Origin of the sequence: Pontibacter saemangeumensis (assembly GCF_039541895.1) — a bacterium.
Classification (GTDB): Bacteria; Bacteroidota; Bacteroidia; order Cytophagales; family Hymenobacteraceae; genus Pontibacter; species Pontibacter saemangeumensis.
The window spans coordinates 749,729-807,399 of sequence record NZ_BAABHC010000016.1 but is presented as its reverse complement, the minus strand read 5'-3'; the positions used below and the strand labels follow the sequence as shown (position 1 = coordinate 807,399).

The window sequence follows — 57,671 nt, the reverse complement described above, 5'->3', positions numbered from 1 at the left end:
TCGACCAGGAGGCGTTTTTAGACTTCAGCCCAAGGATTGAATGCGCAAACGCGGGCATAATCAGGATGGTGAAGATCAACGAGGCGACCAGGGCGAAGGTTTTGGTGAAGGCCAGCGGCCCGAACAGCTTCCCTTCCGCCGCCTCCAGCGTGAACACCGGCAAAAAGCTGACGATGGTGGTGGAGACAGCCGTCAGGATGGCGGTGGCAACTTCCGTCGTGGCAGTGTAAACGGTCTTCAGCAGCGACTGCCCCGGCGGTGCCTCCTCTATATGGCGCAGGATGTTCTCGTTCAGGATAATGCCCAGGTCCACCATGGTGCCGATCGCAATCGCAATACCCGACAGGGCCACGATGTTGGCATCCACGTCGAAGTACTTCATCATGATGAAGGTCATGAGCACGGCCAGGGGCAGCAACGCCGAGATGAGCAGCGAAGCCCGCAGGTTATATACCATCACAATGATTACAATAATGGTAATGAGGATCTGCAGCAATATGGCCTCGTTCAGCGTTCCCAGCGTCTCGTTGATGAGTTGCGTGCGGTCATAAAAAGGCACCACCGTCACCTTGGAGGTGCGTCCGTCAGCCAGCTTTTTGGAAGGGAGGCCGGCGGAGATCTCGTCCAGCTTTTCCTTCACGTTGTTAATCACGGCCAGTGGGTTGTCGCCGTAGCGGGAGATCACCACGCCGCCCACGGCCTCGGCACCGCTTTTGTCCAGCACCCCCAGCATGGAGCGGTCGGCGGGGCCGATGTTCACGCGGGCGATGTCCTGGATGCGGATCGGCACGTTGTTGGCAACTTTCACCACCGCCGCTTCTATATCCTCCAGGTCCTGCACGTAGCCCAGGCCGCGCACCAGGTACTCCACCTGGTTTATCTCGACGGTATTGGCGCCCACGTCCTGGTTGCTGTTTTTCAGGGTGTTCATCACCTCCATCATGGAGATGTTGTTCGCCTTCATGGCCACCGGGTCCAGATCTACCTGGTACTCTTTTATATAGCCCCCCACCGACGCCACCTCGGCCACGCCTTCAGCGCCTGCCAGGGCATAGCGCACATAAAAATCCTGGATGGTGCGCAGCTCGTGCAGGTCCCAGCCGCCAGCGGGTTTTCCTTCTTCATCACGGCCCTCCAGCGTGTACCAGTACACCTGCCCCAGCGCGGTGGCGTCAGGGCCCAGTTTGGGCGTTACCTCGTCCGGCAGCAGGTCGGCAGGCAGGGAGTTGAGCTTTTCCAGGATGCGGGAGCGGCTCCAGTAGTACTCCGTGTCCTCATCAAAGATGACATAGATGCTGGAAAAGCCGAACATGGAGGTGGAACGGATGGTTTTGACGCCCGGCATACCCAGGAGGGAGGTCGTTAAAGGGTAGGTGATCTGGTCCTCCACATCCTGCGGCGAGCGCCCCATCCACTCAGTGAAGATGATCTGCTGGTTCTCGCCAATATCCGGGATGGCGTCTACCGGCACCGGGTCGCGTGGCAAAAAGCTGACGTTCCAATTGAATGGCGCCACCACAATGCCCCAACTCACGATGAGCAGCAGGAGCAGGGTGGTTACCAACTTCTGCTCCAGAAAGAATTTAATAACGCTGTTTAACATGCTTTAATCGATTGAAAACAAAGAAGCTAGGCTGCCGGAAGGGCAGCACAACACCATACCGGCCTCAAAGGCAGGTTTCATCGAAAAAGCAGGTTTACAGAAGGAAGGACTGCACCAGCACCGGAATGTCGCGGGCCAGCGGGGGAGACTCGTAAAAGGCGTAGGTCGGGTTAAAAGCCGCCTCCGGAGCAAACAACTGCAGGATAACCGCTTGTACAGCAGCTATGAGCTTGATGTCGTGCAGCTTGTGCAGGGAGATCGCTTTATGCTTGGCCGCCACATCCAGCCGTTCCACGAGCACCTGGTGGTCTTCACAGCAGGCATCGTCGTCAGCATCCTGTTGAGGGGCATGGCAGGGAGGAAGCTCCTCTGCTGGCTTCTCCATCGGGCAGTCAGCCTCGGCTCCGAAGAAGGTGACATCGCGCAGTTCGCCGCCGCATATATGCATGCCCACCGCCATGCCCGTCGAGGAGACGAGCACCAGCAGCGTGAGGGTCAGCAATATAATCTGGCGGTACAACTTCATGTTCTGGGGTAAGGCTTGCTACAAAGGTATGGCCAAAGTAGCAGGTACTGTTACAAAATTAACGCAAAAACTTGTAGAATTATTTATTTTATATATAAAATCTGCTCCGGCATGGCTCAGCCGTTGTCGCTGAAGGCCGGGTAGAGCGTCATGCCGCCGTCCACATAGATCGTGGTGCCGGTTATATAGTCGGCCTCGTCTGTGGCCAGCCACACCGCCACCTTCGCCACATCCTCCGGCTCCCCGATGCGCCCGTAGGGGATGAGCGTGAGCATACCTTCCCGGCCTCCCTCATTTTCCCAAACCGACCTGTTGATCTCAGTTTTGATTGCGCCGGGCGAAATGCCGTTTACCCGGATCTTGTTGGGCGCCAGCTCCTGCGCCAGCGTTTTCATCAGCATCTGCACACCGCCTTTGGCCGTGGCATAGTTCACGTGGCCGGCCCAGGGGATAATGTCGTGCACTGAGCTGATGAAGATGATATGGCCCGCTGCTTTGCGCTCTTCGTGCTGCACCCTGCGCTTCACGAACTCTTTCGCCGCCGCCTGCGCGCACAGGAAATGTCCGGTCAGGTTGGTGCTGATCACCTTGTTCCAGTCCTCCAGCGTCATCTCCAGGAAACTGGCGTCGCGCTGGATGCCGGCGTTGTTCACCAGAATATCCACAGTGCCAAAATTATCGCATGCTGCCTTAAACATCCTGGCGACGTCTTCCGGGTTGGCCACATCCGCCTGCACCACCACGGCCTGGCTGCCCGCCGCCTCTATCTTCTTTTTTAGCTCCTGGGCCGGCTCCTCATTTGAGTTGTAATTAACAACCACACTGGCCCCTTCCCGGCCCATCGCCAAAGCAATGCCCTCCCCGATGCCGGAGCTGGCCCCCGTCACCACCGCCACTTTCCCTTTCAGCCGTTTGTTCTCGATCGTGTTCATATATAACGTAGATTTGTTTTGGATGATCCTCTGGGTACAGGACCCGGAACGGCGGATGCGCTGCCGGTTCAGCCGCCATCTGTCTTCGCTTACTTGCTATCCCCTGCTAACGGCCATCGGGCGGGGCGGTTGCCGTTGCGGGCAATCCGTTTTTAAAGCGCCTGTTTCATGCGTGGCCGGTGCGGGAGAGCGGGGCTATATCCGCTTCCTGATCGGGGCGCTCAGTTCGATAAAATGTTTTATCCTATAGCAGGCAATCCGTTCAGGCAGATTAGCCATATATACTTCACAGGCGGGTTTTCGTTAAGGGGGCAGGAAGGCTATCCACCTTTTTTGGCACGCGTTGTGTGCGGGCGGTAGCGCAGAGATTTGTAATATTGTGAAATTAAAAGGAAGATGATGGGTGCAGCACTCTCACGTAAACCAGGAATAAAGGGGATTCTTTCGCTGCTTATATATAGTATTCTCTTTATCCTGCCTTCCCATTCCGTTGCGAAGGAGTTCCAGAATACCGGTTTCCCGTATGTGCAGAACTTCACAAAACTGGCGTACCAGGCCGGTAACCAGAACTGGTCTGTCACACAGGGGCCTGACGGCGTGATGTACTACGGCAACTCCAAGGGGCTGCTTGCCTACGACGGCAACCACTGGCAGCTTTACCCGATGCCCCACAACCTGACGGTGCGCTCGGTGGCCTCCGATAATAAGGGGCGTATCTATACCGGGGCCTTCGGCGAGATCGGCTACTGGGGCTACAATAGCGAAGGCCGCTTTCTATATACCTCTCTGACAGACCTGGTGCCGCCGGAATTCGCCCTGAAAGACGAGGTCTGGAAGATCTACGCCGACGGCGACAGGGTGCTCTTTCAGTCCTTTGCCAGCATCTTTATATATGAGCAGGGCAGGATAGAGGTTGTGCGGGCGCAATCCCCTTTCCTGTTCCTGCTTAAAGCCGGCGACCGTTTTTTTGTGGAGGTGATCTCCAAGGGGCTGTATGAGCTGAAGGGCAGAAAGCTGGAGCAGGTTGCCCCGGCAGGGGTTCCCGGTGCGACCGGCGTGCTGTCGGTGCTGCCTTTCCGGGAGGGGCAGTACGTGGTCGGCACCAACCGCAATGGCCTGTTTATATATGACGGGCGCACGTTAAAGCCCTGGCAAAACCAGGCGAACCAGTTCCTGGCAGAGCACCAGCTCAACAATGGCGTGCGCCTGCAGAACGGCCTCTTTGCCTACGGCACCATCCTGAAAGGCGTGGTGGTGGTGGACACCGCCGGTAACATGGTGCAGAAGATCAACAAGACCTCCGGTCTGCAGAACAACACGGTGCTGAGCCTTTACTCCGACCAGGCGCAGAACCTGTGGCTGGGGCTCGACAACGGCATCGATCATGTCGAGGTGGATTCCCCGCTTTACTTTTACTTCGACAAGAGCGGCAAGTTCGGGACAGTGTATGCCAGCATCATCCACGACAACAAGATATACCTGGGCACCAACCAGGGCCTGTTTTACAGCGAGTGGTTTCCTAATGGCGTTTCGCTGTTTCAGAACCTTGATTTCCGGATGATCGCCGGTTCGCAGGGTCAGGTCTGGGACCTGTCGCTGCTGGACGGGCAGCTGCTCTGCGGCCACAACGACGGCACCTTCCGGGTTGCGGGTGATAAGCTGGTGCGCATATCGGACGCCAAGGGCGGCTGGGTGATCGGCAAGCTGCTCTCGAACCCTGACTACCTGCTGCAGGGCACTTACAACGGGCTGGTGCTCTACAAGAAGGATGAGGCCGGGAACTGGGCGCTTTGGCACAGGGTGGAGGGCTTCAGCGGGCCGTCCCGCTACGTGGAGCAGGACAACAACGGCAGCATCTGGGTGAGCCACGCCTACAAAGGTTTGTTCCGGCTAACGCTCACCGGCGACCTGCGCAAGGTGAGGGAGAGCAGCAGCTTCGGCAGGACCAGCGGCTTGCCCAGCGACTACAAGATCAACATCTCCCGCCTCTTTAACCGCATCCTTTTTTCGTCAGAGGCGGGGTTTTACGTGTTTGATGAGGTGAGCAACCGCTTCACGCCCTACCAGGAGCTCAACCGGAAGCTGGGCAGCTTTGCCACTTCCAACCGCATCCTCAAAGCGGGCAAAGGCTCGTACTGGTTCATCAACCACGGCAAGGTTGCCCTGGTCAGCTTCGGCAGTGGGGGCAACCTGTCCATCAACACCAACCAGTTCAGCATACTCGACGGCCGCATGGTGCAGCAGTACGAAAACATCAGCCAGATCCGCGCCTCCGACTACCTCATCAGCATCGATGACGGGTTTGTGGTCTATAGCACCGACACCCGGCAGCAGCAGCTGAAGCTGCCGCCCGTCCTGATCCGCAGGGTAGAGAATACTACCGAAAGCGCCACGCTGCTCAGCGATAACAGCAGCGGCAGCACCTCGCCGGAGCTGCCTTTTGACCAGAACGACATCCGTATCGCGTATGCGCTGCCGCTTTACCAGCAGGCGAATGTCCGGTTCCAGTATTTCATGGAGGGCTACTCCAGCCAGTGGTCCGCCTGGGGCAGCGCCGCACTGAAGGAATTCTCGAACCTGCCGCACGGTGACTATGCCTTTAAAGTGAGGGCCCGGGTGAACGACAACCTGCTGACAGAGGCTGCTACCTATAGGTTCACTGTGTTGCCGCCGTGGTACGCCACTACCTGGGCTTACCTGGCCTACGCCGTGCTGGCCGTATTGCTGGCGCTGCTGCTCCGGAAGCTGTATTACCTGAAGCTGCAGCGCGACAAGGCCCGCATACAGCATAAGCTGGAGCAGGAGAAGCAGGAGCACCTGAAGCGGGAGGCGCTGCTGCACGAGCAGAAGCTGGTGAAGCTGCGCAACGAGCAGCTGCGCACGGAGCTTTCGGGAAAGAGCCGCGAGTTGGCCAGCACCGCCCTGAACATCGTGTACAAGAACGAGCTGCTGCAGAATATCCGGGTAGAGATGAACAAGCTGGAGGACGCGGAAGGGAAAAAGCTGCCCGCCGCCAAACTTAAGAAAATACAAAGGATCCTGGACGAGGGGATGGGGGAGCAGCAGGACTGGAACCGGTTCGAGAACAGCTTTGACGAGGTGCACGAAAACTACTTCCGGAAGCTGAAGGAAGACTACCCGGACCTCACCCCGAATGACCTGAAGCTAAGTGCCTACCTGCGCATGAACATGAGCAGTAAAGAGATTGCCTCGCTCCTCAACATCACGGTGCGTAGCGTGGAGCTGCGCCGGTACCGGCTGCGCAAAAAGCTCAACATGGAGCACGACAAGAACCTCGTGGAGTTTTTTATGGAGCTGTAACACCTCCCGTTTACCACATCATTACCTCTCACAGCCCTTGGATATACCTCTCCAGGGGCTTTTTTATGGCTTCTGTGTAGTCCGAAAATTTAGCCCGCCGTATATATAATGAGTTGAAATATCCTGTGTATCAGCCTGTAAGTGCTTGCTCACGCGCCTCTTTAAAACAATTATTCTTTTGATGTGGCTTTGTAGAGGTGGCTTTTTTGGCATTGCTTTTATTTAACGGGAATTTTGACTCTCTACCAACTTACCACCTATAACAAGACCGCATATGAAAAAATACATTTTACTCCTATGGATATGTCTGCTGAGCGTTGGGTTGGTGCATGCGCAGGAAAACATTACTGTGCAGGGCACCGTGACGGATGCAGAGAGCGGACAGCCCCTGATCGGGGCCGGGGTGGCCGTAAAGGGTTCCACCGCCGGAACACAAACGGATGCAACCGGTAATTTTACAATTTCTGCCCCTTCTAACGGGACGCTTGTGGTCGATTATCTCGGCTATGAACGGACAGAAACGCCTATCAACGGACAAACGACACTTGATATCAAGTTAGGAACATCTGCCCAGCAACTGGAGCAGGTGGTGGTGGTGGGCTACGGCGTACAGGAGGCCCGCGACGTGACCGGCTCTATTGTCTCTGTAGAGGGGGAAGAACTGGTGAAGCAGGCTTCTCAGAACCCTGTAAGCTCGCTGCAGGGCAAGGTGGCCGGTGTTACCATCACTAACTCTGGCGCCCCGGGCGCCTCGCCGCAAATACGCATTCGCGGTGCGGGGTCAGCCTTAGGCGATACAGACCCGCTCTACGTGGTGGATGGTACTTTTGTGGACAACCTGAGCTTCCTGAACCCGGCGGATATCGCCTCTATCGAGATCCTGAAAGACGCTTCCAGCGCGGCCATATATGGCGTGAGGGCGGCGAACGGGGTGGTGCTTGTTACCACCAAGCGGGGCGAGGCAGGTAAATCTACCGTGAACTATAATGGCTTTGTGGGGGTGCAGCGGGTTACAAACCAACTGGAAATGACGAATACGCAGCAATATGCTACCATGATCAACGAGAAGACGGGTTCGCAGACGGTGGATACTAGCCTGCCTTCCACGAATTGGTACGACCAGGTGCTGCGCACAGCCATGATCCATAACCACCAGGTGTCAGCATCCGGTGGATCAGAAAAAATAACCTACAGCGCCAGTGTCGGCTACCTCAATCAGGAAGGTATCATTGAGGGAAACGAATATGAGCGTATCACGGCACGCCTGCAGACAGATTTTCAGGTAAGCGATGCGATCAAAGTTGGGTATAACGGCATCTTTTACAACTACAACTCCATTGATGTGCCCGGTGATATTTTCTACCAAGCCTTTGTGGCGCCGCCGGTTATTCCTGTTTTTAAAGAGGGCCAACGATATGGCGACTCTTTTGACTACAACCTCGGAAATTTCGCCAATCCGCAGGCATCGCTGGACTGGTATGATCAGAAATCATCAGGGCAGCAAATGACGGGCAATGTATTTGGGGAACTCAAATTCCTGGAGAATTTCACCTTCCGTACGAGCCTGGGTCTTAACTACAGCATAAACGAATACCGGAACTACAGGTCCGAGGACTCGCTGACGTCTGTGCAGTTTGCATCCAGAAGCCAGCTAACGAAGTCCAGGAGCAAAGGCTCCAGCTGGCTTTGGGAAAATACGCTGAACTATGATAAAACTTTCGGAGACCATGAAGTGAGCGCATTACTGGGCATCTCCTCACAGGAAGATAAATCAGAGCTTGTGGCCGGTTCTGCGAATGATGTGGCGTTTGAGTCGGAGGCTAACCTCTATCTGAGTTTGGGTGACCCGGAGACTTATAATATAATTAACTCGGGCGATCGGTTCACGTTTGCCTCCTATTTCGGCCGGGTCAACTATACCTACCTGGACCGTTACCTGCTGACGGCGACCCTGCGTTACGACGCCTCCTCTAAGTTTCCGAGGGAAGACAGATGGGAGTATTTCCCTTCCATCGGTTTGGGCTGGCGCGTGACGGAGGAATCATTTATGCAGGACCAAACTATTTTCGACAACCTGAAGATCAGAGCCAGCTGGGGCAAGTTGGGGAACGACCAAATCCCTACCGGTATCTTTATCCTGCCTGTAAACAGTGACCCACGCCTTGGTTATAACTATGGCGGCGGGTTTCTGCCCGGAAGAAACCTTACCGAGACCGTGCCTCCTACCTTGCTTTGGGAAGTGGTGAAAGAAACAGACCTGGGTGCTGAGATGGGCTTCCTGAACAACAGGCTTTCTGTCGTGGCGGATTGGTATAATAAAGTAACAGAGGACGCCATTTTCGGCTTTACACCGCTCGGGTACTTCGGTTTGTCAGGGGATATACTCGGTAACTACGCATCTTTCCGCAACCGTGGCTTTGAACTGGCCGTGAACTGGGCCGATGATGTGAGCACTGATATCAGCTACAACGTAGGCTTCAACTTTTCCCGCAACGTAAACGAGGTGACGGCAATTGAAACGGGCAACAATGTTTACTACAACGGCAACCTGCCGGTGGGCGGCTACCAGGTCAGCATCACACGCATCGGCGACCCAATCGGCTCTTTCTTCGGGTATGAGGTGGAGGGGATTTTCCAGAATGAGCAGGAGATAGAATCCTCTCCACAGCCTACTGCCAATCCTGGGGACTTCCGCTTCAGAGATAGGAATGGTGATGGCGTGATCGACAACAATGACAGAACCATCATCGGAAACCCAAACCCCGGATTTGTATATGGCATTAACACAGGCTTTCGGTTCAAGAGCTTTGATCTCCAGTTAGATATACAGGGTGTAGCCGACGTAGATATATATAACGGAAACAGAAATGTGCGTTACGGCAACGAGAACTATGACCTGGAATACTTCGAGAACAGGTGGTTTGGGGAGGGTACTTCTAATACCTATCCTTCTGCAAACCTGAACGGCAGAAACCTCGATCCCAATGATTTTTACATAGAAAGCGGTGATTACATTCGGATTCGAAACCTGCAGCTGGGGTACAACCTGCCAACAGACCTGGTAACGAAGTGGAAAATGCAGGCCTTCAGAGTATATATTAATGCCCAGAACCCAGTGACCTGGTTCGACTACAACGGCTTCTCACCTGAGGTGGGTGGTGCCCCGGTGAGCCAGGGTATAGATCGAAATGTGTATCCGCTATCTGCTACCTACAATTTTGGTGTGAACGTTACCTTCTAATTTTAAGAACAGATTTTATGAAATATATATATTATAGCCTCAAGCGAAATTCTTTAATCCTCCTGAGTGCACTGGCTATTGGGGGGCTGTATTCCTGCTCCGAAGATTTTCTGGACGTAGAGCGTGAAGGTGTTGGAGTGGGGGAGGAGTTCTTCACCACCCAAGATCATGCGATCGAGGCGGTTACGTCTATATATGGCAACCTCCGGGAATGGAACAACATCGCTTTTGCGCACCTCGCCATTACCACGATCACCTCAGATAACGCAGAGAAAGGAAGTGTGCCTGGCGACGCAGGTTTTTTAGATAATTTTGATAACCTCACCATTACCGCTACCGAAGGGCAACTGAACGGCTACTGGAACGGGCAGTACCAAGGTATAAACCTGGCAAATCAGGTATTGTCGAATGTGCCGCTCATTGGGATGGACGAAACATTGAAGGCTCGCCTGCTGGCTGAGGCCAAGTTTTTCCGTGCTTACCATTACTTCAATCTGGTCAGGACATTTGGAGGGGTGCCGCTCCGTCTCTCTGTCCCTCTTCCAGGTGAGCAGGAACCCATAGACCAGCTTAGCTTGGCCCGCGCTTCCAAAGAGGAGGTTTACAACCAGATTATACAGGACCTGACTGACGCAGCCGCGGTTTTGCCTGTTTCTTATGATGCGGCAAACAAGGCGCGTGTTACAAAAGGGGCTGCCCTGGGTATGCTGGCAAAAGTGCAGATGTACCAGGAGAACTGGGCAGAGGTGCTGAGTCTCACAAGCCAGGTTATGGGCATGGGGTATGCACTTACCCCCAACTATTATGACATCTTCCGGATCTCAGGCGAAAACAACAGCGAATCCATCTTCGAAATACAGGCGCAGACGGTACCCGGCAACTGTGCCGCTTCCAACAGCCAGTGGGCTGAAGTGCAAGGTGTTAGAGGCCAGTTTGGATGGGGGTTTGTAGAGCCTACCGAAGATTTAGTGAATGCCTATGAAGAAGGCGATGAGCGTTTGGATGCTACCATTTTGTTTCGGGGAGAAGTAACGCCGGAAGGAGAGAAAATCATTGAGACCGCCCCTAACCCGCGCTATAACCAGAAGGCTTACGTTCCAGGGTTTGTGACGAACGAGTGCGGTTATGCCAAAGACCAAAATATTAGAATCCTACGCTATGCGGAAGTGCTGCTGATGCACGCCGAGGCAGCCAACAAGTTAGGTCAGACAGAGGAAGCGCTTTCAGCACTAAACATGGTGCGAGAGCGGGCAGGATTAGAACCTATCGAATCGGCTACGCAGGAAGAACTCCGGGAAATAATCTGGCACGAGCGCCGTGTGGAGCTGGCGCTGGAAAACGGTGACCGCTTTTATGACTTGGTGCGTCAGGGCAGGGCAGCGGAAGTACTGAAGGCTTTAGGTAAAAATTTCATGGAGGGGAAAAATGAATTGTTTCCTATCCCGCAGCAACAGATAGATATTAGCGGTGGTACACTCGAACAAAACCCCGGCTACTAATTTATTCAGAAAGCCTGGAGCCAAACGGTTCCAGGCTTTTAATCCTGCTCCTATTTGCTGATGATACAAAAACAGCTTTGGTATGGCTGTGTCCTGCTGCTTTGTGCGCTGCTGTCCTGCAAGGAGGACAAGGAGACGCGGCCAACGCCCGATCCGGTAACGCCTGAAGCCCCTACGTCCCCTACAGCCACTGCTGAAGACAAGGAACTGCTGGATAAAGTGCAGCAAAGCACTTTTGGATATTTCTGGGAATATGCGCATCCATCCTCCGGCATGGCCCGGGAGCGAACCGGCTCAGGCGATATCGTGACGAGCGGGGGCACGGGTTTTGGAGTGCAGGCCATCATCGTGGCGGTACACCGCGGCTGGATTACCAGGGCACAGGCGGTAGAAAGACTGAACAGAATCGCTGAATTTTTAGGCACCGCCGACCGCTTCCACGGGGCCTGGAGCCACTGGCTGAACGGCAGCACGGGCCGGGCCATCGCCTTCAGTGCCAAAGACAACGGCGGCGATTTAGTAGAAACCTCCTACCTGATCAACGGACTGCTGACGGCACGTGTCTATTTTGACGGGGCGGGAGAGGAGGCTGCGCTTCGGCAGAAAATCACCCGGCTGTGGGAGACGGTGGAGTGGGACTGGTATGCCTCCAGGGGCGACGGTTTGCTGTACTGGCACTGGAGCCCGGATTATTTTTGGGAGATGGATATGCCGATCCGTGGCTGGAATGAGGCCCTGATCACATATGTGCTGGCGCTTTCTTCCCCCACACACCCCATAGCGGAAGCTGTATACCAGAAGGGTTGGGTGCAGCCCAATTATGGCTTCCCGATGAACTATGGCGGTTATAGATTAAACATGGGACCAAACTTTGGTGGACCGTTGTTCTTCGCTCATTATTCCTTCCTCAGCCTGGACCCGCGGCAAATGGAGGATGACTACACCAACTATTGGCTGCAGAACCTGAACCACACCATGGCCAACCGCTCTTTCTGCCTCCTGTCTGCTCCGAAAGAGTACCGCTACTCCGAAGGCTTCTGGGGCCTTACCGCCTCCGACGACCCGGAAGGGTATATGGCGCACCACCCCGGCAACGACAACGGCACGGTGGCACCCACGGCGGCGCTGGGCTCTTTCCCCTACACCCCTTACTACAGCATGCAGGCGCTGCGCCATTTTTATGATGCGCTGGGGCCGCAGCTCATCGGAGCTTACGGCCTGAAAGACGCCCACAACAAAGCCCGCAGCTGGACAGCATCAGACCACCTGGCTATTGATCAGGGGCCAATAGTTGCGATGATCGAGAACTACCGCAGCGGCCTGCTCTGGAGCCTGTTCACGGATTTGCCGGAAATCCAGGCGGGGCTGGTGAAGGCAAACATCAACAAGCCGGTTTATGAAACGGGCTTTCCGCTGGCGGTGGCCGATGTGCAGAAAGGGTGGGTCGACTTGCTGAAGCACCCTGACACAGGCGCATACCAGATGGAAGTGGCGACCAAAGAGGCTGGCATATATACCCTGTCGCTGCTGAGCAAAGACGGCAGTGACGCACTCACCATCTGGAGCGGCGGGAGCCCGGCAAGGGGCCTTCAAACGGTTACATTCGGTGCAGAGGGCTTGCCGGGAGCATATACACTGAAACTCACCAATGCAGGCACCTCAAAACAGCTTGACGTTTACCTGCATTAGGTTGTGAGCAAAAGATAGATGAATATGACGAACGATACTCTATAAAAGATGAGACTGAGATCAAACCTACTTGTAGCATTGTCGCTGGCTGGCATCTTCGGGTGTCAGAATCCCACTGAAACCGAGACGACCACGGCGGCCACTCCCACCAAGGCAGCGGAAAACCGGCTGAGTGACGAGGAACTCCTGACGCTGGTGCAGAAGAATACCTTCCAGTATTTCTGGGACGGGGCGGAGCCCACCTCCGGCCTGGCCCGGGAGCGAATTCACATGGACAATGTTTACCCCTCCGACGACCGCAACGTGGTCACGACGGGTGCCACGGGGTTTGGGCTGATGGCTCTGTTGGTGGGGATAGAGCGTGGTTTTATCACCCGGGAGGAAGGGGTGCAGCGCTTGCAGAAGATGGTGGACTACCTGGAGAAGGCCGATCGCTTCCACGGCGCCTGGCCGCACTGGATACAGGGGGAGACCGGCAAAGTAAAGCCCTTCGGGCAGAAGGACAACGGCGGTGACCTCGTGGAGACGGCATTCCTCGTGCAGGGGCTGCTCACCGTGCGGCAGTACCTGCAGGACGGCAACGCAGAAGAAAAAGCGCTGGCCGCCCAGATAGACACCCTCTGGAGAGAAGTGGAATGGGACTGGTACCGCAAGGACGGCCAGAATGTGCTGTACTGGCATTGGAGCCCGGAGTATGCCTGGGAGATGAATTTCCCGGTATCGGGATACAACGAAGCCCTGATCATGTACGTGCTGGCGGCCGCCTCGCCCACGCATGGTGTGCCCGCCGAGGTTTACCACGAGGGCTGGGCGAAGAGCGGGGCGATCGTGTCTGATGCGAAAGCGTACGGCCGTGAGGTGGTGCTGAGCCACAACGGCCACGAGGGAACGGTCGGGCCGATGTTCTGGGCACACTACTCGTACCTGGGGCTGGACCCGCGGGGGCTAAAGGATAAGTACGCCGATTACTGGAAGCTCAACCAGAACCACACCATGATCCAGCACGATTACTGCGTGGACAACCCGAAGGACTTCGAAGGCTACGGGGAGGACACCTGGGGCCTGACCTCCAGCTACTCACCCGAAGGGTACGCCGGCCACAGCCCGAAACACGACCTGGGGGTAATCGCCCCGACAGCCGCACTTTCCTCGTACCCCTATGCCCCGGCGGAATCCATGAAAGTGATCCGACACCTCTACGACGACATGGGGGATAAACTGTGGGGTGAGTACGGGTTCTACGATGCTTTCTCAGAAGAGAAAGACTGGTATACGCCCCGCTACCTGGGCATCGACCAGGGGCCGATCCCGGTGATGATCGAGAACGGGCGCAGCGGCCTGCTCTGGGATCTGTTTATGAGCGCACCGGAGGTACAGGCCGGCTTAAAGAAGCTGGGCTTCGAGAGTCCGCAACTGAAGTAGGCGTTTTAACTGGATTATATATAAATTGGAGAGAAAGCGCACTGTGCGCACCCATTTAAATCCAACTTAACTGATTAACTGATGAATCGACACACACTACACCTTGTCCTGCTGCTTCTATGTTTTATCGTGCTGCCAACGGCGCAGGCGCAGGATGACAAACCGCCGTTCTGGGACGAGATACAGGCATATAAACAGCAGGACAGTGCGCAGATGGCGCCGAAAGATGCGATCCTGTTTGTAGGCAGTTCCTCTTTCCGGATGTGGGACAGCATGCAGGAGATGTTCCCGAACCACACCGTCATCAACCGGGGCTTTGGCGGCTCTAACCTGCTGGACCTGAAATACTACCTGAACGACATCGTGCTGCCGTACCAGCCGAAGCAGATCGTGATCTACTCCGGCGAGAACGACCTTGCCGGCGGCACCGTGCAGGCACCGGAAGTACTGGCGCGTTTTCAGGATGTTTTCCAGTCCATACGCCAGGAAATGCCGCAGGTGCCCATCGTGTACGTTTCCATCAAGCCCAGCCCGTCGCGCTGGCAGTACAAGCCCGTGATGGAGGAGGCGAATAAACTCATCCGCGCCTACCTGAAATCTCAACCCAAAGCAAAATTCGTGGATGTATATAGCCTGATGCTGGACAAGGGCAAGAAACCGAAGTCTGAGATTTTTCTGGACGACAGCCTGCACATGAACAACAAAGGCTACCAGATCTGGCAGAAGGCCTTAACCCCTCATTTATCAAAATAATTGCAACGCATATGAAGAGCCTCCCCATTGCTGCCGGCATTCTTCTCCTGTGTATGGGATGTGCAGAGAGCATCTCACAACAGGGGACAACAACCGAAACCGCCGCAGCGGCAGGTACGGTGACGGCGCCTGATACAGCGCAGTCCGTAGACCCCCAGATGGACAGATTCGTGGGCGACCTGCTGGCGAAGATGACGCTGGATGAAAAGATTGGGCAGCTGAACCTAGTGGCGGTGGGGTTTGACGTGACCGGCCCGGTGGTGAGCCAGAACGTGGATGAGAACATCCGGAAAGGCAACGTGGGCGGTGTTTTCAACACCTTCACGCCTATTGCGGCCAGAAAGCTACAGGAGTTGGCCGTGACGGGCACGCGCCTGCAAATCCCGCTTTTGTTTGGCTACGATGTCATTCACGGGCACCGCACCATCTTCCCGATCCCGTTGGGCCTGTCCGCCACCTGGGATATGGGGCTTATTGAGAAAAGCGCCCGGATTGCGGCGGAAGAGGCCAGCGCGGATGGGCTGAACTGGGTGTTTTCGCCGATGGTAGACATCGCCCGCGACCCGCGCTGGGGGCGTATTGCGGAGGGGGCAGGCGAGGATACGTGGTATGGCTCGCAGGTGGCCCGTGCCATGGTGCGCGGTTACCAGGGGGAAGACCTGACGAAGGAAAACACGGTAATGGCCTGCGTAAAACATTTTGCCCTGTACGGTGCCGCCGAGGCCGGCCGCGACTACAATACCGTGGACATGAGCCTGCTGCGCATGTACCAGGAGTTTTTGCCGCCTTACAAAGCCGCCATTGACGCCGGTGCAGCAAGCGTGATGACGGCTTTCAATGAGATCAATGGGGTCCCGGCCTCGGCCAACAGGTGGCTGCTGACAGAGTTGCTCCGCGAGAAATGGGGCTTTGACGGCCTAGTGGTGACGGATTATACCGCCATCAACGAGCTGGTGCCGCACGGGCTGGGCACTGAGGCCGAGGTGGGGGCGCTGGCCTTGAAAGCGGGCGCAGATATGGATATGGTAGGAGAAGTATTCCTCAAGCACCTGGCGCAGGCCGTGAAGAGCGGTGCAGTGAGCGAGGCGGAAATTGACCAGGCTTGCCGCCGGGTACTGGAGGCCAAATATAAGCTGGGCCTGTTTCAGGACCCGTACCGGTACGTAGATGAGCAGCGCGCCAAAGAGACGATCATGAAGCAGGAGTATATCGAGGCGGCCCGTGATATTGCCCGCGAAAGCATGGTGCTCCTGAAAAACGAAAAACAGACGCTGCCGCTGAAGCGGTCCGGCACCATCGCCCTGATCGGGCCGTTGGCCACGAGCCAGCGCGACATGATCGGGAACTGGAGCGGCGCAGGCGACTGGAAACTGGCGGTGTCGGTGGAGCAGGGCATCAAGCAAGTGGCAGGCAACAGCGTAAAAGTTATATATGCCAAGGGAGCCAACATCACCGACGACAAGCAGATGATCGAGCGCCTGAACGCCCACGGCGGTGAGCTGCAGATCGACACCCGCTCTTCGGAGCAGATGATTGCCGAGGCCGTGAAAGTAGCCCGCGGTGCTGACGTGATCGTGGCCGTGGTAGGGGAGTCGCAGGGGATGACGGGGGAAGCCGCCAGCCGCGCCGATATTACCCTGCCGGGCCAGCAGCAGGAGCTACTGAAGGCGCTGAAGAAAACCGGGAAGCCCCTGGTGCTGGTGCTGATGAACGGCCGTCCGCTGGCCCTGAAATGGGAGGACGAAAACGCCGATGCCATCCTGGAGACCTGGTTTGGCGGCACTCAGGCCGGAAACGCTATCGCTGACATGCTCTTCGGGGTCTACAACCCATCCGGAAAACTGACCGCCACTTTCCCGGTCGAAGTCGGGCAGGTGCCCATCTATTACAGCTATAAAAACACAGGTCGCCCGTTTGGCGGGGAGCAGCTGGACAAATACAAGTCGCGCTACCTGGACGTGCCGAACGAACCGCTTTACCCGTTTGGTTACGGCCTGAGCTACACCACCTTCAGCTACTCCCAGCCGCAGCTGAGCCAGCATACCATGTTGCCCTCGGAGACGTTAGAAGTAAGCGTGGAGGTGCGTAACACCGGAAACTACGACGGAGAGGAAGTGGTGCAGCTCTATATACAGGACCTGGTGGGGACGGTGACAAGGCCGGTGAAGGAACTGAAGAACTTCCAGAATATCTCCCTGAAAAAAGGCGAGCGCAAAACCGTAACCTTCCCGATCACCATCGACGACCTGAAGTTCTATAACCGGGACCTGGAGTATGTATATGAGCCGGGGGACTTCAAGGTATATATCGGCACGAACTCGCGCGATGTGCAGGAAGCGGCCTTTACCCTGCGCGAGAATCAGTAGCGGAGATCCGCGGCAAGGCTGTCAGACCTGATCCTGAGTATATGATAATTTATAAGAACCCTTAAAGATGACCACCATGGATTCCAGAGCCATATATAGCAACCCCTTTCATGGATTCAGTATTATATTACTGGCCCTGCTCACGTGCATCGGCTGTAACCGGAAAAGCGCCACGGAACAGCAGGTATCCGAAGGTGAGGGCTTCGAAAGAGTAGTGGTAGACGAAAACCCTCCCGCTACCCCCCTCTCTCCGGAGGAGAGCATGAGCAAGATCGTGCTCCCGCCGGGCTACCGCATCGAGTTAGTGGCCAGCGAGCCGATGGTGCAGGAGCCGGTTGCCCTGGCCTGGGACGGCAACGGCAGAATGTACGTGGCGGAGATGAACACCTATATGATTGACTCGGAGGGGACTAACCAGTTTGAGCCAACCAGCCGGATCAAGCTTTTGGAGGATACCGACGGAGACGGCAAAATGGACAAGTACACCATCTTTGTCGACAGCCTGGTGCTGCCGCGCGTGGTGCTGCCCATCGGCGACCGGGTGCTGGTGCAGGAAACCAACCTGAAGCATATATGGAGCTACCGCGACACCAACGGGGACGGCAAGGCCGATGAGAAGAAGATGGTGTTCCGCAACGATGAGATCGACCTGCGGAACCTGGAGCACCAGAACGGCGGCCTGATGTGGAACCGCGACAACTGGATTTACCCCACCCGCGATAAACTGCGCTACAAGTTCAAAGACGGGGTGCTGGAGGCAGACACCATGATCGACAACATGACAGGCCAGTGGGGCATCACCAACGACGATTACGGGCGCCTGTACTTTTCAGAGGCCGGGCCGGGCCTGCCCGCCGTGCAGATACAGCAGATGCCCGCCTACGGCGCCCTCAATTTTAAAGACCAGTTTACGCCGGAGTTTGCCGTTCCGTGGCCCATCATCGGGACGATAGACGCACAGGGCGGGGAAAACGCGCTGCGCCCGGAGGACAATACGCTTAACCATTTCACCTCAGGCTGCGGCCAGTCCATCTACCGCGGCGACCGCATGCCCAAGGATATGATCGGGGATTTTTTCATAGCCGAGCCGGTAGGGCGCATTATCAAGCGGGGCAAGGTCCTGAATGAAGACGGCAAGATCATCATCGACAATGTGTACGAGGGGAAAGACTGGCTGGCTTCCGCGGATTTTAACTTCCGCCCCATCAATACCTACACCGGCCCGGACGGCGCCTTCTATATCGTGGACATGTACCACGGCATCATTCAGGAGAGCGAGTGGTCTGGTCCGGGCACATACCTGGGCGGGATCATCGAGCAAAAGGAGCTATATAAGAATAGGGGCATGGGCCGTATATACCGCGTGGTGCACGAAGACCATGAGCTGGATACGCAGCGCCCCAACATGCTGAACGAGCCAGCCGGCAAACTGGTAACGTACCTCGAGCACCCCAATGGCTGGTGGCGCGACAACGCGCAGACGCTGCTGGTGGTGAACAACGACAAATCGGTCGTTCCTGCCCTGAAGCAGATCGCCCTCGGGGAGAAGGCAACCCTGAAAGCGAAACCGAGTGACGTGACGCGCATCCACGCGCTGTGGACGCTGGAAGGCCTGGGTGCCATGGACAAAGACCTGCTGTACAAAGCCCTTGCGGATTCAAACCCCCAGGTCAGGAAAGCCGGTGTCTGGATCAGCGAAATGTATATAAGGCAGAACGACAAAGCAGTCATCGAAAAACTCAGCGCCCTGAAAGATGACCCGAGCCCGGAGGTGCGCCTGCAACTGGCCCTGTCGCTCCGCTCGAACGAAACCGATCAGGCCCAGGCGATAGTGAAGGACCTTCTGGCGGCAAACCCTGACAATGAGGTGCTGCAATCTTCGTATAAGTCGTTTACTGAGACGCACAGGAGAATTGCGGAAGAGCGGGAAAGGGTGAAAAACATCAGCCCGGAAGACAGGGAGCTGATCGCGAAGGGGGCCGTTATATATAACCAGCTCTGCACCAACTGCCACGGCCCGCAGGGAAAAGGGATACAGGTGGGCGAACGTATGCCGGCCCCCCCGCTTGCCGGTTCGCCGCGCCTGCGGGACTCCGACAAGATCCTGCCCATCGAGATCATGCTGCACGGGCTGCAGGGGCCCATCGATGGCAAGGAATACGCGGACATGATGCCCTCCATGGCTAACCAAAGCGACGAGTGGATCGCAGCCGTGCTCAGCTACGTGCGCAACAGCAGCGACCTGGGCAACAACGCCACCGTCATCACCCCCGAGGAGGTGAAGGAGGTGCGGGACCGGATCAAGCTCATACCCGGTGGGGCGACGATGCAGTACCTGGAAGTGCACAAGGGCTACCGTAACACACAACGCAACTGGGCGGAAGAAGGGAAATAAAGCAAAGAAACTATGCGCCTGAAACTGAGAATCACGCTTTTGCTGGCACTATGTGCGCTGCCCGAAACGCAGCTTTTGGCCCAGGAGCAGACGGTAAAGAACAGCATCGGGATGGAGTTCGTGCTGATCAAGCCGGGGAGCATGGTTGTGGGCAGGTACCAGCCGACGGTAAGCGCCTATGTGGCCCCCAAACCGAACCAGGAGGGCCATACCCGAAAAATGCTGCCGCCATCCGCCTACAAAGAGGCGCAGAGAATGGCCGCAGCGGATGCCAGGCCCGGATTCAAAGTGAAAATCGATCGGCCGTATTATATAGGCAAATTTGAGGTGACGCAGGCGCAGTGGGAGAAGGTGATGGGCAGCAACCCGTCCTTTTACCAGGGCGACAAGGTGGCCGGGGACGCCAAAAAGCACCCGGTCGAAAACGTGACCTGGGAGGATGCGCAGGCCTTTGTCAAAAAGCTCAACCAGATGGACAAGAAAAACGTGTACCGGCTGCCGACCGAGTTTGAGTGGGAGTACGCCGCCCGCGCCGGGGCCGACGATGACATCCCGTGGCCCGAGGCCCGCGCAATGGGCGTGATCAGCGACACCACCACCCGGCCGGTCGGCTTCAAAGAGCCCAATGCCTGGGGGATATATGACATGATCGGCAACGTGTGGGAGTGGGTGGAGGATTACTACAACGAGAAAATATTCGCTGACCCGGTGCCTCCGCGCAAAGGGAAGCTCCATGTGCTGAAAGGCGCCTCCTTTACCGGCGATGCTAAGAATGCCACCTATATGACGCACGCCGCCGGCCCGGGCAACGGCTTCGATGTCGGTTTCCGGGTGGTGATGGAGGCCAGGCCATAGGCATATATAAACTTGCTAAAACAATAGCTATGCAGCTCAAGCACCTCTTACCCGTTCTGCTTTTCACTTTTATATATACAGCTGCCGCTGCGCAGATACCCGAAGGCTTCAAGCCGATCTTCGACGGGGAAAACCTGGAGGGCTGGCACATCAGCCGCACCACACACCAGGGCACCACACCCGATGTGCGGGTAGAGAACGGGGCGATCGTGCTGCGGCAAAATCCCTACGGGCAGGGCGGCGTGCTGCTCTCAGATAAAAAGTACAAGAACTTCGAGCTCTACGTGGAGGCGAAGATTGACTCGTTTACCAATGGCGGCATCTTCATCCGGTCCTCCGAGAGCGGCATTGCATACCAGATCGAGCTGGACGATGCCGCGGGCAGTACGGGGCATTTGTTAGGGGAGCGGATGCAGGTAAGCGAACCTGCCAGGGCCACAGACCGGGAAAAGGTATGGAAGCCCAACGACTGGAACTCCTTCCGGATACGCATGGTGGGTGAAGTGCCGCGCGTCACGCTCTGGATAAACGGGGTGCAGATGTGGGATGTACAACAGCCCAGGAACGACTTCACGGCCGGCGCGACCGAAGGCATGATCGGCTTCCAGTCGCACTGGACGTCCTTGTACTCCCCGGTAGCAGGCGACTGTTGTGGCCTGAATTCCTGGGCACCCGGCGCGGCCCATCGTTTCCGGAACATCGCCATCAGGGAACTGGACGAAAATCTGAAGGAATAGCTGGATTTTTGGCTGATAGGTGGTATATTCATCATGTTTCCCTGATACAGCACCGCTGTCCTTCATAACACGATCATATATACCCATAGCCCATGACACAGATTCCAACTTCATCAGCCCGAAACCTTAAACCCAAAGACCTTGCGGAGTTTCATACCTTGGTGTCAGACATATTCAAGTGGCCCGCAACCGCTGCAGAGTGGGACCAGTACAGACTTTCGCAGGAGCAGGTGGATTTCTTTCAGGAGAATGGGTACGTGAGCAATATTAAGATGCTGGAAGATTGGCAGGTAGATATCCTGAACAGGGAACTGGCCGAGATAGCGGACCCGGCTCACCCTGCCAACGACCTTTATTATGAGTTTCACACCAACGAATCCTCAGACCCGAATGCGGTGTTGTTTCATGCGCTGGGTGCCTGGCGAATGGCCGCGGGCTTTCATGATGTGCTGTGGAACCCGGCCTTCGTGATGGCCGCAAGCCAGTTACTGGGCAACAGCCCAGTCCGCTTCTGGCACGACCAACTCTTCGTTAAACCGGCCCATCATGGCGGCGTGGTGGCCTGGCACCAGGATTATTCTTACTGGACCAGAACCGTTCCGATGCAGCACCTGACCTGCTGGACCGGCCTGGACGACGCCACCCGGGAGAACGGGTGCCTGTACTATATACCCAAAAGCCACCGCTGGGGCCTGCTGGATAAGCCGGAGCTGGCCGGGGATATGGAAGGGATTATGGCATACTTAACGGAAGAGCAGAAAGCGGAATTCAAGCCCGTTCCGATCGAGCTTAAAAAAGGATATGCTGCTTTCCATCATCCGCTGATGGTGCATGGTTCCTATAAAAACGAATCAGACAGATCGAGGAGAGCCTTTGTGCTGAACGTATTCGCGGATGGTACCCGGTCCGATACGGATGAGGAGGTTTTAACCGGTGTGCCCGTTATTAAGAAAGGCGGAAAAATGGAAGGAAAGTTTTTCCCGCTGCTGTTCGACCCTGCAACTGAACTCCGGACTTCTTAAAATCCGGATAGAACGGGTTGGTTTTTCGTGATTGAGAAGGCAGCTGGCGCAGCTATATATCCGGGCTCATTTCATATATAACTACTGCATTGCATTTGGTTGAGCATATATATAACAACCCACGTCTATGAAATTAGTCTGGAATCTTGCTGTCAGGTGTTGTTTTGGGTTGATCATGCTTATTAGCATGTCCTGCGGAAGCGAGAACAGCGACAAGGGGGCCATAAAGCAACCGAACGTCGTCTTCATCATCACCGATGATCAGCGCTGGGATGCGCTGAGTGTGGCGGGGCACCCGCATCTGAAAACCCCCAACATTGATAAACTGGCGAAGGAGGGGGTTTATTTCAAGAACTATTTTTGCACCACCTCGCTTTGCTCCCCCAGCCGGGCCTCTATTCTCAGCGGCTTATATGCCAGCAAGCACGGCGTGGTGAACAATTTCACGGAGTACCCCAAAGGGCTGCCCAGTTTCCCGGGCATTCTGCAGGCAGCGGGCTACGAAACGGCCTATATCGGGAAATGGCACATGGGCGAAGGGAATGACGCCCCCCGCCCCGGCTTCGACTACTTCGTTACCCACAAGGGCCAGGGGAAATATTTCGACACCGAGTTCAACATAAACGGGGCGGGAGCCAAAGTCGTGAAAGGTTATTATACCACCGTGGTTTCGAAGATGGCCAACGACTGGTTGAAGAAAGAGCGGAGCAAGCCGTTTGTGCTGATGCTGGGCCACAAGGCGCCCCACAGCTTTTACACGCCGGAACCGAAGTATGAAAATGCCTTCCGGCAGGTGCAGGTAGCTTACCCCGAAAGCGCGTTTCAACTGGAGGACAAGCCCGAATGGATAAAAAAGCGGCGTGTGACCTGGCATGGCGTCTATGGCCCCCTGTTTGATTGGCGGGAAGACTTCCCGGACTCCTCGGCGGCAGGCGTCGATGACTTTGAAGCCATGGTGCACGCCTACTGGGGCACCATCCTCTCCGTGGACGACAGCGTGGGGGAAATCTACAGGACCCTGCAGGAAATGGGCGAGCTCGATAACACCATCTTCGTTTTTACCTCCGATAACGGCCTGTTGAACGGGGAGCATGGCATGGTAGACAAACGCACGATGCACGAACCCAGTATCCGCATACCGCTCATCGTGCGCTACCCGGGCCTGACGCCCACCGACAAGCCGGTGGTGGTGGAGAAACAGGTGCTGACCCTGGACATTGCGCCCACCATGCTCGAACTGTGCGGCGCACCGCCGTTGCAGGACGTGCACGGGCAGTCGTTCAAGCGCCTGGTGCAGGGCGATACGAGCAACTGGAGAAAAGCCTGGTTCTATGAGTACAACTACGAGAAGGAATTTCCTTACACACCGAATGTCAGGGGCGTGCGCACCGATAGCTGGAAGTATATGCATTACCCGCCGGGCGATGGCGGCCCGGACAAGCATATGGCCGAGCTGTACCATCTGGCAGTCGACCCGGCGGAAGATCAGAACCTGATCAACAAGCCGGCCTACGCAGCCAGGGAAGAGGAACTTAAAAAGGAGTTAGCCCAACTGCTTCAAAAAACCGGGGCCGATCAGGCGAAGATGCCGCTGGATGAGGGCATCAAAAAGGAATTGCCAGAGGAGTCGATCAGGTGACCCACCCTGTTGAAAGATGATTAGGTGCGGGAGGATCATTCAGGGGGTTGAAGAAATCCTGAGCACCTGTCACGGTTGCAGTCGAATCGCACTTAGCCTTGGGTATATGGTTTCTCCGTTTGAGGTGTAATTCAAATTGCAGTGAAAAGGTATACGGATGCCTCTGTCAGAGCCAATTTGCTTTTTGCTGAAAATGTTTCTTGAATTACTGCGGGAAATAGGATAACTTAAATAATCCATGACCGTGAGGCCTGTAATTTCCTGTTATCAACCAAGTACCCTTGCAACAGAGGCGGCCAAACTATATCGTTTTCTATGAAACCAATTGTTCAGATTTCGCTGGATCTTACCAATATAGACGAAGCCCTGGAAACCGCCGCGCTGGCCATGCGGGCGGGCGTGGATTGGCTGGAAGCTGGTACACCGCTTATTCTGGCGGAGGGACTGCACGGGGTCCGGAAGCTGCGGGAGGCGTTTCCGGGCGTTCCGATAGTCGCCGATCTGAAAACCATGGACGGCGGCTATCTGGAGGCCGAAATGATGGCAAAGGCCGGGGCTACCCATGTGGTGGTGATGGCCAGAGCCCATGCAGAAACCATCAAATGCGTGGTGCAGGCGGGCAAGGATCATGGTGTCAAGGTGATGGGCGATAACCTGGGTTGTCCGGATATGGTGGCCGGTGCCCGCCTGCTGGAGACCCTGGGGTGCGATTTTGTGATACACCATATAGGATATGACGAAAGGCGGGGAATAGCAGCCCAGGGAAAACGGATGCCCAGTCCGCTCGATCAGCTCAAAGAAGTGGTGGATGCCGTGCATATACCGGTGCAGGCAGTGGGCGGACTTTCCCTGGAGCAGGCCATCGCATGTCCCGGCTATGGTGCGCCTTTGGTAGTGTTAGGAGCGCCGCTCACCATTGATGCAGACGCTTTTAAAACCGCAGACGGTGACCTGGAGGCGTCGCTCCGGATGATTTGTGACGCCATTCATGCCCAGGGCGATGTTCCAATCAGATAATTATATATACCCTATATAGAAAAGCATGTCAACCGGAACGAAATCAGCCGCTGTCGTAAATTATGCCGAAGCGAAAGGCTCCGTAGAAATCAGGGAAATCGAACGGCCCGGGATTGCGGCAGGAGAAGTACTATTGGAAGTAGAGAATGTCGGGGTCTGCGGCAGCGACCTGCACCAATGGACCTCCGACCACAGCTGGCCCGTCAATTACCCGGTGGTGCTGGGCCACGAGTTCGGCGGCCGGATCGTGGAAATTGGCCCTGGAGTGACCGGATGGCAGGAAGGGGACAGGGTGGTAAGCGAAACGGCCGCTGTCATCGATGCTCAGAACCCCATGAGCCGGGTAGGGCTCTACAACCTCGATCCCACCCGGAAGGGCTTCGGGTACGGGGTGAACGGCGCGATGACGCGGTACGTGAAAGTGTCGGCAAGGTGCTTGCACCGTGTTCCCGAACACGTTCCGTTCGAAGAAGCCTGCCTGACTGAGCCCTGCTGCGTTGCCTACAATGCGGTGGTCATGAATTCCAAAATCAATCCGGGCGACAGGGTGCTGGTGATAGGCCCCGGCACCATTGGGATTCTTTGCGCCGCCATCGCAAAGCTTAATGGGGCGGATGTCGCCGTTCTGGGGCTGGAAGCCGACAGAGGCAGGCTTGACATAGCCAGGCAGTACGGCTGTGCGCCTTTGGTCGGGAACGCCAGGGAATGGGCCCTGGAAAGAGATGGCCTGGGGGCTGATTTGATTGTGGATGCCGCTGGTAGCAGTGTCACCCTAAAAATGGCGCTGGACCTTGTCCGACCAAACGGGCAGATCACCAAAGTAGGATGGGGGCCGCAGCCCTGCGGCTTTTCTCTGGACCCGTTGGTGCAGAAGAACGTGCGACTGCAGGGGAGTTTCAGCCACAACTGGCCCATATGGGAAAAGGTGATCGGCCTGATGAGCACAGGCGCCCTGAATGTTCGCCCGATTATCGGGGGAGTGTGGCCGCTGGATTCCTGGAGGGAGGCCTTTGAGAAAATGCACCGCGGAGAGGTGGTGAAAAGTGTTTTAAAACCGATATAAGATGAGGCTACAGGACAAAGTAATCATCATCACCGGCAGCACCACGGGCATCGGGAAAGCCATCGCCCTCCGTTGCGTGGAGGAAGGCGCCAAAGTCGTTTTACATGGTTTGGAAGAGGAGTTGGGCCAGGAGGTTTTAACGGAAATCGGCCCTGAAAAAGCCGTTTTATATATAGCTGATTTAGCAAAGGAGGAAACGGCAGGCCAATTGGTGGAGGTAGCGCTGAAAGCCTTCGGTAAGCTGGACGCCCTGGTGAACAATGCGGCCATGGTGGTATCCTCCAACATTGAAGATACAGATGGCGCGTTCCTGCACAAGGTGCTGGCGGTGAATACCGTGGCCCCCCTCTTGCTGATAAAAGCAGCCTTGCCCCATTTGAGCGAGACGAAAGGAAACGTGCTCAACATCGGTTCCGTCAATGCCTGGAGCGGAGAGCCTAATTTACTGGCTTACAGCATCTCAAAAGGCGGTCTAATGACTATGACCCGGAATCTGGGTGATGCGCTCTTCCGGGACAAGGGGGTACGGGTGAACCAGATCAACCCGGGCTGGGTGCTGACCGAAACAGAAATCAAACGAAAGCAGGAGCACGGCCTGTCGGAAACCTGGTACAAAAGCCTACCGGACATGTATGCCCCCTCCGGCAGGATCATCTGGCCCAAAGAGATCGCGGCCGCCGCCGTCTTCTGGCTTTCGGATGAGTGCGGCCCCATCAGTGGGCAGGTGATGGAATTAGAGCAGCACCCCATGATCGGCAGAAACGCCCCTAAAGACACCAGTACCATCAAGTAATAAGTATTCGTTAGCGGAGCTCAGGGGTTAGAATCTGAGGAAGCTATATAAACGTGAACTTGGGAATTAAATTTAGCGCAATTCGCAGATATAATGATCATTATGCAAAAGAATATATAATGCGTTGCTTGCACAAAGCGACATTTTTTCCAGTTTTTCCTTGAGGTGCCTTGTAAGTGATGTGGTGCCGAACGAAGTGAGGCAGCCCGCAGCGGAGCGAGGGCAGCTTCACTTACACAGCGCCGAGGGGGAAAACGAGGCCTCTCGGCCTGAGAGCACCACACTTAGCTATAGAACATGAAAGTTGTGAAGCCGGAGGGGTGGAAAATTGTTAGAAGCTTAGGCAGAACAATTCCCCAGTCCTCGTTATATAAATAATCAAAAAGATTCAGATGCCCAGATTAGCAGCATTTCCGAAAGCGTACATGCAGGCTTTGTGTAAAGACAGTTCCATGGCCCTGGCAGAGTGGATTAACTTAGCCAGCCAGCTGGATATAGAAGGCCTGGAGTGGTATGCCGGCTTTCTGGAGATGGAGAACCAAAACAACTGGGGCAAGTTCCGGAAAATGGTGGAGGATCAGGGCAAAGAAATCCCGATGATGTGCTGCTCCCCGGATTTCACCCACCCCGATGCCGCCTTCCGGCAGAGAGAAATCCAGAAACAGAAGCACTGGATAGAAATGACCTATGCGCTGGGAGGGGCCTACTGCCGGGTGCTGTCCGGGCAGCGGCGGCCTGAACTCAGTACGGACGAAGGGGTTAAGCTCGCGGCAGAGTGCATTGAAGCCTGCCTGCCCTACGCAGCAGAACGAAACATCACGCTCATCCTGGAGAATCACTACAAGGATGATTTCTGGGAGTATCCTGAATTCGCCCAGAAGATGGACGTTTTCTGTCAACTGATAGCCAGCGTGGAGCACCCCAACTTCGGTGTAAACTATGACCCGAGCAATGCTTTCTTAGCTGGGGAGGATCCGCTGGAGCTGCTGAAAAGGGTTTCGAAGCGGGTGGTCACGATGCACGCCAGCGACCGCTACCTGAAATATGGCACCATTGAAGATCTGCAAAAGGAGGAAGAAGGAGCCGTAGGCTACGCGAAAAGGCTTAGCCATGGGGAAATCGGCAAGGGGCTGAACGATTATGACGCCATCTTCAGCGAATTGAAAAGAGTAGGCTTTGACGGCTGGATAAGCATAGAAGACGGTGTGGACGGCATGGACCAGTTAGAGAGAAGCGTGGCTTTTCTACGAAAGAAAATCGCCGTCTACTGGCCTGCTTCGCCGATGAAAAATTAGGCTGTAAAGCAGACACACCTACAATTCACACAGTGTTTAAACAGATGATATATATGAAATGATAACCGTTGTGCTTGCCAGGCAACGCAGTTACAACTGGCAGAAGCTAACGCTTTTACGACTCTGGTTATATATAAGCGCGGGTTATATATAACAGGGTAGATGCAGATAAAAGAAAACAGGGCCTCTGCCCGTATATATACCGGGGCTGTCCAAAGGCTTGTACGCAGTCTTACTTAAAAAAACCGAGCGCTTATGACAACACAACTAGCTACCTTGCACACCAGCAGGCTACTGGTATCGCTGCTGATTTTAGCCCTTGTTTTTCCAAGGGTCCTGCAGGCGCAGCAGCAAAAAGCACAGCAGCCGATGAACGTGATCTATATCCTGAGCGACGATCACCGGTACGACTTTATGGGTTTCATGGGGAAGGTGCCCGGCCTGCAGACCCCCAATATGGACCGCATGGCAAAAGAAGGGGCCCACCTGCAGAATGCCTTCGTCACCACTTCCCTCTGCTCGCCGAGCCGGGCCTCTATCCTGACGGGGCAGTATGCGCACACCCATGAGATCGTGGACAACAGCGCCCCTTTGCCGGAGGGCCTTACTTTTTTCCCGCAGTACCTGCAGGAGCAGGGCTACCAGACGGGCTTTTTCGGCAAGTGGCATATGGGCAACACCGACGATAAACCGCAACCGGGCTTCAACCAGTGGGTCAGCTTCAAAGGACAGGGCGTGTACTACAGCCCGACATTCAACATCAACGGCAAGGAAGTGAAACAGCCGGAAGGCAGCTATACCACCGACCTGCTGACAGACTATACGCTGGAATGGCTCAGCAAGCGCGACAAGAACAAGCCCTTTTTTGCCTACCTCTCGCACAAGGGCGTGCACTCAGAGTTTATGCCCGCCAGGCGGCACGAAGACAAGTACAAAGACATCAAAGTGATCAGCCCGCCCTCCATGTACCTCACCGCTACCGACAGCAGCAGACGGTGGGGGGTGGTACAGGCGCCGAAGGGGCCGGTGAATGTGCGGGACATTCCGAAGTGGGTGAAGGCGCAGCGCAACAGCTGGCATGGCGTGGATGGCATGTACGACGGCGCCATTGCCTTTGATGACTTCTACCGGCAGTACCTCGAAACGCTGCTGAGCGTGGATGAAAGCATTGGGCGCGTGCTGGACTGGCTAAAAAAAGAGGAGCTCGATAAAAACACGATGGTAATCTATATGGGCGACAACGGCTTTCAGTTCGGGGAACTGGGCCTGATTGATAAGCGGGATATGTACGAGGCCTCTATCCGCGTGCCGCTGCTGGCCCGCGCCCCCGGCCTCATCAAACCGGGCACGAAAGTGCAGCAGATGGTGATGAACGTAGACATCGCCCCGACCGTGATGGAGCTGGCCGGCCTGGAGAAACCGCCTCATATGCAGGGAAACTCCTTCCTGCCGCTTCTAAAGGGGGAGCAGCCGCCCTGGCGCGACCGGATGTACTACGAATACTACTGGGAATGGGCTTTCCCGCAAACGCCGACTATTTTCGGGGTGAGAACAGATCAGTATAAGTATATTTACAACCATGGCGTGTGGGACATCAACGAGCTGTACGATATCCAGAAAGACCCGCAGGAGATGAATAACCTGATCCGGAACCCCGCCTACGAAAAAGTGGCCATGGAACTGAAAGCCGATATGTGGAACTGGCTGGAGTCCACGGACGGGCTGCAGATCCCGCTCAAGAACGTCCCCTACAAGCGCATCGACCTCCCCTATAAAGGCACTTATTGAAAAGTGCTGCTGTTTGGGACATATGGTTTCCTGCAACTACCGTAAATGACATGCACAATAACACCGCCCCCGGCCTTGTCGCCGCTATTGCCCTGCTTTGCCTCCCCGCCTGCGATGCAGGCAGCGGGAAAGAAACGGTAACAAACACAGCCACAGCCGATACCACATCCATGGCCTCGTGTACCAGCAGCCTGCCGGCACGCTTTGCCGGTTCTTCTGACACGGCTGCCTACCAGGCGAAGGAGCTGTCGCGCGAGGGAATGGTGTGGGTGGAGGGCGGGACCTTTGCCATGGGCGCCACTGACCCGGAGGGGCGACCCGATGAGTATCCGCAGCACCAGGTAAAGGTGAGTGGCTTCTGGATGGATGCCACCGAGGTGACGAACGCGCAGTTTGCAGCATTCGTGGAGGCCACCGGCTATATAACCACCGCCGAGCGCGCCCCGGATTGGGAAGAACTGAAGCGGCAGTTGCCACCCGGCACGCCCAAGCCCCATGATAGCTTATTGGTAGCGGCGTCGCTGGTTTTTTCGCCGCCTGCCCAACCGGTGCCCCTGCACAATGCCGCGCAGTGGTGGAGCTGGAAGAAAGGAGCCGATTGGCGCCATCCGCAGGGCGCTGGCAGCAGCATCGAGGGCAAAGAAAATTACCCGGTGGTGCAGGTGTCTTGGGACGATGCGACGGCCTACGCCAAATGGGCCGGCAAGCGGCTGCCGACGGAAGCAGAGTGGGAGTACGCGGCGCGGGGAGGCAGGGAGGCGCAGCTATATCCGTGGGGGAACGAAGGTGTGGAACAGCGCCAGCCAAAAGCCAATACGTGGCAGGGTACCTTCCCGAGCAATAACACGGGCTGGGACAAGTACAAAGGGCTAGCACCTGTGAAGAGCTTCGCAGCCAACCAGTTTGGCCTATACGACATGGCTGGCAATGTATGGGAATGGTGCGCCGATTGGTACGCCGCTGATTACTACAAAACCCAGGCGGCTGGTGTTTCTGAAAACCCGACAGGACCGGACAGCAGCTACGATCCGCAGGAGCCAAACACACCGAAGCGGACGGTGCGTGGGGGATCTTTCATGTGCCACAGCAGCTACTGCAAAGGCTACCGCGTCACCTCCCGCATGAAATCCTCAGCAGACACAGGCCTGGAGAACACGGGTTTCCGGTGCGTGGCTTCTGAATAGTCAAATCATATATAAACTCAAGTTGTGATTTGCTTATTTTGTTAAGCATCCTTACCCCTCCCAGGAGAGAAATATACTACTCTTGAGGAAGATTCCCCTCTCGGGCAAGGTAGGGTTTCAATCTTCAAAGAAACTATATGGTAGAGCAACATGGGTTATATATTAAAGAGCAGTCTGATAAATAGCCCATTCCGCTTTTGCCTATATAGGCTGACAAACCCCTCAGCCCGCAAAGGAGAATATGAAATTACCTAACATAGTCCTCACCTTTCTGATCTTTGTAGCGGCCTTTTCAGCGAAGGCGCAGGAAAGCCTGGACGCGTATGAGCACAAGCTATATATCCAAAACAACGATACGCTCCCGTACCGCATTCTGTACCCTGAAAACTTCGACACTGCGAAAAAGTACCCGCTGGTGCTGGTGCTGCACGGAGCCGGCGAGCGTGGCCATGACAATGAGGCGCAACTGGTATATGGCGCAGACCTGTTCCTGGAGAACCAGCAGGAATTTCCGGCGATCGTGGTGTTCCCGCAGTGCCCGAAAGACTCCTACTGGTCCAACGTACACATCGTGCCGGACGAGAACGGCAGGCGCACCTTCAATTTCCGGAAAGGGGGCAAACCTACCGCCGCCATGGAGAACCTGCTGGGCCTGTTGGAAGAATTAAAAGACGCGGGGCAGGTGGACGAAGACCGCCTATATCTGGGCGGCCTCTCGATGGGCGGCATGGGCACGTTTGAGCTGCTGCGCCGCAAGCCCGACACGTTTGCAGCGGCTTTCCCGATCTGCGGGGGCGGGCACCCGGCCACTGCCCGAAAATTTGCGAGGAAAGTACCGCTGTGGGTGTTTCATGGGGAGGAGGACAGCGTGGTGCCGGTAGAGAAGTCAAAAATAATGGCCGCGGCTATTGCAAAGGCCGGTGGCAACGTGAAGCTGACCATATACCCGGAGGTGGACCACAACAGCTGGGTAAACGCTTTCGATGAGCCTGCACTGCTGCCATGGCTCTTTTCAAAAACCAGGTAACAGCTTAAAAATTCTCCATACATTTTTGTGCCGTCGCCTACAACAGCAGCAGGAGCAGCAGCGTTATAGGTGTGAGGTTTCCAAACTGAACCGACAGGGCAGCTGACACATTCCCATATCCTAACCGTGGAGGAAATGCAGGAGCGCAGCACAGCTGTATATGGCCTAATATATATGGCCTAAGCCGGAACTTGCTCGCGCCCTTTTTAATTATATAGGCAAGGCCGTACGCGGCTTCAAATAAATATAGAGCTAATGAGGAAGAACATTTTTTTGACCGTTGTGTTGGGGGTGTTGTTTGGCCTGAACACTGCTTTTGCGCAGAACTCCCATCCCGAAGGCTGGAATGTGACGTATGCGGAGGCCGCCGCAGAGGCTAAAGCGGATCATAAGCCTATCCTGATGGTGTTTGGCGGGTCTGACTGGTGCAAACCCTGTATCATGCTGCGCAAGGAGGTGTGGGAATCTGAGACATTTAAGCAATATGCCAAGGATAACCTGGTGCTGCTGGAGCTGGATTTTCCGAGGATGAAAAAGAACCAGCTGCCGGAAGTGCAGACAAAGCAGAATGAGGCCCTCGCTGCGAAGTACAACAAAGACGGGGTGTTCCCGCTGGTGGTGCTGACAGACGAGAACGGCAATGTGATCTCCAAAACCGGCTATAAGGCCGGAGGCCCTGAAAACTATATCGAACACCTCAAACAACTACAGAAGCAATAAGGAAAAACCCACTCAATCCCGGAGTGGGTTTTTCTTTACCCATAAACTATACCTCTATGCTTAGGCGCCTGATGATATTGCTGTTCTTAAGCCTGACCTGGCTGGTGCAGGTGCAGGCGCAGCGTCTGCCTACCAAAGAGCCCCATGCCTATAAAAAGGTACTGCTGCTGATGGGCACCCGCTTCGAGCTGGCGGCGGTAAGCCGCGATGAGCAGAAGGCATGGGAGGCCATTGAGGCCGGCATCAACGAAACAATGCGCATCGAGGCCCTTATCTCAGAGTGGCAGCCCACCTCCCAGACCAGCGAGATCAACCGCAACGCCGGCATCAAACCGGTGGTGGTAGACCAGGAACTATATGACCTCATCAGCCGCAGCAACCGCATCTCCGCGATGACGGGCGGCGCGTTTGATATCTCCTTTGCCTCCATCGACAAAGTATGGCGGTTTGACGGGAGTATGAAAACACTGCCTGCGCCGGAGCAGGTGGCCGCCTCCGTTGCGAAGATCAATTATAAAAACATCATCCTGAACCCAGAGCACCACAGTGTGTTTTTGAAGGAACTGGGTATGAAGATCGGGTTTGGGGCCATCGGCAAGGGGTATGCCGCCAACAGGGCCCGCGATATAATGCGCGAAATGGGCATTGAGGGCGGTGTGGTGAACGCGGCCGGCGACCTGGTGACCTGGGGCAGGCAGGCTGATGGCTCCTCCTGGTATGTCGGCATTGCCGACCCGGAGGAGAAGGATAAAGTATTCTCGTGGCTCACCGCCGATAATACCGCCGTGGTGACTTCCGGCAACTACGAGAAATATGCGGAGATCGGGGGCAAACGCTATTCCCATATCATCGACCCGCGCACGGGCTTTCCGGCCTCCGGGCTGAAAAGCGTGACGATTGTGTGCCCCAACGGGGAACTGGGGGACGCGCTCGCCACGGCAGTCTCGGTGCTGGGCAAAGACGAAGGCCTATACCTGATCAACCAACTGAAAGGAGTGGAATGCCTGCTGATAACAGACAACAACGAGGTCCTGACGTCGGAGAGCCTGCACCTGCATTATTACCAGAGCAAGAAAATAACGGCAGCCCCTACTGCCACTGTTGATTAATCCGCTGTAAAATGAGAAAACACAGAACACTGTTCGCTGCCTTTTCCGTGCTCGCCCTGCTGAGCAGTTGCGAAGCGGTGAAACCCTATCAGAAATCCTACCTCAACGAGGAGGAGATGAAGCTGAGCGCCCGCAGCTCGGAGGCATTCGAACAGAACTTTGAATCGTACCGCGAAGGTGCCTCCGGCGCAAACGGGGGTAAAGTGGGAGGAGGTTGCGGATGCAACTAGCCTATAAGTTTCTGGGTTTCTTTGCGGCATTTGCGATGGCGTCCCTGAGCGGGTTTGCCCAGCATGCGGCACCCCGGGTGAGCCGGCGCGTACAGGACCTGCCTCCCGCCGATGTGAACATCCTGGCCAGCTACTACAGCCAGGATGGTACCCATTCGCCCGTGACCGGCGGCATCGGCACGGAGGAGCTGACGGACGTAACCCCGACCATTATCGTGAATGTGCCGCTGGATACGGTGACCAACCTGCTGGTGAACTTCGGGATGGATTTTTACTCCTCCGCCTCCTCCGATAACATCGACTACAGCGTATCATCAGCCTCCAGCTCCGATACGCGCACCCATATAAACGTGGGGTTGAGCCGCCGCAACAGCCTGAACCGCACCACCAAGAGCCTTACCATCGGCGGTTCCACCGAGTACGATTACCAGTCGGTTTCGCTGTCGGCGGGCTGGGCGCAGGCCTCGCGGGACGGCAATCGGGAGCTGAGCCTGGGCGGGCAGGTGTTTTACGATGCCTGGACGCTCATATACCCGGTTGAACTGCGGGGCAACGGCCAGTTGGTGGATACTAACAAACGTCAGTCTTTTAACCTGTCAGCCACCGTGTCGCAGGTCATTAACAGGCGGATGCAGGCCTCGCTCTCCGCGGACCTGGTATACCAGACGGGGCTGCTGTCCACGCCGTTTCACCGGGTGTATGTGCAGGAGCAGGAAGAGGCGCTGGTGGAGCAACTGCCGGGCAGCCGCCTGAAACTGCCGATCGGCCTGCGGGTTAATTATTACCTCAGCGACCTGCTGACCGCGCGCATGTTCTACCGTTTTTACATGGATGACTGGGGCATCATGGGGAACACCGTGGAGGTGGAGACACCGGTTAAATTCGGGCCGTTCTTCTCCATATACCCTTTCTACCGATACCATACCCAAACGGCCGCTGATTATTTCAACCCATATAAGCAACACACCATCAGCCAGGAATTCTATACGTCTGATTATGACCTGGCTGACGTGAGCAGCCATAAAGTGGGGCTGGGCGTGCGTTACTCGCCGCTCTTCGGCGTGGCCAGGTTCGGATTGCCCTTCACCAGCAACAGCACGATGCTGAAGAGCATTGAACTCCGGGCGTCGCAGTACTGGCGCAGCGACGGCTTAAAGGCCTTCCTGATCAGCACAGACCTTGGCTTTACCATCCCATCTGAGTAGGGGCGTCAGACATATATGGCTAGCCGAAACGGGCGATATACGGATATATAGCTGATATGGCACCAGCCGAGGTACACGATGATTTCCGGTGTCTGTCCCATATAGAGGGGGAGGGTCAGCTAGGTATAGAGCGGGTTGATTTCCCCGCCCGGCTTCACGGATAACCGGGTGTTGAGCTCTACCGCGGCACTGATCAGGGCCAGGTGCGTGAACGCCTGCGGAAAGTTGCCCAGCAGCTCGCCCTGCAAGCCAATCTCTTCGGAGTAAAGGCCAAGGTGACTCGCGTAGCCTAGCATCTTCTCAAAATGCAGCCGTGCCTTGTCTATCTGCCCTGACTTGCTCAGGTTCTCAATGTACCAGAACGAGCAGATACTGAAAGTGCCCTCTGTGCCGCCCAGCCCGTCTGTGGCGCCGTGCTCGGTGCTGTAGCGGTAAACCAGCGAGTCCGTCACGAGGTTTTCCTCGATCGCTTTGAGCGTGGCCTGCCAGCGGGGCTCTGCCGGGCTGAGCATGCGCACCAGCGGCATTACCAGGGCCGCCGCGTCCAGCACGGTTGCGCCCCTGTACTGCACAAAAGCCTGGCGCTGTTCGCTCCAGAAGTTCTCATACACGTCTTTGTAAATCGCGTTGCGGGCGCCCAGCCACTTCTCGAGCGGTGCCGGGAATGATCGGCTGGTGGCAATGTGGATGGCGCGGTCCAGCGCTACCCAGGCCATCACCTTCGAGTACAGAAACTCCTGCTTCTCGTCCCGCACCTCCCATATGCCATGGTCGGGGTGGTGCCAGTTGTCCGCCACATAGTCGACAAATATGGTGAGGTCTTTCCAGAAATCATACGTAATGGGGCCGCCGTGCTTGTTGTAGAGGTAGATCGTGTCGATCAGTTCGCCGTATATATCGAGCTGAAACTGACTAAAGGCAGCGTTCCCGATCCGCACCGGCCCGGAGCCCCTGTACCCCTCCAGGTGGTCGAGCACCTGCTCCTCCAGGTGCGCCTCCCCGTCCACGGCGTACATCAGCTGCAGGTCCGAGCCCTTTTTCATGTCTTTGCAGCGCACCATGATCCATTGCATGAAGTGCTTCGCTTCCTCAGTGAAGCCCAGCCGCAGAAAGGCGTACATGGTAAAGGCCGCATCCCGGATCCAGGTGAACCGGTAATCCCAGTTTCGCCCCCCGCCGATCACCTCGGGCAGGCCGAACGTGGCGGCGGCAATCGTGGAACCGAACTCAAGCGAGGTCATCATTTTCAGGGTGATGGCAGAGCGGAGCACCATCTCGCGCCAGCGGCCCTGGTAGGTGCTCTGCTCCGACCAGGTCTGCCAGTACATCACCGTGTCCTGAAAAGCAGTTTCAGTAAAATAACGCAGCTCCTGCCCTTTAAAAGAGCTTTCCTCCTGAGGCACGGCCTCTATCACAAAAGAAGCCTTGGCACCCTGCTTCAGGGTGCACTCCGCGGTAACATCCCCCTCCTGCACCTGCACCTGCTGGTCGGTGATAAGGCGGAATACCGTGTTGTCGGCTCCCTTGCTCCTGAAAAGCAGCGCACCCTCTTCCTGGAGTACCTCATGCTCTGAGCGGGCATAGTTCAGGCGCGGCCTGAAAGTCATCTGGAACGTAATGCTCCCTTTGATGACCGTTAGCATGCGCACTACCGCACAGCTGTAGTTCTTGCGCCGGATCGGCATAAAGTCCGTCAACTCCCCCATCCCGTCAGGGGTGAAAAAGCGGGTAACCAGCACGCCCGTGTCGGGCAGGTACAACTGCTTGAAACTGGTCTCCGGGTGTTTCGGCTTTATCTGCCAGTTGCCCCCCTTGTCTTTATCAAGGAGTGCCGTGAAGATGGTGGGGGCGTCGAAGCGCGTAAAAGGCAGGTAGTCGATAGAACCGTACTTCGACACCAGGGCCACGGTGTGCATGTTCCCGATAAGGCCGTAGTTGGCGATGGGGCAGTACTCTTTCATAGGTGCAAAGGCTAAGTCCTATGCTTTTTAACGGGGAGCGGATTGTTGCGTTGCAGTAGCTTGAGTGCAGCCGCAGCGCCAGGTGTATCCAATTTATATTACCGGATGGCGGATATATATAAACCCATACCAGCAGCTCGGGCCGGGGCGTTGCTTGCCTATATAAAAACGGGGAGGGCCGCATAACAATGCGGCCCTCCCCGTTTTTATATATGATTTTTGCTACACAGCCATCTTCTGCTTCCCCACCTGCAGGTGCGCCAGGATAACGTCGAACACCTCCACTGCCTGCAACTCCTGTGGCAAGGCCTGCTTGCTTTTGGTAAGCAGGATGGGCCACTCGCTCCTGTCTTCGGAGATGCGGCCATGGGATCCTTTGATCAGGGTGGCGTCCAGCGGAATAATGTCCATTACCATCCGGAAGCCCAGTTTCTTTTTCAGCACCTTACCCGCCACCTTCGGCAGCAGGAACTTGATTTCAGGGTCAGCGAACATCTCCACTGGGTCAAAACCGGGCTTCTTGTGGATGTCGACCATGCGGGCGTAGTCGGGTGCCCTGTGATCGTCGAGCCAGAAGTAATAGGTAAACCAGGAATTTTGATCGGCCACTACCACCAGTTCACCGCAACGCGCGTGCGCCACTTTATACTTGTCGCGCTCGGCTCCGGCCAGCACCTCCTGCACGCCGGGCACCTGCTGCAGCAGCTTTTGCACCGCTGGGACATCTGCAGGGTTTTCTATATATACATGCGCCACTTGGTGATCGGCCATGGCAAAAGCTTTACTCATGGCTGTATCCAGCAGCTCCGTGCCACGCTCCTCACGCACGGCGATATAGCCGTGCTTGCGCAGCACGCGGTTCAGGTGCACTGGCTGGTTCACATCCGTAATACCGTACTCCGACAGCACAATTACCTGCGCGCCCTTCGCCTCGTAAAATTTGATCAGGTCGCCGGCCACGGCGTCTATCTCCTGCAGGTCTTTGGCCACGCGCGGATCGCTGGGGCCGTGGCGCTGCAGGTTGTAATCAAGGTGCGGCAGGTAGATGAGCGTGAGCGTCGGGTTATATAAATCGTCTGTAATTTTGCTCGCATCCGCGATCCATTTGCTCGATTTGATGGAGGTTTTGGGTCCCCAGTAGTTGAACAGCGGGAACGTGCCCAGCTTTGCCTGCAGCGTGTCGCGCAGGCTGGCGGGCTGGGTGTAGCAATCGGGCATCTTGCGGCCGTCGGCCAGGTACTGCGGGCGCGGGGTGAGGGTATAGTCTGCCGTCGTGTTCATATTATACCACCAGCCCATGTTCGCCACCGTAAAGTTCGGGTCTGCGGCCCTTGCCACCTCCCAGATCTTGGGTGCCTGGATCAGTTTGTTCGACTGGCGCCACAGTTTCACCTCGTCCTCATCCCGGAAGTACCAGCCGTTGGCCACGATGCCATGCTCCTCGGGCCACTTGCCAGTAAGGTAGGTGGCGTGGGCAGTGCAGGTGACGGCAGGAAAAACCGGCCGCACCGCTGCCTGCTGCGCCTCGGCAGCCCACCTGGCCAGGTTTGGAGTGTGTTTACCGAGGAGTGGCTGTGTGAGCCCGACGATGTCCAGTACGACCGTCTTCTGCATGTTCAGTAGGGTTTAAGGTTGAGAGTACCCATTCCAGCTCGCGCAGGATGGACTCTGAAAGCTCTTTTTTCATATCCTCGGGCAGCACGTCCCAGGTATAGGTCTCCACTTCGAGGTGCTGCGTCAGAGGGTCCTTCTTTATATATTGCAGCACCTCCACAATGTCCTGCTGCGTGGATTCCAGGCCGTTGTAGGTCTGAGTGAACAGCGGCACATGGAAATGCGTGCGCCACTCCACCGCATTTGGCTTCCGGATATGCTGCAGCGCGAAAGTCAGGTCCGGGTACTGCGTCAGCTCGCCGTCATCGCCGCGCTCCACCACCTGGTGCAGGTACGTCGACTCCGCGAATCGGGCAAAGGTTTCGGCCAGCTCGCCGCGCGTCTCCACGTCTTTCGGGAGCTCCGTTTTCAGGGCGGCGCTCAGCTGTATCTTCCCTATTTTGATACCGGCGTGTTTAATTTTAGCGAAGGCTTCTGCGGGTTTTTCGTAGGCGAGGGCAAAATGGCACACATCGTAGCACAGCTGTATATGCTGCAGCACCGCCGCGTGCGCCTCCTCCTTCGCCATTCCCCGCGACTCCTGCAGCGCCTTTACGCCCGCAGGCAAAAGCCACTCCTGGTAATAGTTGATAACCTCTTTGCTGTTTTCCAGCAGCCCGTCCGGCTCCGGTTCGATATCGATATGAATGGTCTTGCCTGTTTCCGCTTTGAGCTGCAGCAGCGCCTCCACCAGCGAAACCAGATGATCGGTGGCACTGCTGTAAACCGCCTTCACTTTAGAGCTTTCCTCCTCCAGAAACCACGGCTTGTAAGAAAGGGGCGAGGTGGAGATACCGCCTTCCACGCCTTCCGGCAGAATTTCAGCCAATATTTGTGCCAGGCGTTTGGTATAGGCCAGGCGCTCTGTTGTCGTCCAGTCAGGTTTGTGCACATCGTCCTTCACGGCCTGGTTATGGAAGCCGCCATACGGAAACCCGTTCATCGTGAACACATACAGCTCCTGTTCCTGCAGCCATTGCTTAAACTCCTGCAAGCGGTTGCCCTGCAGCAGTTCTTCGCTCGCCAGGTTCGAAAGGCGCAGGCCAATGCCGAAAGGCTTATCAGGTGAAAGCTTCTGTTTAAGCGGTGGGAAATAGGCTTTGAGTTGCCGGAAAACCTCCTCCCAACTTTCGCCTGGGTGGATGTTGGTGCAGTACGTAAGGTGATGCCCTGTGGCCAGATACATGTTTTGTCGGTTTAGGTAAAACAAAGAACAGCGGCCGGCTCAGTCACCTGCCCGGCTGCTCCCTTTTCTTTACATATTGGCGGCTGGCTGGTGCTGATGGCGCTTCTTTAACAGGTTTACGGCCTGCAGCACCAGCGGTTCCTCTATATGGTGCACTTCCACGCCCTCGCCGATCCTGTTCAGCAGCATGATGGTGAGCTGCCCGCCGAGATGCTCCCGGAACTCCTGCAGCCCTTTGATGACGCTCAGCTGGCCCGTGCCGGGCTCTTCCTGCGACAGGGCCGGCACATATACTTCAAATCCCAGGTCTTCCAGCAGTTCCAGCACGTTTTCGTATTCCGCTTCCGTCAGCATGCCCTTCAGCATCGAGTAGGCGACATCCAGGGCCATGCCCACGGCTACGGCCTCGCCGTGGCGCAGGTGGTAGTTGGTGAGCTGCTCCAGTTTGTGCGCCGCCCAGTGCCCGAAGTCCAGCGGGCGGGAGGAGCCTGACTCAAAGGGGTCTGCGCCGCCGATGTGCTGCACGTGCATTTCGGCGCAGCGGTGGATGAGCTTTTGCATCGCCGGCATGTCCCGCTGCGCGAGTTTAGCGGCATCCCGCTTGATCTGGTTGTAAAAAGCCGCGTCCTTGATCAGGGCAACCTTCACCGCTTCGGAGATGCCGGCCCGCCAGTCGCGGTCGTCGAGGGTCAGCAGAAAGTCGCTGTCGTTGATGACGGCGAAAGGAGGGACGAAGGTACCCAGGAAGTTTTTCTTGCCGAAGAAGTTGAAGCTGTTCTTCACGCCCACCGCCGAGTCGTCCTGCGACAGGGTGGTGGTGGGGATGCGGATATGGCGGATGCCGCGGTGGGCAATGGCGGCGGCAAAGCCCGCCATGTCCAGCACCGCCCCGCCGCCGATGGCGATGAAGTAAGCGTGCCGGTCGATGCGGTGGGTGTTTACCGCCTCCAGCAGTTGCAGCAGAAGCTCCGTGCTGTTTTTTACTTCCTCCCCACCTGTTATCACCATGGGGTCAGCCAGTAGCTTCATGGTGTCCGGATGTTTTGAGACGTAGCTTTTGATGTCCTGCACCAGTTGGGGATGGGCATCGGCGACGCCACGGTCGATCACGAAAAACACTTTACGGGGCGCTGTGCCCTTGTCCTGCTGCAGTACATCGGTCAATACAGTGTTGCCCGGGTTAAAAAGCCCTTTGGTAAAGTACACGCCGTACTTAAATTTCACTGTAAACGATTGCTCTATTGGCTCCATATATGGTCGTAAATGGCTATTTCTCTGTCAAAAATCAATCCCTGAAAGACCCCGGACCGATTCAAAAATAACAATGCTGTTTTAATGAGGTGCTTTTCAACAGGTTGCTGGGTATATAGGGTGGGGGCCCTATATACCCAGCAACCTGTTTATTTGTAACAATGGCTGAGGCATAACAATTCTCAGGTCACCGCAAATCTTTGGGCAATATAGATAGAAATCGGCAAAAGCAGCAGCACCAGCAGCCCATACTGCCAGCCCGCAAAGCCTGCGGCCATGCTGGCGTTCATCACAATGAGAGCCAGTATGCCTGCTTTCACGGCTTTGATGATCAGCTTTGGCTCCTTGGTGGGCATGGCGCGGAAAAGAGGCGGAAATATGAGGTAGGCAAACAGCAGCAAAAACGGGAGGCTGTACCACAGGTTGAATTCCGGCAGCAGCGCCAGGCTGATGATGCCCCCAAAAACAAGCGCGTACATCAGCACCGCCCCTTTCAGGGCGGCGATGTTTCCGCCATGCACTTCGCCGCGGCTGATCATGGTGATGGCGGCTATATATACGATCGGGATGAAGGCGATGAACCACAGTTCCTCCACGGCCGCGGGAACGGCACTTACCCCCAGCAGCAGGTTGCCGCCCCGGCAGGAACCCATGTTAATGGGGCCGAGGATGTTTTGATGCTTCCCTTTCCAGTCGTAGAGCAGGGACAGGAAGGCTACTGCGAGCGCGATAAGGGCGCTTAAGCCAGACACCTGCCAGGCCGCCAGCACCCCAACGGCTAAAAGGATGGCTCCCAGCGTGGCTGCGCCGCTAACAGATGCCCTGCCGCTCGGGATGGGCCGCTCGGGCCGCTCCACCCGGTCGAGCTCCGCGTCGAACACATCGTTAAACACCACACCGCCGCCGTATAAACCGATGGTAGACAGCACAAGCCAGCCAAGCGGCTGCAGCGTCCCGGCGTTCAGCCCGCCTTCCCAGAACGGGCGCGACAGCAGCATGCCGGAGGCCGCAAAGCCCATCATGATGTCTGCGATGGCGGTAACGATATTGGCCGGGCGCATGAGCCGCAGGTAAGCTCCCAGTCTCGTCATTAGCGTACGATGTTTGAGCCGAGCTCGCCTTCATCGGTGCTCAGTTCGCCCACGACCGGCGACTGGCCGCCCCGGAGCACGGAGCTGCCGGAGAATTTCTCGCGCTGGTCAACCGCCGTTGGGGTGAGCCAGTCTGACTGGTGCATCTGGCCGCTCTTGCCGAAGGCATCCAGGGCATTCTGGTAGCACACTTTTCGAACATCCTCGAGTGATATACCGCGCTCCAGCATCAGAGAGGCCGTTTTAGGCACTGATAGCGGGTCGCTGATGCCCCAGTCGGCGGCGCTGTTCACCATGATGCGCTCGGAGCCGTACTGTTTCACCACCTCCACCATGCGCTCGTTGCTCATCTTGGAATTCGGGTATATGGTGAAGGCAGCCCAGAAGCCCCTGTCCAGCACGTCCTTCACGGTCTCTTCGTTGTTGTGGTCCACAATCACCATGTCCGGGGCGATGCCGTGCTCCAGGCTCACCTCCATGCTGCGGATGGTGCCCGATTTCTTGTCGCGGTGCGGCGTGTGAATCTGCACCGGCATGTTTGTCTCCTTGGCCAGGTCCAGTTGCAGCCGGTAGTATTTATCCTCGGCCTGTGTCTGGTCGTCGTACCCGATCTCGCCTACGCCCACCACGCCTTCCTTGTATATAAAGAGCGGCAGCAGCTCCATGACCTGCTCGGCCAGCGCCTCGTTGTTCGCCTCCTTGGAGTTCAGGCCGATGGTGCAGTAGTGCTTGATGCCGAACTGGCTCGCCCTGAAACGCTCCCAACCCACCAGGCTGCTGTAATAGTCTTTAAAGGAACCAACCTCAGTGCGGGGCTGGCCCAGCCAGAAAGCAGGTTCAATGATCGCCACGATCCCCGCTTTCCGCATGCGCTCGTAATCGTCGGTGGTGCGGGACGTCATGTGGATGTGCGGATCTATCAGCATCAGGTTTTGCGTGTTCATATGCGTTTTATTTCGGATGTGAGATATGAGTTTCTTTTTTGGATCAGGCTTGTGTCTCTGTGGCGCGGCCAATTTGCTGCCAGTTCAGCTCGCCGCTTTCCACCTTGCGCTTCAGGTCGGGGTGGGCGTTCAGCAGCTCCCTGGCAGGGCCGAAAGCGCTCTGAGAACAGGCAAGCGCCGCTGCCCCGCGTTCCACCTCGCTCGGTTGTGAAAAGACTTTCTCGAGGTCGTGGAGGATGGCTTCATCTATAAAAGGGCCTACCGGCCGCCATAATTCCGGCGACACCGGACGGCCGGCCGCCCAGCGCTCATGGGCATAATCGGCGAGCATGCGGGTAAGCTTGGGGTTGCTGCGCTCTTCGATGCCATATATACGGTAAAGCGGCTTTCCCACGAACAGCGTCTTCAGCACCAGCTGGTTCCAGGCATCCTCCTCCATGTAGGCGGCAGGGAAAGGGTTCTCCAGCGCCACGGCCTCATACACATCGCCCATGTTGGTGCGCAGGCCCTCGGCTGCTCTTTTGCTGAACCGCTCGGGGTGAGGCAGCAGGGGCAGGCTCCCATACAAAGCAACCAGTTCCCCCATGTCAGCGGTTTCGAAAAGTGTCTCCACCTGCTTCACAAACGCGTCGGCGTCCTGCGCCGGCAGCGAGAGGAGCAGCAGCGTGCGGGCGGCCTGGTCAGCGGTCCAGCGGCTGGGGTTGAAACCAGCCCGGAGCTTTTCTGCCTGGGCCATCTCTGCCTCCGTGAGGTGCAGTTTCTCCTTGCCCACAAAACGGGGGGCGGCGCTGAAAGCGAGGTACAGGTCTTTTTGCTTCGCGGAGCCGGAGCCTACCAGTTCTGTTTTTTGCGTAAGCCACGCGCTGCCCTGCGGCGTGGTGCTGCGCTCAAAGATGCTTTTCAGAAATGCTTTGGTTGCGGGGATGTCTGCCTGGTACATGGTATGATCTGGTTTAAAGATAAACAACAAGCGTAAGCATAGGTGCTGCTGGCAGCGCCTGGCAAAGCCTCACGCCAACGCCTTCAGGTAAAACAGCTGCACCGCGTCGGGAAGGCCGGTATAAATGCTGCTCTTATTCCTGAAGAGCAGGTGAAAATCGTAAAAACGGACAAGGGGGGCGTCGCACAGCAGGCCCGGCAGGAGGTGCGGCCCCCAGCAAAGCTTACCTGTGGTGCAACATGCACCCACAGGTAAAGGTAAAAAGAATGATGCATATATATAAACCTACGAAAGAGGAAATATTAGCCGCTGCCGGAAATACGCTGCCGGACGTCATTGCCCCGCACCTGAAAGTGCTTTTTTGCGGCATCAACCCCGGCCTTTACAGTGCCGCCACCGGCTACCACTTTGCCCGCCCCGGCAACCGCTTCTGGCCCACGCTGTATACTGCGGGCTTCATCCCGCGCCTGTTGCACCCGCACGAGCAGCAGGAACTGCTGATCTACGGGTGCGGCATCACCAACTTCGTGCAGCGGGCCACCACGGCAGCGGCAGAGCTGCGTACCGCAGAACTGCTGGAGGGAGGGGAACTGCTGCGGGAGAAAGTGCTGCGCTACCAGCCGCAGGCAGTGGCGGTGCTGGGGGTAACGGCCTACAGAGCGGCTTTTCAGTTACCCAAGGCAACAGTGGGGCTGCAGCCTGAAACCATCGGCGCCAGCCAACTGTGGGTGCTCCCGAATCCCAGCGGCCTGAATGCCCACTACCCGCCGGCTGCGCTGGCCAGGGTATATGAGGCGTTCAGGCTTTCCCTGACGTGAACCGCCACTTGTTCCCCCTGTACTTCTGCTGTTTCTGTGTTTCTTGAACTGGGCGGCAGCTGACTTTTTGCACAGGTTTGCACTAGCTTGCCTTGGGGTTTATTGCACCCGTTCGTGCCTGGAATGTCTTTTCGTTTAGACATAAAACCTGCTGCGATAGAACAGCCTTAAACGGCTGCAGTAAAACTGGTATAGCGAAAAGACGTGAATTGCTTAGGCCGGCAAAGTTATAATTTATATAAAATACTATAATATTTTTTAGCTGTAGCTACATATAAATTACATTTACCCTTAAAATAATACCCTACACTTTAAAATTCAAACTTATTGCAGTAATACTTTATCCTGTTGAACTATAACTGTTTAAAACCTGTATGCTTTATATAACCAATAGAACTATAAAACTGCTATGAAGGAATTAGAAAGAATCGAAAAAGGACTGAACAAAAGTAAAACTTTACTCTACAAAATAGATCAGCAGGGGCTGGCCTGTTCTTTTGTGAATGGTGGACTTGTAATCGATTCTTTCGTGATTAAAGATGATGTACTGGCCGACGCGCTTTCCAGAAAAGGGCTGAACGGTGTAGTGGAGGGATCGAACTTCGAGCTGTTAAAAAGTAATTACTCCTGGTTCTCTGTGCACGTGAAAACCAAGAAGCTGTGCAAGGAACTGGAGAAGCGAACGGAAGCACTCGCATAAAAATAACGACAGATGCCCTGTCCCTGCTCTCCTGCAACATGGAGGGGGCATTCAGACACTGAAACGCAAAGGCCTCTCCCGGATAGGGAGAGGCCTTTGCGTTTCAGTGTCTTGAGGTTGATTTGTTCCCCAATGCATGGCGGACGGTTCTGAGTTCATCCCACCTTTAGAAGCTTAACCTACGCCGTTGCCATCACCCTGCTTGGTGTCGTCGTTGCGGATGCTCTTCTTGCGCTTCGGCGGCTTCTGCTGGTCCATCTTGCCGAAGCGGTAGTCGAAGGTGATGCGGGCGCCGCGGTTAAAGTTGTTGATGCGGATATGCTGCTCGTACGCCGTCGGGTTGGTGGGTGTGGCCGCGGCCCAGACGTCGTTTTTCATGCGCATGCTTTCCCGGAACGGGTTGTCCAGGCCGATGCTGATTCCCCCTTTCTTCTCGAACAGCTCCTTTTTGATGGCTAGGCCATGGTAAGAGAAGGAGGCAAACTCACCCAATAGCTGGATGCGCCGGGAGTTAAAGCCGCCGTTGAACTGGGCGCTGATGCCTTTCCCGAAATCGTAGGAAGAGTTCAGGTTGATGTTGTACATCCAGCCGCTGTTGCTGGCGTAGGCGCTGTTCAGGTCCACAAAGTACATGTTGGCGCTGCCGCTGACCGTCCAGGCGTTCACAGGCTTGGTATTGCCGAACAGGCTGAGGCCGTAGGTCTTGTTTTTGGCGATGTTCTGGAAACTCAGCAAGGTGGCCGGCTTGCCTTCCTCGTCCTGGAAAAACGTGGCGAAAGGCTCGATGGCATTGTCCGTCTGCCGCATATATAAAGTGGCGTTCACCGATGTCGTCTTGAAGAAGGTGCTGTAGCCCAGTTCGTACAGGTTCGTCAATTCGGCATCCAGCGTCGGGTTACCCTGCACGTAGGTGTTGGAGGTCTGCTTCTGGCGGTACGGGTTCAGGAAGAACATCGACGGGCGCTGGATGCGCTGCGTGAAGTTGGCTTTGAAGGTGTGTTTTTCCTTCAGGCTGTAGGAGAGGGCCACACTGGGTATGAAGTTGTCGTAATCGGTGGTGTAGTCCTGCTCGTTTCCCTGCAGGTCCGCGTTGATGTCGGTGTACTCGTAGCGGCCGCCGGCTTTCACGTTCAGCACTTTTTTCAGGGTAAAGCCATAGGTCAGATAAGCCGCGTAGACATCCTGCTCATAAAACAGGTCGTTGCCGGGCCTTCCCTGTGCCGGTTCCGGTGTCTCTTTATACGAGGCATCGCTTTCCACGTCGCGCAGGATGTTTTTCACGCCCACTTCCAGCTGTGTCTTGTTCTCAAACGGGTGCGTGTAATCCACCTGGAAGGTCAGCTCCTTGTTGATGTTGTCGTTGGTGTTCCGGATCAGCTGAAACGGCTCTTCGCCCTCCTGGTAGTAATCCTGGTTGATGAAGTTGTCGGCGTTGGTGACGGAGTAGAGCGACAGGATAGCCAGTTCCTGCTGCGGCTTCCCGAAGGTGTGGACGAAGTCCAGGTTATAGTCTGTGCCGATGCGCTGCGTGCGGTTCCTGATCCTGTTCAGGAAGTCATACTCCTGGAAGCCGGTGGCGTACGCTGCCTGCTGGTTTCGCATCCGGAACCTGCCGCCGTTGGTGCGGACACCGCCTGAAAGCATATCCTTGGGCGTAAGGTCGTAATCGAATCCCAGCTGCCCGTTCATGAAGGCGCCGTTGATGTGGGTGTTTCCGCTCTGGAAGCTGTAGGAAGTCTCGTCGAGATCGGTGCTCTCGTTGTCGTAGGAGGTGATGGCGTTGGTCAGGTTCCCGCGGTTGTAGAACATGTTTCCCCCGAAGGTGCCGTTCAGGCCAAACTTGCCCCGCCGCACGCTCAGGCTGGCGTTGCCGTTGCTGCCGCGCGTGCCGCCCGTCAATGCCACAGAGCCGGTGACGCCCTGCATCCCGTCTTTTTTGGTGATGATGTTGATGATGCCGGCCGTGCCCTCGGCATCGTATTTGGCGGAGGGACTGGTGATCACCTCCACCGACTTGATCTGGTCCGCGGGGATCTGCTTCAGGGCATCGGCCACGTTGCCCGCCATGATCGCGGACGGTTTGTTGTTGATGAGCACGCGCACGTTGCCGCTGCCGCGCAGCTGCACGTTCCCGTCGTTGTCCAGCGACAGCGACGGCACTTTCTGCAGCACATCGGTCGCCGTGCCCCCGGCGTTCGTGATGTCTTTTTCGGCGTTATAGACGGTGCGGTCGATTTTCTCTTCCACCAGCGGCTTCTCGCCCGTTACCACAACTTCGCTTAGCTTTTTGGCGTCGGAGGCAAGGCGGACGGTTCCAACATGCACTTCGGCGTTGTCTGAGGCAACGGTCACATTCTCCACGGTCTGCAGTTGGTAGCCAAGGAAGGAGACGTTCAGGTGGTACTGCCCGGCCGCCACTTTCTGTATTGTGAAACTGCCTTTATCATCCACCATGGTGCCGTCCACGGGTTTGCCCGTGCGCACGCTGATGAGGGCCACCGTGGCGAACTCGATGGGTTTTGCGGTTTCGGCATCCACCACCTGGCCGCTGATCCGGGCGTTACCTTTCGGAGAGGCCACTACAGTTTGCTGCTGTGGCTGCGGTGCCTGCGCGAATGCTGCCGTGGTGCTAAGGCCCAGTAATAGAATGAGTAGGTTCTTCTTCATAGTTTAAAGGAAGCTGCAAGTGTTTTCTGTACTTCAGACAGCAAAGTAAAACTGCTTTTTCGGGGTGCTAAAACATAATATACCAAGGCATCCCATTACTATATAGAAAGGCATATATAACCGACCAGCCGTTGGTCGTTGAAAACAGCCGCCTGGTCGGCGCCCGGCTGAATGCGCTGGCGGTATACAGGGTATATAGGCATATAGAATGTGCAGGAGCGGAGCCATGGAACAAAATCCCGCTCCTGTTGTTGATAGGCGTAGTATACTTGCCTTCATATGCCGGGACTGCCAAGGCAGACGACACGGATGTTTTAGGAGCGGGTCTGGAGATTACGCGAGACAGTCGGATAGAAAATAATCTCTGGTTTTTTGTGAATTTGATATACTTGTGAGATTTATTTTATACTTTTGCAAAGAATACTATTGCTGTCAGCAAGAAATTTATAGACGAAGAGGCGAGAGAACAGGCTCCCAGACCCTCTGGCAACCATCCGATAGTGGAAAGGTGCCAAGTCCTGCCCAACGAAGGGGAAATATAAATTAAAGAACCATGAACCAGACATCAGGCATCTCCCGCTCCATTACCTTCTTCCCTTATCATCACCGCGTTGCCGCATCCCTGCCTGCAATGTGCTGTTGTTGCTGTTGTCCCCGCTAAAGAAGGAGCTCGCCTCCCATCCCTTCAGCCAAACCTGCTTAAACTGCTTCCGGATGACAGGGAATTTATCACCCATTTATATATAACCAAGCACAGGCAGCGGCATTCTCTATGTACCGCTCGCCAATGGGCACAGCAACAAGATCATGGCTTTTACCAGCATCCCCCATATATATGACAAGGCGTTCAGGCACTCACCGGTTGCCATACAGGCCTGCCGGAGCCTTTGGCGCTGTTGTGGCGTGTGCGGCTGTTGTTGAGCCTTCATTCCCTATATGGCTTTCCGCCCGCGTGCGGGAAGCAGCTAACATCTACACCTTCAACCATTTGAGCAGAAGCCTTTACCGGCCCATCCATAAAAAAGACCATTTGTATGCAAACCTTTAGATCCGAATTAGAGAATCCGATAGTCGAGAAAGATATCATCGAGCTGGAGAAGAAAATCCGCCTGTACCGGGAGGGAAAACTGCAGGAAGATAAATTCAAGAGCCTGCGACTGGCCCGCGGCGTATATGGGCAGCGCCAGTTGGGTGTGCAGATGGTGCGCATCAAACTGCCTTTTGGCAGGGTATCAACCCAACAGCTGCTGCGCATTGCCGGCATTTCGGATGAGTACTCTACCGGTAACCTGCACCTGACCACGCGCCAGGATATCCAGATTCACTTTGTGAGCCTCGACAGGACCCCGGAACTGTGGGCCAAACTCGAGCAGGACGACATCACGCTGCGGGAGGCTTGCGGCAACACGGTACGTAACGTGACCGCCTCTCCTGAGGCTGGCGTGGATCCGCAGGAGCCGTTTGATGTGTCGCCCTATGCCGACGCCACGTTCCGGTATTTCCTGCGCAACCCGATCTGCCAGGACATGGGCCGCAAGTTCAAGATATCCTTCTCTTCCAGCGACTCCGACACCGCCATGTCCTATATGCACGACCTGGGCTTTATCCCGAAGGTGAAAGAGGAGAACGGAGAGACGGTACGCGGTTTTAAGGTGATGATCGGGGGAGGCTTGGGGGCCCAGCCGGCGCTCGCGCACACGGCGTACGAGTTTCTGCCCGAGGACAAAGTCATTCCGTTGATCGAAGGCGTGCTGCGTATTTTCGACCGCCACGGCGAGCGCAACAACCGCAACAAGGCTAGGTTCAAGTACCTGATCGCGAAGCTGGGGCTGGAGGAGGTGATGCGCCTGGTGAACGAGGAATACAAGGCGCTCAAATCACATGCCTTTGAGATTGACAGGAACGCAATCTTCACGCCCGCTGTACCGGAGGCGCGCGAGATTCCCGATTTTGTGATCGAGGACACAGAGAAGTACAACACCTGGCTGAAGACGAACGTGTTCCAGCAGAAGCAGCAGGGGTATTACGGGGTATATATAAAAGTGCAGATCGGCGACATCAGCAGCGACACAGCCCGGGAACTGGTGCCGCTGGTACGCGATTTCGCCGCCGATGATATTCGCGTGACACAGGGGCAGAACCTGCTGCTGAAGTACGTGCGTGAGGAGGCGCTGCCTTATTTCTTCGCGCGCCTGGATGAACTGGGGCTGGCAGAGCCGGGTTTCAACAGCGTGGCCGACATCACCACCTGCCCCGGCACCGATACCTGTAACCTCGGTATCTCCAACAGCATGACCACGGCCAAGGTGTTGGAGAACATGATCGTGCAGGAGTACCCGGAGCTGCTCTTCAACACGGATATTAAGATCAAGATAAGCGGCTGCATGAACTCCTGCGGCCAGCACGGGATGGCGAACCTCGGTTTCCACGGTTCCTCGCTGAAGAGCGGCAAGAGCGTGGTGCCCGCCCTGCAGGTACTGCTGGGGGGTGGCACGGTGGTGGACGGAGAAGGCCGCATCGCGCAGAAAGTACTGAAAGTGCCGAGCAAAAGAGGGCCGGAGGTGGTGCGCTACGTGATCAACGATTACCATGCCAACAAACTGGAGAACGAGCGCTTCAACGAGTACTTCGACCGGAACGGCAAAGACCACTTTTACCAGTTGCTGAAGCCGCTGGCAGACCTGACAAACCTGACGCCGGACGATTTTATCGACTGGGGGCACCAGGATCAGTTCGCGACGGCAATCGGAGTGGGGGAATGTGCCGGCGTGATGATCGACCTGGTAGCGACCCTGCTGTATGAGGCTGATGAGAAGCTGGAGTGGGCCGCAGAAGCCTTGGAGGAAAAGCGCTTTGCCGACGCCATATACTATGGCTACAGCGCCTATATCAGCACGGCCAAAGCGTTGCTGCTTGATATAAACGTGAAATGCAACACGCAGTCCGGCATCATCCAAGACTTTGACACGAACTTCGTGGCAGCAGGCACCTTCGACTTCACCCCTGATTTCAAGAGCCAGGTGTTGCAGATCAATCAGCAGGAGCCGGGCGAGGAGTTTGCCAATCAGTATATAAGCAAAGCCCTGCTGTTCCTGCAGCAGGCCACCAGTTACCGCCAGCAACACCGCGAAATGCCCGCTCCCAAGCCGGTGCAGCGCGAGGCGTAGAACGTAATATTGTGTAACAGAATACTGCCTGTCGGAATGAAGTGATGGAGGCAGCATTTAAAATTGAACCAGGATGGCATTGAAGAGAGAAGATAAGGCGCAGGCAGACGCAGCCATATATAAACAGCCACGGCTGACGCTGGTTGGCGCAGGCCCCGGCGACGCGGACCTGATCACGCTGAAGGCGATCAAGGCGCTGCAGCAGGCGGATGTGGTGCTCTATGATGCGCTGGTGAACCCGGCCTTGTTAGCGCATGCTGCCGCTGCCACACCCAAGGTATTCGTAGGGAAGCGTGCGGGTGCGCATAGCCTGAAGCAGGACGAGATCAACAAACTGATTGTGGACTCTGCTATGGCTTATGGGCATGTGGTGCGCCTGAAAGGCGGCGACCCCTTTGTGTTTGGCCGTGGCTACGAAGAACTGGCCTACGCCGACAAGTTTAACATCGCAACGGAGGTGGTGCCCGGAATTTCGAGCTCCATCGCGGTGCCCGAACTGCAGCAGATCCCGCTGACCATCCGGGGCGTGAACGAAAGCTTTTGGGTGATAACCGGTACCACCAGTTCCGGCGACATCTCCAGGGACATTCCGCTGGCGGCACAATCCAGCGCAAGCGTGATTATACTAATGGGCGTTAATAAACTGTCCCGGATTATAGAGGTGTTCCTGGCCGCAGGCAAAGCCGACACGCCAGTTGCCGTTATACAGAACGGCTCGCTGCCGGACGAGAAGCTTGTGCTGGGCAATGTGCATAACATCGTGGAGCGCGTGGAGACAAAAGGCCTGGGTGCCCCGGCCATCATTATGATCGGCGAGGTGGTCGCTTACCATCCATCCCTGCGCTACACCCTGAGCCTGAAGCAGGAACAGGAACTGGTGAACGCCTAGCACCAGACAACACTAGACAACTGATGACATACATGAGCAGCACCCCAAATAAAACAATTGATCCTCCGGCCTCCACGGTGCAACCGGTTATAAACCCGCTGTTCCCGATTTTCCTGAAACTGGAGCAGCTGCAAACGCTGGTGGTAGGGGGAGGAAATGTGGGGCTCGAAAAGCTTTCCGCTATCTTAGCCAATAGCCCGCAGGCGCAGGTGCTTTTGGTCGCCCCCCGTATTCTGCCTGAGGTGGAAGAACTGGCCGCCCGCCACCCGCTGGTGAGGCTGGAGAAGCGTGAGTTTCGGGAGGAGGACCTGGCCGACCGCGACCTGGTGCTGGTAGCGACGGATGACCACGTGCTGAACGTGGCGATCCGGGACCTGGCGAAATCCCGAAAGATACTCACTAATGTAGCCGACACGCCCCTGCAGTGTGATTTTTACCTGGGCTCCATTGTGCAGAAAGGCAGCCTGAAGCTGGCCATCTCCACCAACGGGAAATCCCCTACGGTTGCCAAACGCCTGAAGCAGGTGCTGAACGAGGCCCTGCCCGATGAAATGGAGCAGGTGCTGGATAAGCTCATCCGGCTACGGGCCCAGCTCACCGGCGACTTCGCCTACAAGGTGAAGCGCCTGAACGAGATGACGGAGGTGCTGGTAGAGCCTGAGGCCCCTGTCGCCCGAAAGAAGCCGAAGTACAGCCTTACTTTTGTGCTGATGCTGGTATTGGCGGCCATTTCCCTGATGGTGACGGGCCACCTGCTCTTCAGCTATATCCCCTTCAGCACCATCGGTAACCTGGCAATGGACGTGGCCGCGCAGGTCGACAGGGAAATTCTCATCTTCATTTTGGCCGGTTTCGTGGCCCAGCTCATTGATGGTGCGCTGGGGATGGCCTATGGCGTGAGCGCCACCACCTTCCTGCTGAGCTTCGGTATTTCGCCGGTGGCGGCCAGCGCCAGTGTGCACGCCTCCGAAATCTTCACCTCGGGCGCCTCCGGCTGGATGCACCTGAAGTTCGGCAACGTGAACAGCAAGCTGTTTAAGACCATCGTGGTGCCCGGCGTGCTGGGGGCCATTGCAGGGGCTTACCTGCTGTTTACGCTGGAGGAATACGTATACCTCATCAAGCCTATCGTGGCCGGCTACACCTTGTTTTTGGGTATCCTGATCATCCGGAAAGTGCTGAAGAAGCATGTCAAGAAGAGCCCTGTCAAAAGGCTGGGGCTGCTGGGGGCTGTCGGCGGCTTTATGGACGCCATCGGCGGCGGCGGCTGGGGACCCATCGTGTCGTCCACGCTGATCGCCAAAGGTAGGCACCCGATGTACACCATCGGCTCCGTGAACCTGGCAGAGTTCTTTGTGTCCTTTGCCAGCTCAGCGGCTTTCATCTCGCTCGCCGGTATCTCGCACTGGCAGATCATCATCGGCCTGATCCTGGGGGGAACCATCTCGGCACCGCTAGGGGCCATGCTTGCCCGCAGGCTGCCGGTGAAGACAATGATGATCATCGTCGGTATTGTCGTGATCATTGTCAGTCTGCGCCTGATTTATATGGCTTTTATAGGATAAAGGCAAATCTGGGCGTTATCTCTTAGGGAGAAGTGGGAGCGTCTTCGTAAATTTATGCTCCGTTAAATTCTAAGACTGTACGAAGCGTGTTGCCTGCAGTAAACAGGCAACACGCTCAAAATCAACCATACTAATGTCTGATATAGAAACAAATGCCATTCGCCTGCAGGCCAAGCGCAGCCATAACCGCGAGCACTCGGTGCCCCTTTACCTTACCTCCAGTTTTATCTTTGATAACGCTGAGCAGGCCCGCGCGGTGTTTGCCGACGAGGAGGCAGGCAACATCTACTCCCGTTTCTCTAACCCGAACGTAGACGAGCTGGTGCAGAAAATGTGCTATCTGGAGAAAGCAGAGGACGGGTTTGCGTTTGCCACGGGCATGTCGGCGGTGTTCACCAGCATGGCTTCTTTGCTGAGCTCCGGCGACCATGTGCTGGCGGGCCGCGCCGTGTTCGGCTCAACGCACCAGCTGCTCACCACCGTCCTGCCGCGCTGGGGTATCACCCATTCCTATGCCGATGCCAGTACCCCCGAGGAGTGGGAAAGCCTGATTACACCCGAAACCAAAATGATACTGGTGGAGACGCCGTCTAACCCCGGCTTGGAACTGATTGACCTGGAATGGCTGGGCGAGCTGAAGCGCAAGTACAACCTAATTTTAGTGGTGGATAACTGCTTTGCCACGCCGGTGCTGCAAACCCCCATCGACTACGGTGCGGACCTTGTGGTGCACTCTGCTACGAAGTATATAGATGGCCAGGGCCGCGTATTGGGAGGCATGGTGGTCGGCAGGGCGGACCTGATCAAGGAAATCCGCTTCTTCTCGCGCCACACGGGGCCTGCCCTGTCGCCGTTCAACGCCTGGGTGCTGTCCAAAAGCCTGGAGACACTCTCGCTGCGCATCGACAAGCACTGTGAAAATGCCCTGAAGCTGGCCCAGACGCTGGAGGGTAACCCGGCGCTGGAGGTTGTGAACTACCCATTTCTACCCTCTTTTGCGCAGTACGAACTGGCTAAAAAGCAAATGAAGCAGGGTGGGGGAATCATCACGTTTGTGGTGAAAGGAGGATATGTGGCTGCCAAGCGCTTTATGGATAGCCTGCAGATGGCCACCATCACCTCTAACCTGGGCGACACCCGCACCATTGCCACGCACCCGGCCTCTACCACGCACTCCAAGCTCTCTCCCGAAGAAAAAGCCGCCACCGGTATATCCGACGGTTTGATCCGGGTGTCTGTAGGCCTGGAAAGTATCAACGACATCATTGCGGACATAGAGCAGGCACTGGCGAAGGTTTGATTGCTGATTGTTAGTTGTAGATAGACTATATCAGTAGTCTATTGACAAATGGCCTCTGCAGTAACTCGTTTTTATTTGTCATTTTATCGCTGGTGCGTTTGTCACTTTATCGCTGGTACGAGCTTGCAGCTCGTACCACTGCTTTAGAAAAGTACGAGCTGTAAGCTCGCACCAGCACCAAAATCAATCCCTGTCAAACAAGAGTGGGGCAACAAAGGCGCTCTTGCGCATAATATATCAAAAGGAAGAAACTATATATGGAGGTTAACTTATCACGCATCGATCAGGATTTTCATTTTGCCGGAGTGGGTACTTCCGGGGTGGAGGTACATATAGACGGCTCTCCCGAAATTGGCGGACACAACGCAGGCGCCCGCCCGATGGAGCTGCTGCTGATGGGCCTCGGCGGCTGTAGTGCCATCGATGTGATCCAAATACTGAAGAAGCAGCGCCAGCAGATCGACTCGTTCCAGATTAAGGTAACCGCTGAGCGTGAGGCCGGAGCGGTGCCATCGCTGTTTAAGGAGATTCATGTGCATTTTGCGCTGGGAGGCCCGTTGGAAGAAGAACGGGTAGGAAAGGCAGTCAGCTTGTCGATGGACAAGTACTGTTCTGTAGCCGCCATTCTCTATAAAACCGCCACCATCACCCACAGCTTTGAAGTTGTGACAGGTTGAGGTTATAGTTATATATAGCCTAGCCGCTTAAGATAAAACTATATAAAAAAGGCCGCTGCAGGTAAATCCCGCAGCGGCCTTTTTTATATAGGAACTCACCGAGTACCTAAGAGATTCAGCAACTTAAATCATATAGTTGAGCTCGCTCTCATGCGACACCGTGGCCACCATGCCGGCGCCTACCGTGGTGAAAGACGTCTCGTCTATCAGGATAAAACCCCCGTTGGAGCGGTTCTTCAGGTAAGGGTCTACGAGCAGCGGAGTGGCTACTCTTACCTGCACGCGGCATATGTCGTTGAGCTGCACCTGGTCCACGTCTTCAATGCGGTCCAGCGAGTTCACATCCACTTTGTACTGTATCTCCCGGATCACGGCGCGGGTTTCGGTGGAGTTATGGCGGAGCAGCAGCTTGGCACCCGGCTTCAGGGGCTTCGTGTTCATCCAGCATACCAGCGCTTCAAACTCCTTCGTCACGTCCAGTTCCTCTTCCTGCTTCACGATCACGTCGCCGCGGCTGATGTCGACATCATCCTCCAGTTGCAACACCACCGACTGCGGCGCGAACGCTTCCTCCAGTTCCTTGCCGCCCAGCTCTACAGATTTGATGGTGGAGGTCTGGCCGGAAGGCAGCACCACTACTTTATCGCCTTTGCGGTAGATGCCGCTGATCACTTTGCCGGCGTAGCCCCGGTAATCGTGGTGCTCGTGGGTGTGCGGGCGTATCACATACTGCACCGGGAAACGGGAATCGTCCAGGTTAAAATCCCTTGACACCGGCACCTGCTCCAGGTGCTCCAGCAGGCTCGGGCCACTGTACCACGGCATCGAGTTAGAGCGGTCCACGATGTTGTCGCCTTTCAGGGCGCTCACCGGGATAAACGTGATGTCCTTAGAAGTCAGCTTCTTGGAGAACTTGCGGTAGTCATCTACGATCTGGTTGTATACGTTTTCATCAAACCCCACCAGGTCCATCTTGTTGATGCAGATCACCAGGTGCGGAATGCCCAGCAAAGAAGAAATGATGGAGTGGCGGCGCGTCTGCTCCTGCACGCCGTGGCGCGCGTCTACCAGGATAATGGCCAGGTTGGAGTTAGAGGCACCCGTCACCATGTTGCGGGTGTACTGGATATGGCCCGGTGCATCGGCAATGATAAACTTTCGGCGCGGTGTGTTGAAGTACTTGTAGGCCACGTCGATGGTGATGCCCTGCTCGCGCTCCGCCTTCAGGCCGTCCGTGAGCAGCGAAAGGTCTACCTCGCCGTCCTCGTTCACCCGGCCGGAGCTCTCGATCGCCTCCAGTTGGTCAATGTATATCTGCTTGGTGTCGTACAGCAGGCGGCCGATCAGGGTACTTTTTCCGTCATCTACGCTGCCTGCGGTTATAAATCTTAATATATCCATCTTAAAAGTATCCTCCTTTTTTACGGTCTT

At 56.0% G+C, this 57,671-nt stretch carries 45 protein-coding genes and 1 riboswitch (2 of these 46 running past the window's edge); of the genes, 30 read left to right on the top strand and 15 right to left on the bottom strand.

Annotated features, from left to right (window positions below; translation table 11 throughout):
- The 3 genes from ABD920_RS17360 to ABD920_RS17350 all read right to left on the bottom strand — a co-directional run.
- Nucleotides 1-1,603 carry the beginning of an efflux RND transporter permease subunit gene (locus tag ABD920_RS17360; RefSeq protein WP_345160766.1) on the bottom strand. It extends 2,168 nt beyond the left edge of the window, so the window shows 1,603 of its 3,771 coding nt (coding positions 1-1,603); the start codon lies at nt 1,601-1,603; its stop codon lies off the left edge, out of view.
- A 94-nt stretch (nt 1,604-1,697) separates the two neighbouring features.
- Nucleotides 1,698-2,129, bottom strand: coding sequence for an HYC_CC_PP family protein (locus ABD920_RS17355; RefSeq protein WP_345160764.1), 432 nt, complete (start codon nt 2,127-2,129; stop codon nt 1,698-1,700).
- Between the two features lie 116 nt (nt 2,130-2,245).
- Nucleotides 2,246-3,061, bottom strand: a complete 816-nt coding sequence (locus tag ABD920_RS17350; RefSeq protein WP_345160762.1) for an SDR family oxidoreductase — start codon at nt 3,059-3,061, stop codon at nt 2,246-2,248.
- A gap of 396 nt (nt 3,062-3,457) precedes the next feature.
- On the opposite strand from ABD920_RS17350, the gene ABD920_RS17345 reads away from it, so the two are divergent.
- The 23 genes from ABD920_RS17345 (at nt 3,458) to ABD920_RS17235 (ending at nt 35,431) form a co-directional block, all read left to right on the top strand.
- On the top strand, nt 3,458-6,382 hold the full coding sequence (locus tag ABD920_RS17345) for a triple tyrosine motif-containing protein (protein WP_345160761.1): 2,925 nt from the start codon (nt 3,458-3,460) through the stop codon (nt 6,380-6,382).
- A gap of 274 nt (nt 6,383-6,656) precedes the next feature.
- Nucleotides 6,657-9,623: a SusC/RagA family TonB-linked outer membrane protein gene (locus tag ABD920_RS17340; protein WP_345160760.1), complete on the top strand. Its 2,967-nt coding sequence runs from the start codon at nt 6,657-6,659 to the stop codon at nt 9,621-9,623.
- A 17-nt stretch (nt 9,624-9,640) separates the two neighbouring features.
- Nucleotides 9,641-11,122, top strand: coding sequence for a RagB/SusD family nutrient uptake outer membrane protein (locus tag ABD920_RS17335; protein WP_345160759.1), 1,482 nt, complete (start codon nt 9,641-9,643; stop codon nt 11,120-11,122).
- A gap of 60 nt (nt 11,123-11,182) precedes the next feature.
- Nucleotides 11,183-12,811: a glucoamylase family protein gene (locus ABD920_RS17330; RefSeq protein WP_345160758.1), complete on the top strand. Its 1,629-nt coding sequence runs from the start codon at nt 11,183-11,185 to the stop codon at nt 12,809-12,811.
- A 48-nt stretch (nt 12,812-12,859) separates the two neighbouring features.
- On the top strand, nt 12,860-14,233 hold the full coding sequence (locus ABD920_RS17325; RefSeq protein ID WP_345160757.1) for a glucoamylase family protein: 1,374 nt from the start codon (nt 12,860-12,862) through the stop codon (nt 14,231-14,233).
- An 81-nt stretch (nt 14,234-14,314) separates the two neighbouring features.
- Nucleotides 14,315-14,986 (top strand): SGNH/GDSL hydrolase family protein, encoded by a 672-nt coding sequence (locus ABD920_RS17320; RefSeq protein ID WP_345160756.1) that lies wholly within the window; start codon nt 14,315-14,317, stop codon nt 14,984-14,986.
- Between the two features lie 11 nt (nt 14,987-14,997).
- The gene (gene bglX, locus ABD920_RS17315) at nt 14,998-17,352 is read left to right on the top strand and encodes a beta-glucosidase BglX (RefSeq protein ID WP_345160755.1); all 2,355 of its coding nucleotides are present in this window, start codon (nt 14,998-15,000) and stop codon (nt 17,350-17,352) included.
- 76 nt (nt 17,353-17,428) lie between these two features.
- A complete protein-coding gene (locus ABD920_RS17310; RefSeq protein WP_345160754.1) occupies nt 17,429-19,747 on the top strand; it encodes a DUF7133 domain-containing protein in 2,319 nt (772 codons plus the stop codon).
- 12 nt (nt 19,748-19,759) lie between these two features.
- The gene (locus tag ABD920_RS17305; protein ID WP_345160753.1) at nt 19,760-20,602 is read left to right on the top strand and encodes a formylglycine-generating enzyme family protein; all 843 of its coding nucleotides are present in this window, start codon (nt 19,760-19,762) and stop codon (nt 20,600-20,602) included.
- A gap of 29 nt (nt 20,603-20,631) precedes the next feature.
- On the top strand, nt 20,632-21,339 hold the full coding sequence (locus tag ABD920_RS17300; RefSeq protein WP_345160752.1) for a 3-keto-disaccharide hydrolase: 708 nt from the start codon (nt 20,632-20,634) through the stop codon (nt 21,337-21,339).
- Nucleotides 21,340-21,431: 92 nt separating this feature from the next.
- Nucleotides 21,432-22,361 carry a phytanoyl-CoA dioxygenase family protein gene (locus tag ABD920_RS17295; RefSeq protein ID WP_345160751.1) on the top strand — a complete coding sequence of 310 codons (930 nt, stop codon included), beginning with the start codon at nt 21,432-21,434 and terminating at the stop codon, nt 22,359-22,361.
- 187 nt (nt 22,362-22,548) lie between these two features.
- Nucleotides 22,549-24,000 carry a sulfatase family protein gene (locus tag ABD920_RS17290; protein ID WP_345160750.1) on the top strand — a complete coding sequence of 484 codons (1,452 nt, stop codon included), beginning with the start codon at nt 22,549-22,551 and terminating at the stop codon, nt 23,998-24,000.
- A 315-nt stretch (nt 24,001-24,315) separates the two neighbouring features.
- The gene (locus tag ABD920_RS17285; RefSeq protein WP_345160749.1) at nt 24,316-25,017 is read left to right on the top strand and encodes an orotidine 5'-phosphate decarboxylase / HUMPS family protein; all 702 of its coding nucleotides are present in this window, start codon (nt 24,316-24,318) and stop codon (nt 25,015-25,017) included.
- 25 nt (nt 25,018-25,042) lie between these two features.
- Nucleotides 25,043-26,080 carry a zinc-binding dehydrogenase gene (locus ABD920_RS17280; protein WP_345160748.1) on the top strand — a complete coding sequence of 346 codons (1,038 nt, stop codon included), beginning with the start codon at nt 25,043-25,045 and terminating at the stop codon, nt 26,078-26,080.
- Between the two features lies 1 nt (nt 26,081).
- Nucleotides 26,082-26,873 carry an SDR family NAD(P)-dependent oxidoreductase gene (locus ABD920_RS17275; RefSeq protein WP_345160747.1) on the top strand — a complete coding sequence of 264 codons (792 nt, stop codon included), beginning with the start codon at nt 26,082-26,084 and terminating at the stop codon, nt 26,871-26,873.
- Between the two features lie 392 nt (nt 26,874-27,265).
- Nucleotides 27,266-28,168 carry a sugar phosphate isomerase/epimerase family protein gene (locus tag ABD920_RS17270; protein ID WP_345160746.1) on the top strand — a complete coding sequence of 301 codons (903 nt, stop codon included), beginning with the start codon at nt 27,266-27,268 and terminating at the stop codon, nt 28,166-28,168.
- A gap of 255 nt (nt 28,169-28,423) precedes the next feature.
- Nucleotides 28,424-29,956 carry a sulfatase family protein gene (locus ABD920_RS17265; protein WP_345160745.1) on the top strand — a complete coding sequence of 511 codons (1,533 nt, stop codon included), beginning with the start codon at nt 28,424-28,426 and terminating at the stop codon, nt 29,954-29,956.
- A 50-nt stretch (nt 29,957-30,006) separates the two neighbouring features.
- Complete coding sequence (locus tag ABD920_RS17260; protein ID WP_345160744.1) at nt 30,007-31,140, top strand: formylglycine-generating enzyme family protein; 1,134 nt, start codon at nt 30,007-30,009, stop codon at nt 31,138-31,140.
- A 241-nt stretch (nt 31,141-31,381) separates the two neighbouring features.
- Nucleotides 31,382-32,167, top strand: coding sequence for a carboxylesterase family protein (locus tag ABD920_RS17255; protein ID WP_345160743.1), 786 nt, complete (start codon nt 31,382-31,384; stop codon nt 32,165-32,167).
- A gap of 255 nt (nt 32,168-32,422) precedes the next feature.
- Nucleotides 32,423-32,887: a thioredoxin family protein gene (locus tag ABD920_RS17250; protein WP_345160742.1), complete on the top strand. Its 465-nt coding sequence runs from the start codon at nt 32,423-32,425 to the stop codon at nt 32,885-32,887.
- A 56-nt stretch (nt 32,888-32,943) separates the two neighbouring features.
- Nucleotides 32,944-33,996, top strand: a complete 1,053-nt coding sequence (locus ABD920_RS17245) for an FAD:protein FMN transferase (protein WP_345160741.1) — start codon at nt 32,944-32,946, stop codon at nt 33,994-33,996.
- Nucleotides 33,997-34,007: 11 nt separating this feature from the next.
- Nucleotides 34,008-34,226, top strand: a complete 219-nt coding sequence (locus tag ABD920_RS17240; RefSeq protein WP_345160740.1) for a DUF4266 domain-containing protein — start codon at nt 34,008-34,010, stop codon at nt 34,224-34,226.
- Entirely contained in the window at nt 34,217-35,431 is a 1,215-nt protein-coding gene (locus tag ABD920_RS17235; protein ID WP_345160739.1) for a DUF3570 domain-containing protein, read from the top strand. Before ABD920_RS17240 ends, ABD920_RS17235 begins: the two co-directional genes overlap by 10 nt.
- Before the next feature lie 119 nt (nt 35,432-35,550).
- On the opposite strand, the gene ABD920_RS17230 is transcribed toward ABD920_RS17235, so the two are convergent.
- The 8 genes from ABD920_RS17230 to ABD920_RS17195 all read right to left on the bottom strand — a co-directional run bounded on the left by ABD920_RS17230 (nt 35,551) and on the right by ABD920_RS17195 (nt 44,706).
- A complete protein-coding gene (locus ABD920_RS17230) occupies nt 35,551-37,392 on the bottom strand; it encodes a glycoside hydrolase family 15 protein (RefSeq protein ID WP_345160738.1) in 1,842 nt (613 codons plus the stop codon).
- A 222-nt stretch (nt 37,393-37,614) separates the two neighbouring features.
- Complete coding sequence (locus tag ABD920_RS17225) at nt 37,615-39,006, bottom strand: alkaline phosphatase family protein (RefSeq protein WP_345160737.1); 1,392 nt, start codon at nt 39,004-39,006, stop codon at nt 37,615-37,617.
- Nucleotides 38,951-40,231, bottom strand: a complete 1,281-nt coding sequence (gene eboE, locus ABD920_RS17220; protein ID WP_345160736.1) for a metabolite traffic protein EboE — start codon at nt 40,229-40,231, stop codon at nt 38,951-38,953. Before eboE ends, ABD920_RS17225 begins: the two co-directional genes overlap by 56 nt.
- 69 nt (nt 40,232-40,300) lie before the next feature.
- Nucleotides 40,301-41,482, bottom strand: a complete 1,182-nt coding sequence (locus ABD920_RS17215) for a 3-dehydroquinate synthase (RefSeq protein WP_345160735.1) — start codon at nt 41,480-41,482, stop codon at nt 40,301-40,303.
- A gap of 182 nt (nt 41,483-41,664) precedes the next feature.
- Complete coding sequence (gene eboC / locus ABD920_RS17210; protein ID WP_345160734.1) at nt 41,665-42,573, bottom strand: UbiA-like protein EboC; 909 nt, start codon at nt 42,571-42,573, stop codon at nt 41,665-41,667.
- Nucleotides 42,573-43,517 (bottom strand): TatD family hydrolase, encoded by a 945-nt coding sequence (locus ABD920_RS17205; protein WP_345160733.1) that lies wholly within the window; start codon nt 43,515-43,517, stop codon nt 42,573-42,575. The genes eboC and ABD920_RS17205 overlap by 1 nt, the downstream gene beginning before the upstream one ends.
- A 43-nt stretch (nt 43,518-43,560) precedes the next feature.
- Nucleotides 43,561-44,457: an EboA domain-containing protein gene (locus tag ABD920_RS17200; RefSeq protein ID WP_345160732.1), complete on the bottom strand. Its 897-nt coding sequence runs from the start codon at nt 44,455-44,457 to the stop codon at nt 43,561-43,563.
- 69 nt (nt 44,458-44,526) lie between these two features.
- Nucleotides 44,527-44,706, bottom strand: coding sequence for a hypothetical protein (locus ABD920_RS17195; protein ID WP_345160731.1), 180 nt, complete (start codon nt 44,704-44,706; stop codon nt 44,527-44,529).
- A gap of 17 nt (nt 44,707-44,723) precedes the next feature.
- Between ABD920_RS17195 and mug the strand changes: the two genes are divergently transcribed.
- Entirely contained in the window at nt 44,724-45,275 is a 552-nt protein-coding gene (mug, locus tag ABD920_RS17190; protein ID WP_345160730.1) for a G/U mismatch-specific DNA glycosylase, read from the top strand.
- Nucleotides 45,276-45,684: 409 nt separating this feature from the next.
- Complete coding sequence (locus ABD920_RS17185) at nt 45,685-45,975, top strand: hypothetical protein (protein WP_345160729.1); 291 nt, start codon at nt 45,685-45,687, stop codon at nt 45,973-45,975.
- Nucleotides 45,976-46,149: 174 nt separating this feature from the next.
- On the opposite strand, the gene ABD920_RS17180 is transcribed toward ABD920_RS17185, so the two are convergent.
- Together ABD920_RS17180 and ABD920_RS17175 are read right to left on the bottom strand one after the other, a co-directional pair.
- Nucleotides 46,150-48,642, bottom strand: coding sequence for a TonB-dependent receptor (locus ABD920_RS17180; protein ID WP_345160728.1), 2,493 nt, complete (start codon nt 48,640-48,642; stop codon nt 46,150-46,152).
- A 441-nt stretch (nt 48,643-49,083) separates the two neighbouring features.
- Nucleotides 49,084-49,187: riboswitch (SAM riboswitch) on the top strand.
- Nucleotides 49,188-49,226: 39 nt separating this feature from the next.
- On the bottom strand, nt 49,227-49,379 hold the full coding sequence (locus ABD920_RS17175; protein WP_345160727.1) for a hypothetical protein: 153 nt from the start codon (nt 49,377-49,379) through the stop codon (nt 49,227-49,229).
- Between the two features lie 297 nt (nt 49,380-49,676).
- Here ABD920_RS17175 and ABD920_RS17170 point away from each other — a divergent pair, with 297 nt between their 5' ends.
- The 5 genes from ABD920_RS17170 (at nt 49,677) to ABD920_RS17150 (ending at nt 56,240) form a co-directional block, all read left to right on the top strand.
- Nucleotides 49,677-51,809, top strand: a complete 2,133-nt coding sequence (locus tag ABD920_RS17170) for a nitrite/sulfite reductase (protein WP_345160726.1) — start codon at nt 49,677-49,679, stop codon at nt 51,807-51,809.
- Between the two features lie 73 nt (nt 51,810-51,882).
- Nucleotides 51,883-52,698, top strand: coding sequence for a uroporphyrinogen-III C-methyltransferase (cobA, locus tag ABD920_RS17165; protein ID WP_345160725.1), 816 nt, complete (start codon nt 51,883-51,885; stop codon nt 52,696-52,698).
- A gap of 32 nt (nt 52,699-52,730) precedes the next feature.
- Complete coding sequence (locus ABD920_RS17160) at nt 52,731-54,263, top strand: TSUP family transporter (RefSeq protein WP_345160724.1); 1,533 nt, start codon at nt 52,731-52,733, stop codon at nt 54,261-54,263.
- Between the two features lie 133 nt (nt 54,264-54,396).
- Nucleotides 54,397-55,563 (top strand): trans-sulfuration enzyme family protein, encoded by a 1,167-nt coding sequence (locus tag ABD920_RS17155; RefSeq protein WP_345160723.1) that lies wholly within the window; start codon nt 54,397-54,399, stop codon nt 55,561-55,563.
- Between the two features lie 257 nt (nt 55,564-55,820).
- Entirely contained in the window at nt 55,821-56,240 is a 420-nt protein-coding gene (locus ABD920_RS17150; protein ID WP_345160722.1) for an OsmC family protein, read from the top strand.
- A 123-nt stretch (nt 56,241-56,363) separates the two neighbouring features.
- Here ABD920_RS17150 and ABD920_RS17145 read toward each other — a convergent pair whose 3' ends face one another.
- Together ABD920_RS17145 and cysD are read right to left on the bottom strand one after the other, a co-directional pair.
- Nucleotides 56,364-57,641 carry a sulfate adenylyltransferase subunit 1 gene (locus ABD920_RS17145; protein WP_345160721.1) on the bottom strand — a complete coding sequence of 426 codons (1,278 nt, stop codon included), beginning with the start codon at nt 57,639-57,641 and terminating at the stop codon, nt 56,364-56,366.
- A gap of 1 nt (nt 57,642) precedes the next feature.
- Nucleotides 57,643-57,671 carry the 3' end of a sulfate adenylyltransferase subunit CysD gene (gene cysD / locus ABD920_RS17140; RefSeq protein ID WP_345160720.1) on the bottom strand. The gene runs 880 nt beyond the window's last position, so 29 of the gene's 909 nt are visible here — the last part of the coding sequence; its start codon lies off the right edge, out of view; it ends in the stop codon at nt 57,643-57,645.

Coding starts and splice junctions, on each gene's coding strand:
- ABD920_RS17355 (WP_345160764.1), bottom strand. CDS start 2,129: ATGAAGTTGTACCGCCAGATTATATTGCTGACCCTCACGCTGCTGGTG.
- ABD920_RS17350 (WP_345160762.1), bottom strand. CDS start 3,061: ATGAACACGATCGAGAACAAACGGCTGAAAGGGAAAGTGGCGGTGGTG.
- ABD920_RS17345 (WP_345160761.1), top strand. CDS start 3,458: ATGATGGGTGCAGCACTCTCACGTAAACCAGGAATAAAGGGGATTCTT.
- ABD920_RS17340 (WP_345160760.1), top strand. CDS start 6,657: ATGAAAAAATACATTTTACTCCTATGGATATGTCTGCTGAGCGTTGGG.
- ABD920_RS17335 (WP_345160759.1), top strand. CDS start 9,641: ATGAAATATATATATTATAGCCTCAAGCGAAATTCTTTAATCCTCCTG.
- ABD920_RS17330 (WP_345160758.1), top strand. CDS start 11,183: ATGATACAAAAACAGCTTTGGTATGGCTGTGTCCTGCTGCTTTGTGCG.
- ABD920_RS17325 (WP_345160757.1), top strand. CDS start 12,860: ATGAGACTGAGATCAAACCTACTTGTAGCATTGTCGCTGGCTGGCATC.
- ABD920_RS17320 (WP_345160756.1), top strand. CDS start 14,315: ATGAATCGACACACACTACACCTTGTCCTGCTGCTTCTATGTTTTATC.
- bglX (WP_345160755.1), top strand. CDS start 14,998: ATGAAGAGCCTCCCCATTGCTGCCGGCATTCTTCTCCTGTGTATGGGA.
- ABD920_RS17310 (WP_345160754.1), top strand. CDS start 17,429: ATGGATTCCAGAGCCATATATAGCAACCCCTTTCATGGATTCAGTATT.
- ABD920_RS17305 (WP_345160753.1), top strand. CDS start 19,760: ATGCGCCTGAAACTGAGAATCACGCTTTTGCTGGCACTATGTGCGCTG.
- ABD920_RS17300 (WP_345160752.1), top strand. CDS start 20,632: ATGCAGCTCAAGCACCTCTTACCCGTTCTGCTTTTCACTTTTATATAT.
- ABD920_RS17295 (WP_345160751.1), top strand. CDS start 21,432: ATGACACAGATTCCAACTTCATCAGCCCGAAACCTTAAACCCAAAGAC.
- ABD920_RS17290 (WP_345160750.1), top strand. CDS start 22,549: ATGTCCTGCGGAAGCGAGAACAGCGACAAGGGGGCCATAAAGCAACCG.
- ABD920_RS17285 (WP_345160749.1), top strand. CDS start 24,316: ATGAAACCAATTGTTCAGATTTCGCTGGATCTTACCAATATAGACGAA.
- ABD920_RS17280 (WP_345160748.1), top strand. CDS start 25,043: ATGTCAACCGGAACGAAATCAGCCGCTGTCGTAAATTATGCCGAAGCG.
- ABD920_RS17275 (WP_345160747.1), top strand. CDS start 26,082: ATGAGGCTACAGGACAAAGTAATCATCATCACCGGCAGCACCACGGGC.
- ABD920_RS17270 (WP_345160746.1), top strand. CDS start 27,266: ATGCCCAGATTAGCAGCATTTCCGAAAGCGTACATGCAGGCTTTGTGT.
- ABD920_RS17265 (WP_345160745.1), top strand. CDS start 28,424: ATGACAACACAACTAGCTACCTTGCACACCAGCAGGCTACTGGTATCG.
- ABD920_RS17260 (WP_345160744.1), top strand. CDS start 30,007: ATGCACAATAACACCGCCCCCGGCCTTGTCGCCGCTATTGCCCTGCTT.
- ABD920_RS17255 (WP_345160743.1), top strand. CDS start 31,382: ATGAAATTACCTAACATAGTCCTCACCTTTCTGATCTTTGTAGCGGCC.
- ABD920_RS17250 (WP_345160742.1), top strand. CDS start 32,423: ATGAGGAAGAACATTTTTTTGACCGTTGTGTTGGGGGTGTTGTTTGGC.
- ABD920_RS17245 (WP_345160741.1), top strand. CDS start 32,944: ATGCTTAGGCGCCTGATGATATTGCTGTTCTTAAGCCTGACCTGGCTG.
- ABD920_RS17240 (WP_345160740.1), top strand. CDS start 34,008: ATGAGAAAACACAGAACACTGTTCGCTGCCTTTTCCGTGCTCGCCCTG.
- ABD920_RS17235 (WP_345160739.1), top strand. CDS start 34,217: ATGCAACTAGCCTATAAGTTTCTGGGTTTCTTTGCGGCATTTGCGATG.
- ABD920_RS17230 (WP_345160738.1), bottom strand. CDS start 37,392: ATGAAAGAGTACTGCCCCATCGCCAACTACGGCCTTATCGGGAACATG.
- ABD920_RS17225 (WP_345160737.1), bottom strand. CDS start 39,006: ATGCAGAAGACGGTCGTACTGGACATCGTCGGGCTCACACAGCCACTC.
- eboE (WP_345160736.1), bottom strand. CDS start 40,231: ATGTATCTGGCCACAGGGCATCACCTTACGTACTGCACCAACATCCAC.
- ABD920_RS17215 (WP_345160735.1), bottom strand. CDS start 41,482: ATGGAGCCAATAGAGCAATCGTTTACAGTGAAATTTAAGTACGGCGTG.
- eboC (WP_345160734.1), bottom strand. CDS start 42,573: ATGACGAGACTGGGAGCTTACCTGCGGCTCATGCGCCCGGCCAATATC.
- ABD920_RS17205 (WP_345160733.1), bottom strand. CDS start 43,517: ATGAACACGCAAAACCTGATGCTGATAGATCCGCACATCCACATGACG.
- ABD920_RS17200 (WP_345160732.1), bottom strand. CDS start 44,457: ATGTACCAGGCAGACATCCCCGCAACCAAAGCATTTCTGAAAAGCATC.
- mug (WP_345160730.1), top strand. CDS start 44,724: ATGATGCATATATATAAACCTACGAAAGAGGAAATATTAGCCGCTGCC.
- ABD920_RS17185 (WP_345160729.1), top strand. CDS start 45,685: ATGAAGGAATTAGAAAGAATCGAAAAAGGACTGAACAAAAGTAAAACT.
- ABD920_RS17180 (WP_345160728.1), bottom strand. CDS start 48,642: ATGAAGAAGAACCTACTCATTCTATTACTGGGCCTTAGCACCACGGCA.
- ABD920_RS17175 (WP_345160727.1), bottom strand. CDS start 49,379: ATGGGTGATAAATTCCCTGTCATCCGGAAGCAGTTTAAGCAGGTTTGG.
- ABD920_RS17170 (WP_345160726.1), top strand. CDS start 49,677: ATGCAAACCTTTAGATCCGAATTAGAGAATCCGATAGTCGAGAAAGAT.
- cobA (WP_345160725.1), top strand. CDS start 51,883: ATGGCATTGAAGAGAGAAGATAAGGCGCAGGCAGACGCAGCCATATAT.
- ABD920_RS17160 (WP_345160724.1), top strand. CDS start 52,731: ATGAGCAGCACCCCAAATAAAACAATTGATCCTCCGGCCTCCACGGTG.
- ABD920_RS17155 (WP_345160723.1), top strand. CDS start 54,397: ATGTCTGATATAGAAACAAATGCCATTCGCCTGCAGGCCAAGCGCAGC.
- ABD920_RS17150 (WP_345160722.1), top strand. CDS start 55,821: ATGGAGGTTAACTTATCACGCATCGATCAGGATTTTCATTTTGCCGGA.
- ABD920_RS17145 (WP_345160721.1), bottom strand. CDS start 57,641: ATGGATATATTAAGATTTATAACCGCAGGCAGCGTAGATGACGGAAAA.